The organism is Silicimonas algicola (assembly GCF_003148765.1).
GTDB classification, from domain to species: domain Bacteria; phylum Pseudomonadota; class Alphaproteobacteria; order Rhodobacterales; family Rhodobacteraceae; genus Silicimonas; species Silicimonas algicola.
The window spans coordinates 224524-279900 of the sequence record NZ_QGGV01000004.1; the positions used below are offsets into that span (position 1 = coordinate 224524).

Genomic DNA, 55377 nt, shown 5'->3' on the forward strand with positions numbered 1-55377 from the left:
CTCCTCCGCGTCGCGAATCCACAGGGTGACCGGCGTGCCGTCTGCGGACAGGGTCAGGGCGAGGGCCGTTCCGAAAGCGCCGCCGCCGAGGATCGCGATGCTCATGCCTTTGCCCCCTTCTTGCCGCTGCCCAGAATGGCGGGGCGGCTGTCGTCAAGCGGCCAACGCGGGCGGGCGACGAGGGGGTCCATGCCCGGATGCCCGATGGCGAGAAGCTCGATCCCGGCCCAGGCGATCATGGCGGCGTTGTCGGTGCAGAGCGGCAGGGGAGGTGCGGTGAAGGCGACGCCCTTGTCGCGGGAAACAGTCTCTAAAGCGGCGCGAATGGCCCCGTTCGCGGCGACGCCGCCCGCGACGGCGATGGCAGGCGCAGAGGGAGACGTGGCGAGATAGGCGTCGATGGCGCGCGCAGCCTTCTGCGCCAGAACCTCGGCCACGGCGGCCTGAAAGCCGGCGCAGAGGTCGGCGCGGTCCTGGCGGGTGAGGCCGGACTTTTCGGCGACGATGCGGTCGCGTTCGCGCATCAGCGCGGTCTTGAGGCCCGAAAAGCTCATGTCGCAGCCGGGACGGCCCAGGAGGGGGCGGGGGAAGTCGAAGCGCTTCGGATCGCCTTGCGCGGCTTCGCGTTCGACATGGGGACCGCCGGGCTGCGGCAGGCCGAGGGCGCGGGCGGTCTTGTCGAACGCCTCGCCCGGGGCGTCGTCGATGGTGCCGCCGAGACGGGCGAAGTCGTCGGGGCCGTTGACGATCAGGAACTGGCAGTGCCCGCCCGAGACGAGAAGCATGAGGTAAGGAAAGGCCAGGTCGTCGGTCAGGCGCGGGGTGAGGGCGTGCCCGGCGAGGTGATTGACGCCGACGAGGGGCACGCCGGTCCCGGTGGCGAGGCCGCGCGCCAGCATGACGCCCGACAGGACGCCGCCGATCAGGCCCGGGCCGGCGGTGACGGCGATGGCATCGATCTCGGCGAGGGCGACGCCGGCCTCGGCGAGAGCGGCCTCGACGGCGTGGTCGAGCTTTTCAGTGTGGGCGCGGGCGGCGATCTCGGGGACGACGCCGCCGAAGGCTGCGTGCAGCCGCGACTGGTCGGCGACGACCGAGGACAGGATGCGGCGATCCGATGCGACGACGGCCGCGGCGGTGTCGTCGCAACTCGACTCGATCCCGAGGACCAGACTCGTCATGATGCGCTTCGCCCGACCATGACAGCGCAGGTAGCATCCGCCCATGCCCCAGACAAGCGAGGCCCCCGAGACGCCTGCCGGCGAGGCGACGCTTCTTCTGACGCGGCCCGAGGCGCAGTCCCAGGAATTCCTGGCCCTGTGCGAGGCGTTGGCCGGGCGGCTATTGCCTTGCGTCGTGTCCCCGGTCCTGGAGATCGTGGACCTGGGCGAGGTTCCCGACCTGACGCTCTTCCGGACGGTGATCGTGACATCCGGAAACGCGGTGCGGCGGCTTGGCCGTGCCCTGGCGGGGAGAGCGGTTGTCACCGTGGGAGAGCGGACGGCGGCGCTGGCGCGGGATCAGGGTGCCGATGCGCGCTGCCTAGGGCCAGACGTCGATGCGTTTCTCGAGAACATCGACGGCGTCGACGGACCGGCGGTCCATGCCCGAGGTGCCCACACACGCGGGGATCTGGCGGGACGCGCTGCGGCAAAGGGTCTGACGGTGGAGGAGGCGGTGGTCTATGACCAGGTGGCGCGGCCACTGTCGCGCGCGGCCAAGGCTCTGTTACAGGGGAAGTCGCCTGTCGTGATGCCGCTGTTCTCGCCGCGCTCTGCCGGGCTTCTGTCCGCGACGCCGATCGGGGCACCGCTTTTCGTCATCGCGATCAGCCAGGCCACGCGCGTCGCCTGGACCGGACCGGGGCGCGTCACCGTCGCCGAGACACCGACCGCAGAGGCGCTTTGTCGGGCCGTGACCGAGGCATTGTGACCCGTCGCCTTGTTGCCCTACGGTCCGCGCACTAAGATCAAGGAGTGCGAATGTCGGCGCGGGCCTTGCCGCGCAAAAGGAAGGTGAGCGCCGTGGCCAGACGTCCCAAGACACCTCGAACCGAAGATGCGACGGAGAAGGTGACCGAAGGCGACGCTATTGCGACACCCGAAACCTCCACCGACGAACCTGCGGAGACGGTCGAAATATCGGGACCGAGCGACGCGCCGTTCGTGATGCACGAGGAGCCGGACAGGACGCTGGAAGAGGCACCTTCCGACCAGGAGGTGCCTTCCGACAGTGTCGCGCCTTCCGAAACCGTCGACGCCGATCCTGTGGCTTCGGGAGCTACGTCCGAGGATGTTCCGCCTGAACCGGATCCTGTGACCACGCCATTGGCCGTGTCCACGCCGCCGCAACCCGTACAGGTTCAACGCGGACCCGGATTCGTGCCGCTCGTGCTGGGCGGTCTTGTGGCCGGGGCGATCGGCTATGGCGTCGCGAGCTACCTGCCGCCCGCCGAGCCCTTGGTCGATGGAGACCTGACGGCGCGGCTCGAGGCGAACGAAAGCGGCCTCGCCTCGCTCAGCGAGAGGGTCGACACCCTGCCCGAGCCGCAGGTTACCGACCTGTCCGACATCGACGCGCGCGTGGGCGAGATCGAGGCGCGGCTGATCGAGGCGGCCGGAGACGATAGCACGGACGCGTTGGACGGACGGCTGACTTCTCTCGAAGACGCGCTGGCAGGCCTGGAGAATCGGCTCGCCGCGCTGGAGGAAACCGTGGCCCAAAACACGGGTCCCGGCGCGCTGGAGGGTGCCGCAGAGGATCAACTCGCCGACTTCCGGGCCGAGCTGGACGCGCTGGCCGCCGACGCCGAGGCCCGCATCGAGGAGGCGAACTCGCGCGCCTCGCAGATTGAGGCAGACGCCGCCGACGCCGCCGCCCGGGCCGAGCGTCAGGCGGCACTGTCGCAACTGCGGACGGCCGTCGAAGGCGGTGCGCCTTTCGCCGACGCGCTGTCGCAATTCGCCGACGCGCCCGAGCCACTCACCAGTGCCGCCGAGACGGGCGTGCCGACGCTGACCCAGTTGCAGCAGACCTTTCCCGAGGCCGCGCGCGACGCGCTGGCCGCGGTGCAGACCGTGCCGCAGGACGCCTCGGCCGGGGACCGTTTCGTGGCGTTCCTGAAGCGGCAGACCAACGCCAGGTCGCTGGCCCCCAAGCAGGGCGACGATCCCGATGCCGTGCTGTCCCGCGCCGAGGCGGCGCTGAACGAAGGGCGGCTGGCAGACACGCTGACCGTGCTGGACGCATTGCCCCCCGAAGTGCAGGAGGCCATGAACGACTGGCTGACGCAGGCGCGGGCACGGACCGGCGCGCTGGCCGCGCTTGACGACCTTTCCGCCATGACGAATTGAGTGCTGCCGATGCTTTGGTCCCTTCTCAAGATCATCCTCTTCCTCCTCCTCGTCGCTGCGGCGGCCTGGGGCGCGGGCGTTCTGCTCCAGACCGACGGCGGGGTGCGCCTGTCGGTGGCGGGCACCGAATTCACGCTCGGACCGCTGGAATCGGTTGTGGCACTTCTGGTGCTGATGCTGGCGCTCTGGATCGTGATGAAGGTGGTCGGTCTCCTCGTCGCCTTCATCCGCTTCGCGAGCGGCGACAAGACCGCGATCGACCGCTACTTCGACCGGCGGCGCGAGCGCAAGGGCTTCGACGCGCTGGCCGACGGCATGATGGCGCTGGCTTCCGGCGAGTCGCGCCTGGCCCTGACCAAGGCGCAGAAGGCCGAGCGTCTTCTGGGCCGACCCGATCTGACCACGCTCCTGACGGCGCAGGCGGCCGAGCAGGCGGGCGACCGCGCCCGGGCCGAGGCGGCGTACAAGCAGCTTCTGTCCGAGGACCGCACCCGCTTCGTGGGTGTGCGCGGCCTGATGAAGCAGAAGCTGGCCGACGGCGACACGGCGACCGCGATGAAGCTGGCCGAGAAGGCCTTCGCGCTGAAGCCGCGGCATGAGGAGACGCAGGACGTCCTGCTGAGGCTTCAGGCCGGGGCGCACGACTGGACCGGCGCGCGCCGGACGCTGGGCGCGAAGCTGAAGCACGGCAACCTCCCGCGCGACGTCCACAAGCGGCGCGACGCGGTACTGGCGCTTGGCGAGGCGAGAGAGATCCTCGACCATGACAGCCCAATCGAAGCGCGCGAGGCCGCCATCGAGGCGAACCGGCTGTCGCCCGACCTGATTCCGGCGGCCGTCATGGCCTCGGACGGCTATGTGGCGCAGGGTAGACCCAAGAACGCCGTCCGCGTGCTGAAGAAGGCGTGGTCGGTGCATCCGCACCCCGACCTGGCCGCCGCCTTTGCGCGGATCGAACCGGGCGAAACGCCTCAGCAGCGCGTCCAGCGTTTCACCGTTCTGACGACCATCGAACCCGATCATCCCGAGACGCGGATGCTGAAGGCTGAGCTGTGCCTCGCGGCAGAGGACTTCCCCGGCGCCCGCGCGGCCTTGGGCGATCTGGCCGAGACCGATCCCACGTCGCGCACGTTGGCGATCATGGCCGCCATCGAGCGCGGCTCGGGCGCGGATGACGCGCTGGTGAAGGGCTGGCTCGCACGGGCGCTGACCGCTCCGCGCGGCCCGCAATGGGTTTGCGACAACTGCCACAAGTCGCATGCGTCCTGGGCGCCGGTCTGCGATAGCTGCGGCGGATTTGACACGCTGTCGTGGCGCCGTCCGGACGACACCTCGGTCCAGCTTCCCGCGGGGGCGGAGATGCTGCCGCTGATCGTGGGACAGATCTCGCCGCCGGCAAAGGAGAGCTTTCTCGAGGTAGCGGAAACACACGCCCACGACGTCGACACGGATGAGACGGAGGTGGAAGACGTAGTGACGAAGCCCGCGCCGTCTGCCGTCAACGCCGATGCGCCGCCAGCCGATTACGTCGCGGTCGACGATGGAGACGAGCGCGTAAAAGACGCAAAATAGGTCTACCCGCCCGCGGGAAACCCTGCTATCAGGCCCGCCGGAACGCCGCTGTAGCTCAGCTGGTAGAGCACGTCATTCGTAATGATGGGGTCGGGGGTTCGAGTCCCTTCAGCGGCACCAATACACCACAGAAGTATGAGTGAAAACAATGGGATAGGCGTTTTCCTATCTTTTGTATCCACCTACCTGTCCACTCTAACGGTCCGCGAACTGGCCACATCTCCCCTCAGATGATCATGAATGACCGGGCAGCGAGCGGGGGCTGCCGCGATAGGGCGGGTCTGCCGGAAGAAACCTTGGGAGGTTTTGCGTCGCTAGCCAAGGACGCTGGGAGCTACTTCAAAAGTATCGTTCAACCGCCAATGCGGATTACACGGTTGCTTGTTGACCGGCGCGTCGATTTGTCAACTGTCTCGCGGAGCCTTCTAGTTCATACAGCGGACCCTCCGGACCAGACTTTAACGGCGAGGCGAACTGCGTGGCGAAGCTCAGACGTGGGAGACTGGACGGCGCCTTTTCGGTCTATTTGCTGCTGGGGGTTGGTCTTCTGCTCCCCGCACTTGCCGTCGTTTTCATGCTGCTCTATTCCCAGATGAATGATCAGGCTGGCGACGCACGCCAGCGCGCTGTACGGGCGGCCGACACACTCGTGCTTTTGTCCGATGCACGGGCCGCTAGTGACTTGGCCGCGCTGCGGCTCCTCGTTCAATCACAAACGTTTAGGAGCGCTGACCTCGCATCTGGCGCCCGTCGTGCGCGAGAAGCGGTAGAACTGGTTCCGGGTTGGCAGGCGCTTCTTCTGACGGAGCGCTCCACGGGAATGAGCCTTTACTTCGCGACGACTGACACCATCGAGTATTCCCCGCAGGAGTCCTGGACTATCGAGGTAGGCGACGAGGGCTGGGCGTATGGGGGCATTGAACGTGAGGGTCACCATTGCCCTTGCGTCACCGTCACATCGGAAGTGCCCGGCGACGGCCAGCACCTGCTCACTGTCTTCATCTCTCCGCTGGTCTATCAAGAAATGCTCATGAAGTGGGTACCGCAAGGAGCGGTAGCAGCAATCGTGGACCGGGAGGGTGAGTTCATCGCTCGCTCCATCGACTACTCGAACCGAGTCGGAACGCCCGGAACATCCTACGTGCTTGATGCGGTCGCAAAGGGTGGCCGCGGTATCTATGCGGGGACCACCTACGAGGGGCTAACAAACTACACCGCCTACGCGACGTCGGAGCTTGCCGGATGGTCCAGCCACATCGCGATCAGCAGTGCGCTGCTGGACCGTCCTTTGCAGAGGGCCGCTGCGGTCATCACCTTTGGCCTGTTGGCTGCAATCCTGGCAGGTCTTGGGCTGTTCGTATTGGCGGCACGCGAAGTTGTCCGAAGGCGGAAGAACGAAGAGCATCTTCTGAACCTCCAGCGTTCAGAGGCGGTCGCGCAATTTACAGCGACCCTCGTCCACGACTTCCGCAACGTGATTTCTTCGCTTCAGTCGGGCCTGAACCTTATCAAGCGCAAGACGAGGAACGACGAAATCAAGTCGTATGTCGCGCTGATCGAGGAATCGGTGTCGAAGGCAACGCGCCTTGCCAACCAGCTTCTGAGCCTGTCTCACGGAAAGGACACCGAACTTGAATCGGTCGATGTCAGCGAGATGCTGGACGGTCTTCGGTACCTTCTCGAGCAGGCTGCTGGTGACGGCGTCGCCCTGTCGATTGGTGAGATGGAAAGCCACCTGGCCGTGGTCGCCAACAGAGATCAGCTTGAGCTTGCACTTCTCAACCTTGTGGTTAACGCCCGGGAAGCATTGGAAGGACAAGGGCGAATTTCCATAGAAGTTTCGTCGGTCGGTGACCGTGCCGAGATTGTCGTGTCCGACAACGGCCCTGGCGTCTCGGCAAAGCTGCAGCGAACTCTTTTCCAGCCTTTCATTACGGACAAGCCGCAAGGTACAGGTTTGGGGTTGGCACAAGTGGCTGGTATGGCGCGCAATGCCGGGGGCGAGGTTGCCCTGGAGAACGTCTCCGAGGGTGGGGCTCGCTTCGTGATAAGACTCAACAAGGCCAGGACCGTCGAGAAAGCGCGTGGGCCTGACTTCCAGGCGGAATAGTCGACGAAACCAAAAGCGAACCTATCTCCTTCGTGAGGACGACATCATCTCAGCCTCTGAGGTGTCATGGTCATGCTACCGAAGGCTTCTCTTCTCGCGTTCGCGGCTGCGCTGTCCGCTTCGCCTGCATCTGCAATCGAGCACTGCGAACCGCGTCGAAATGTGACCTGCGTCGTCGACGGAGCCACCGTCTGGCTCCAGGGTGAGCTTTTCCGGTTCCAGGGCTACGACGTTCCCCGACTCGAAGGTGACCTCTGTGGCGGTAACAAAGAAGCAGCGCTCGGGAAGAAGGCTGCCAACCGATTGCTGAGAATACTGAACAGCGGAGGGCTCTTCATGCACAGGGTTGGTGAGGACGAGGAAGGGAGAACCCTTGCAAAGCTTTACATCAGCGGCAGGGACGTCGGAGAAATCATGGTCGCGGCAGGTCTGGCACGCAGGGTGCCGGACGGTCGGAAGTTCTGGTGTGAATAACGCGGAAGTCGGACCGGTCTGTGCGGATAAATCCCGAGTATTAGGACAATCGCCGCCTTCTTAAAGTGCAGTCGTGATGTAGGCTGCTCCCACTACTCATTTGGAGAATCACGTGAAACTGAGAAATTTTGGCGCAATAGGTCTCGTCATTTCACTTGCCGCATGCGGCGGCGGAAGTGGTGGAGGCGGAGCGGAAACCTTTGATCAGCTTGCCTCACGAGGCAATGGTCTCATCGCTGAGTATTGGGAGACAAGCCTCACCGAAACGATGCCTGCGAGTGGGACAGCCAACTACCGAGGGATCGCTGCCCATAGCTCTTTCTACACGAACCCCGAGGATATCGTCGCTGACCCCGACAGCCTTTCCAACGTCGAAGTCACGGCCAATTTCTCGACAAGCAGTATGGGCGGCGTCACGAACAATTTCCGGGTTCCCGGCAACAGCTACCCGATTTCGGGTTCCTTAGCGATAACCAATGGCATCATCTCGGGGAGTGAGTTTATCGCAGATGTTTCGGGCACTCTCACTGAAGACGGTATCCCGGTGATGTACGACGGCATAGTTGCCGGAGGTTTCCTTGGCACTGGTGCTCAGGCTTTGGCCGGTTTCGGCATAACCGACGCGACTGTTGCTGGGCTGGGCACTTTCGAAGTCAACTCGGTGTTCATAGCAGAGCAGTAAGAATGGACCGAGGCGTCGGCATTGCGGTCGGCGCCCGGTTCCCACTTGCCTGAGCAGTAGTGGCGCCTATGCCGCGGCTGCCATAGGGATGCCGGAGCGCCGCATGGAAGTGGCTAGCAACTCTGAAATCTGAGGCCCTACGAAACCGGTTTCGGTGAAGAACTCCAGTTCCTCTTCCAGGATGGCGAGAGAAGCGGCAGACAGTTTTCCCACAGCGGAAGTGAGAGTGGCGGAGGTCGCCGCATCACCGAACTGAGCCAGCCGCCACGCAGCAGCCGAACGAAAGTATCCAGGGAACATACTCAACCAACTGTTCTAAGAAGCTGTGCGGGCCAGGGGTGACGCTCCCCTGGCCCCGCCAGTTTCACTCGTTAACGCACACACACACAATCGAACTCGGTCCGACAAAGCCAAGATGGGGCACAACGCGATTCCGGGCAATTCCACAACTTTTTGACCTGATGGCGTTAAAATTCACGTGGCGTTGGATGACGTATCACCCATTAAGCCAGCGGGTTGCCCTCAGGTGCCTCCGCTGTGAGCCCTCATCATCCTCGCGCCACGACAAGTTTCGGTTCGCCCGGAAAGCTCCTGATATCGAACCCCTTGAAGCCGGTGCCGTCGCCGTTGAGCCTGTTCCCGCCGCCTGTCATCGCCCCGATCAGGAATAACAAACGAGGGCCCACGCGTACAAAATCTCCAGGTCGCGCGTCTGATACACGGGTTTCTTCTCGATTGGACATACCGCGTGCCATACCCCGTTACGATGTCTCAAGCGCACGCCGTGCCTTTGAAGATGGTGACGGCAACGCATCTCGACACTCGCTGTCTCCCGCGCGTCCTGAAGCACCGCCGAGACGGAACGTTTGTATTTGATCCTCCCCAGTTCATCTGGAGACGCTCCACCGCTACTCACCTCACGCAAGGCGTAGCGAAACCCGCTTCTCGTGTTGCCGCCTGCGCTTCGGTACACGGTGACATAAGTCCGATCAGCCAAACGGGCCAAGGCTCGCGAGATACTGGCGTATCGAGATGGCGTCCGCTCATCGCAGAACGCGTCGAGAATGTCCCCGGTTCGCGCCAGATGTCCGTAAAAGGCGCAGCCTTCTTCGTCCACTTCAGGTTGCCGTGGATACCCTGACAGAACCTCAAGAATGGCTTTCTGCTGCGGACTTAGTCCGCGCCTCAATTGGGGAACACGAAGAGCCATGGACAGGGGACGCCCTTTCGAAAGTGCCCTCGGCTTCGCAGCCTCACTTCCTCCACTTGATGGCCCCCGTCTCTGCGGTGGGGCAACCTCTGCAGGGTCAATAGCAACTCCGAGCCGCCCTGAAGAAGCAACTTTGCAACAGAGGTCCGGTCGAAAGGAAGTGGCCGGACGCTCCCCTAGAGCAGTCCGACCAGACCGTTTCGCATAGTAGTCTCGTGCGTCGAGCAGGGTCAATTTCTTCCCGATGGGTCAGTGGGCTTCGGTCGCGCTTGCCTTGAGTTGCAGATCCTCGATTTCGGGCCCGAGGTCGCCGAGAAGGTGCAGGGCGACTTCCAGGGTGCTGTCGATGCCCCGGGCGGACATCGGAGCGCCGGTGGTGTCGTTCTGGAACGCGCAGAGGGCGGTGCGCAGCAGGGCCTCCACCTCATAGAGATGGTCCCTGACGCTACCGGCATCTTTGCTGCCGAGAGGGATGAAGGAAGGGTTGCGGAAGGTGCGGTCACTCAAGTTGGTCATTCTGGGTACTCCATGCTTGTTGAGTGCGTTAGACCTGCCCAAGAGACTTGGACGCCACGTCCGACATCTTTCGGAGTTCGGCGGCGGTCTGCCGCGCGGAGGACGCCAGGTGCTCGGAAGCCCACCGCAGCGCGTCATGAGTGCGGCTGCCCTTGTCGGCATCGTAGGCTGCCGTGGCGAGGGTCATCAGTTCCGAGAGATGAAGCAGGGTCTCGAAGCCTGCAGGATACTCGTCGTAGTCGGGGTGCAGCGTGTCCTTGATGGCTTTCAGGGCGTCCGTGGGTTCAGTGGGCAGGCTCGCCCACCATGCCTCGTTTCTGGCTCTCAGTTCCTTCACCTTCTCAGCGTGACCCGCGAAGACGGCAGGGGCTGCCAAGGCGTCTCCCTTGACGCTGCGGTTCTCCCAATCGGTGACGGGGCTGGGGGTGTTCATCTTGTCTCTCCTCTCAGAATGAGGCTGCAAGAGCAGCGCTCGGTTTTGGGTCAGGCGTAGGTGTGGACGGTCCCGCCGGTCGCGATGCGCGTGACCGTGGCGAGGTTCACAGAGCGGATGGCGCGCTTCTCGGCATCCCAGACCGGGAACAGGTGGGGATGACGCTCCTTGCGCGTCTGAGCGGCCCTGCGACCGGTTTCCGTGGCCTCCTCTCCCTTGACGTGAAGGGGCAGCGAGGCGGGCTGTACGAGCATGGAGCGCTCGGTGCCGTCCTTCTTGGTGAAGGTGACGTTGCAGAAGCGGCCAGCGGCGGCCGTGATGAGGTCGCGCTTGGCTTCCATAGCCTCGACGGCCTCGCGCTCCTGAGCGGAGTGCAGTGCCTCCCTGAGGGCATCCATGCGCTGATGGTCGGCGGCAGTCAGGCGGTCGCAGTTCTCGAAGTTGCGAAGCTCGGACCGGATTTCCTCGGACGGGCGATGCGCCTCGGCCATGATGCGGGCACGGTAGGCAACCCTGGCTTTGATGGTGGACCAAGCGCGACGGAGAGCATCGGCCAGAACTGACCGGAGACCTTCCCAACGAACCTGGTAGGTGCTGCCCCGCACAATCTTCCAAGCCAGTTGCATTAAGTCGCTGCGGTCTTGGGTGGTGATGGTCATTGCATTGGCTCCCCTGTGCTGTTAGCATCAATATGGGTCCAACAGCATATGCTGTCAACCCTATAAAAATGCTGATAGCACAAAAGGCGAAGCATGACACCTGAGCAGTTCAAGATGGCCAAGGCGGCGTTGGGTCTTAGCAATCCGGATGTGGCCGAGGGCACGGGCCTGCACCGCAACACGCTGAATAAAATCGATCAGGGACTAAGCAAAGCATCGACAGCCCAACATGTCCGCCTCTACCTCGAAGCGAAGGGCGTCCAGTTTCTTGAAGGCGGCCAAGTTGCTGTAGGCCCCGGCGTTGCGCTGAAAGGTGCTGAGGAATGAAATCCTTCTTGCTGGCAGCTACTCTCTTCCTTCTGGCCAATTCGGCCCACGCAATCGGCCTGTGTGGCTCAGGTCCGAGCGTAACCTGCGTGGTGGATGGAGATACCTTCTGGCTCAATGGCGAGAAAATACGCGTTCAGGGCTACGACACCCCCGAGACCACGACCAACATTTGCGGAGGACAGCGGGAGGTCGAGCTCGGCCGAACGGCGGCGGATCGGCTCATGCAATTGCTTAATCAGGGCAACGTCTCGATGCGCAGAACGGGCAAAGACCGCTATGGGCGCACCCTGGCTATCGTTCACGTCGATGGCCGGGATGTAGGTGCCATTCTCATGGCTGAAGGTCTGGCGAGGCGCTGGCCGGACGGACGGGAGTTCTGGTGCAACTAGACTCGCGAATGCCCAATCGAGTGCAAGCCACTAATCAGGCGCTGGGCTGCACATCTGCAGGCGGTTTCCGAAAGGGTCATAGAAGTTGGCGAAGGTCACATATCCGGGAAACACTTTAGGGTCGTCGCACTCGACATTTCGGCTGCGCAGTGCCTGAACGGCATCGTGGCAATCTTCGACGTCGAAAACCACTGTAACGCCTGTTATGGGCCGCCACCCAGGCTCAGCCGCCGTGACCGATATGTTGCCCTGCCCGCTCGCGAGGCCGAACTCAATCCAGCCTGCGTCCGGTAGGTCGTACAGCGGCTCGCCTAGTCCAAGGACCTCGGAATAGAACTCCCTGGCCGCGTCAAGATCAGGCACCGATATCGACACGACGTTGATACCCTTTAACAGTCGGGTTCTCGGCATGGTTTGCTCCCTCGGCAGAGACCATGCCTCTTAGGATAGGCGCTGCAGTGTATTGGTCCAGTCTTTGGCCATTTGCGCTGTAGAACGATCCTGTGAAAGGTGGTGCCCCGCCGCCTCCCGGGGTATTCAGGCTTCAGCAAGGCAGAAGGAACGAGACCTTGAAGGACCCATTTCACTCGCCCCTCGACTACCCGGAAGCGCCCAGGCAAGAGAACAAGGCAGAAGCGGACGACCCGCCATTTCGGGAGCCGGGTACAAATCGCTTCTCCGCTGTCCTGGTGGTCATCACCATCGGCTTTGCCGTTGCCTACATCGTGGGTGACCTCTGAACCACGAGCGCGGATTCTTGCTTCTTACCAGAACGTTTTTCGGCTCGTTTCCGCCCGCCAATTTGTATCCCTGACCGAGCAGTCTAATTCGAAAGTCAAGACATCCCTGTCTGGCCGGGCGGCTCGAGTTTCACGGTACAACCGGTATGGTTTTCGAGTCGCCCGGACGAACCTCCCTCCATGATGGATTTAAGAAGCGATTGAGTGGCTTCCCGCCTACCTGGGGGACAGTTTCGTAGACGGCACTAAGTGCGCTGTGAGGGCCTTGACCCCCCTCATCGCCGGACGGCACCGCGCGCGTTAGCTCCGTCGTGAATGTCATCCGGCACCCCCTCCACGAAAAACCCTCGGCTTCGGTTCGGTGCTCTGCGTTCACTTTCTCGGAGGATTGATTGCCCCGTCCACAGTCTCTTCTGGCAGTTCGAGTATCCTCCCCGCCTCTCTCAACAAGCCCATCCCTTCGAACGTCGACCCGAGCTCTTCGCGGTCACGCCAGATGCCCAGCGCCCACTCACGGCGACCCTCTGCGGGGATGTGGTCTCTAATAGAGCCTTTGCGTCCTCTGCGGTCGGGCATGAGCCTGCTTTCTCGGTTTGACAGCCAAGCACTGCGCTCGGCATGAGTTGGTGCATGAAGTTCGAACAGGCACCCAGCCTCGCCGGAGATACGACCTGGCTGCAGGCAACGGTGCTTGTTCTTCTTCTGTTCTTGATGGTCTGGCCACTCCTTCGACGCAAGAGAAGAAATGCCCGAGCGCCGAGCCGATGGAAGCTGGACCGTTCCAGACCTTGGTCAGGCTTTTCGCGTTAGCGTTGCAAGAGCTGCGGTGTGGAGGCTTACAGTGCCGACCGAAGGGCGCCGAAGGAGTGAAAGCGAGGATTAAGCGCCAAGGCTCTTTAGAGAGCCGCGCGACTGTCAGGGAACATTCCTTCGTCCTGTCCGGCTCGAAAGCCCATATCAGGCAGGACCACTTTTCAAGGGGCAGGCCACCCATAGCGCGAATGGCAAGAGATTCGACGCACACGAAAAAGCGGCCGCCTAGATGACGGCCGCCTGAGAAAACATACTAGTTCGCGCCGAACGATCCGACGTGAATAATTCCGTTTCCGCTTGAGGTGAACGTGCCCCCGACCTCCTCTGCGTTCGGTCCGTAGAATTGCCCCTCTGCGGTTCCAGTTGTGAGAGCGCTGATCATGCTCGCATCAAAGGTGCTTTCAGAGATGGTTCCAGTTCCGCTGTAGTCCAATTCGCCGGCAGGACCGGCATCGAGTAGTGTATCAATATCGACAAGCCGGGTATTCGATGTGCTAACTGTGACTCCAGAAGCTGCGAAGTCCGCGACAATCTGGGCATCTGCAGTAGTCCCAAAATAACCTGTGCCGTCAGTTACCAAACCTGCTGAATAGCCGATGTAGGTAGCGGGAATGCTACTCGTAGGAAGGTCGGCTGCGGCAGTTGAAAGACCAAACGACCCGGTGCCAACTGTGCCGGCGCCAGTATTGTAGCCAATCACCCAAACCCCAAAGTTTTGATATTGGTAGCCTAGGTCCAGTTCATCGGCTGCGACAAGGGTGTCCTCCCCGTCAGCAGTCTGTCCAGCAATTACTATTCCAAAGTCTTGGTATACGGCTCCGTCCGCTTCATTAACGTCAATAGGCGCGCCGGTATTACCGATTACAACCCGCGTTGCTTCTCCATTCTTGAAGGTAATATCCAAGTACGCATTGTCATCCGAAACAATGGGGCCAACATCCACATTGTCCGTAATCAAGTCGTAGGAGTAAGCTGCTGATTTAGCAGCACCCTGAAGGCGGACGGTACCGTTCTCGGGCACGTTATCCCAAGACGTGAAGGGTATAGTTCCGCCCGGGCTGCCCACGCCCGAGCCTCCTCCGCAAGCTGCTGTAAGCAAACCACAGCACACCAGCAATAAATAATTCCTCATAAGTCCTCCGTTTTTTCCCTATGTATTCAGAATGACTCCACAGTCTTCGAATGTGCCGAATCTGTCAACCAATGGCTGGGCGAGCCTGCAATTCGACAGCATCTAGGCAATAATGCTGGAAGGGCGGGGTATAGTGCCGTCGGCGACAGCACTGACGCGAATTCTGAACTGGTCTTCGCTCTCATCGTCGGCTCGCCCCATGAAAACACCCCTGGCGGGTCCGGTCACGATGGTTGCACGTGTGGAGGTGGGCCCGTCGCTTCCGTCCTCATTCTCGTAGATGGTGGTAAAGAACACGATCAACGGTTCGGTGCCTCCTGAGGCCCGCTCCATCGCGTTGAGGCGGGTCTTGATAGTCATTTCATCATGCTTCCTTCTAGTGCGCTCATCCGCGCTTCCAGTTCCGTGGTTTCCAAGGTGCGACGGTAGGTCTCGACCAGTGCCATGACATGCGCGCCCTCTGCCGGGGTGAGGTCGCCATCAGCCACCGATGCCAGCACCGCCGCAGCCGCCTTGGCCGCGTCCTGTGCCGTGGTCATCGCTGGAAGGGCGAAAGCTACGAGTGCATGACGCCGGGGAGGCGTAATTCGTTCGAGGCAGAGTCGCAACGCGGTGGCGTCGCCTTCCAGTGCTAGGTCGACCGCCTTTTGTGTCAACGCTTCGGCCTGACCATCCAGAAGAGCTTCCACTGCGAGCGTCGTCTTGTGCCTCGATCCCTTTGGGCGTCCCGAGTTGCCGCGCGAGAACGTCCCGTCCGGGTTTCGTCCCGTAGATTGTCCGTTCTTACGGGTCATTGCCCTGCCTCGTGAAGATAGGAGACTAGACAGCCGTCAGTCTGCCAAGAGCGCGCCGCAGGGTTCGCAGGAGTCGTGAGGGAGTGCTTCAGGAGGGGGCGGAACACCGGAACACCCCTATAGGGGTGTGTTCCGTTTGTTCCACCCTCACCACCCGGCGTGCACCGGGAATGGAACATGGAGAATGTTCCGCCGATGTTACGCATGTTCCACCTCTCCAATTGGCCAGATATGAGCGTCGTTCACCCCAATTCGGTTGCCCTTCTGAAGCGAGTTGAGTGCCCGTCTGAAGCTCTGTCTCGGGTTGCTGTCTGCGTACCGTCCCGTTGCAAACGCTCGGAAAGCCTCGGCTTCAACAACCCGGAAACGTCCGGGCTCGGGCCATCCGGTTCCCGCGGGATTCGGACGACCGTGATCCGCCACGAACTCCTGCAGGGCCTCCCACAAGATGCGCTCGTTCTGCGACATGGGCTTCGTGGCCTGAGGCATGGAGGACGGGGTGACAACCGCTGATGTGACCTCTTCCCCGTCGCTGTCGGTTCCTATGGCCACGTCGGTCAGGGTGTAGGCGAATGTCCGACCGCTCTGCATGTCCCGCTGCTTCCGTGTTTCAGCCACGACCACGCCTTCCGTGCGGGTCAGTTCAATCTCGGTGTCCACCGCCGCTCGAAGCGAACTGCTACCCCTGGCGCCCTTGCTGCTGTCCTTGCCGCTGTGGTGGATCAGCATGACGTGACACCCGAGACGAGAGCGCATGAAGTCGATATTGCGGATGACCTGGCCCATGTCCCTGGCAACGTTCTCGTCGCCGCTCCCCATGACCCTCGAGAGCGTGTCGACGATGACCAGGCCGGGAACAGCAGGAAGGGCATCAGCAGCGTCGGTAAGCGCCTTCCCGTCCCCGTTTCCGAACATGTCGATGGTCATGGACAGGATGCTCAGGTCCGCCCGTTCCAAAAGGTCGTCACGGTCGATGCGCAGGGCCTCGATACGATTGGAAAGGCCTCGCCCGCCTTCTGCAGCGATGTAGAGGACAGCAGCCTGCGAGACCCTGTGCCCGTGCCAGTCTTCACCGGCTGCGATGTGCAAGGCGAGGTCGAGGGCGAAGAACGTCTTGCCCACGTTGCTTTCGCCATAGACCACTGAGCAACTGCCCCTGTCGAGCCAGCCCTTCACGAGATACCGGCTGTCGATGTGAGGCTGGATCAGATGTGCCGACTTGATGGCCGCGTGGAGAGAAGCGGCCCGCCCCTGAAGAATTGGGATTGAGCGGATGAAGTCGCGGTCACGGCTCTGCCGATACTCTTCGGCCACCTGGCGAAAGGCCTCTGAAGAGAGAGCTTCGGTCATGGACACCTGCCTTCCGCGAAGTCCAGCACGGCGTCCTGACCCTCCCTGTCGAGAGCAAGGAAGGTGCTTGCCGCCAGGAAGCGACGCTCGGCATCAGCAAGCCTGACACGCAGGACTGCGGCCAGTTCCCACATGGCTTGCTCGTCCAGCGTGGTGAGGCTGTAGCCGACCATGCGAGCGGTCCGCATGTGAGTAGGCTTGATGTGCCTGCTGAAAGCCTGACGCGTGGGAGGGCTCACGTGCATATTCATGCTGCGACCTCCAGCGGCTCGGGATCGACCGTGCTGAGAAGCGAGTAGACGCCATAGCTGCTTGCGCCCGTGTCAGGGTCGCCGGGGTACATCGTGGTCTCGACCTTGATGGCTTGGTCGCGCTTCAGGATGTGAACGATGTCTGAAAGTCGGACAGGAGAGGCGCAGTAGACTGGTCCCGCCCGGAGAAGGTCGAGAACCTGCCTCAGGCGCTTCTGTAACGTCACGCGCGAGGGCTCCTGGCCTTCGTTGCAAACAACATAGGTCGCGGGCGAACGCTCCTTGGGAAGGTCAGCCACACGCCAGATGCGCTGGGCGTTCGCGGGGGATGATTTCTGCTCGTTCATTGTCGGTCCTTGTTGCGGGACCGGCTGTGGTGCGGTATTCTTGTCTTGCTGAGAAAAGAACAACGCCCCTGCCGGTCTTTTGGATTGGTGGGGGTTGTTTTTTTCAGGCCGCTTCACGGTGAAGCGAAAGCGCGTCATCGACTTCGCTTTCAATCCAGTAGAGGCGTCCGCCGAGCTTGATGGGTGCAGGGAGTCGTCCAGCCGCGACGTCCAAATATACGGTCGTGCGACCACGCCCGCCGAGTTTGGCACGCAGTTCAGGAAAGCTGAGATACTTCATTTCGAACCTATCGTCGCCGCTGTCGGGACGGGAGCGGCATCAGATGTCCCGATGGGTTCGAATGTACGCCCGGGAAAATCTCGGGTCTAAATGCCAACTCGGTCAGAGTTCGATTTCACCGGGTTTCGCCGCGCGTTCGGTGGGTCTTCTCCAGTCGGCCGCGACGCGGCGATAGGCAAATGCAGCCTGAACCACCTTTCCGAATTTCGTTGAAGGCTGACCTGGCTCAAGACCCGACAGGGCGTAGGTGACTGGGACACTCAATTCCTCAAAGCCCATTCTGACCCAATCGGCCAAGAAATAGTCGGCGGGATCGCGGCCGCCGGTTTTTGGGAAGCAAGTATGCCAAACCCGCGCCAAGAGGATATCTTCGCTCTCTCCACTGTCCTTCTGATCAGCCATGAGTTTTCGCGCCCAGACCTTTTTGGAGTCAGTTGGCTCGTAGTTCCCATCGAAGAACGCCCACGAAAAGGCGTTCAAGACGTCCTCGGCGGGATGGTCCTTGAACTCACTCACCAAGAACGCTTCCACCTCTTGGCAGGTTGGAAATCTAGGCCTCATCCGACCATCCTCACGACCTTGCCCGACCCGCCTGTGACGTGATCGGCCCAGCGCTCCATTAGCGCGCGCCGCTGTTCCAGGAAGTCTGTCCGACGATAGGCGCGCTCAACCGCTGATCCTGTCGCGTGGGCCAAGGCGGCCTCTGCAACTTCTCTTGGAACGTCGGTCGCCTCAGCACACCACGTTCGGAAACTCGACCGGAAGCCGTGAGGCCGGGCGTCCATCTCCAGCCGCTCCATGTATCGGCTCATCGTGGCGTCAGACAGGACACCTTTGCGGACGTTGGGGAACAGCCAGCCATCCCGCGCGAAAGGCCTGGCCTGCTCCATGACCGCCAAAGCCTCCTTGGACAGCGGTACACGAAAGTCCTGCGCCTTCCCCTTCAGCCCCTTCATGTACTCGGCGGGGACCGTCCACACTTCGCCGTCAATCTGATCGAGGCGCGCGTGCCGGATCGGCATTGAGCGCAGGCCGGTGAGGATCAGAAGCTTCAAGGCCAACTGCGTGAGGGTGGCTTCAGACAAGCTCTTGTAGAAGTTGGGCACCTCTTGCCAAGGAAGGGCAGGCACGTTTTTCGCAACATGTCGCGACTTGCCTAACAGCGCCTTGGCCTTCTCAGTCGCCTGCAGGTCCACATCAAGCCCCATTGCCGCAGCGTGACGCATGACGATGCCCAGCCGGTTCATGGCCTTTCGGGCTGTATCGGCCTTTTCATGCCAGATGGGGGCGAGAGTGAGCTTGATATCGTTCTGGTCGATGTCTTCGATGGGCGTCTTGCCGAGACGGGGAAGGACGTGAAGCTCCAGCGGCGTGAACCACCGGCCCGCCTTGCCGTCTCCTTTGAGTTCTGCCTTCCGCGCCTCGAAGGCTTCGTCAGCGACCACGTTCAGCGTGTGACGCTCGCGCGCTGCCTCTCTGCGCTCCCGCTCCCGCTCTTTGATGGGGTCCTTGTCCGACCGCGCGACTGAACGCCACTTGTCGGCTGCCTCGCGAGCTTCCTTGAGAGTGAGACCATCCGAGCTTCGGCTGTCATCGAGCTTCGCCCGTCCAAGGCCCATCTCGCGCCGGTTGCCGTGAACGGTGACCCGCAGCACCCACTGTGCGCCGCCGTCGCTTCGCTTGTGAAGCCACAGCCCGCCGCCGTCAGAGTACTTCCCTGGCGGAGCCGTTCTGGCCTTGACCGCGCTGAGCTTGTGAAGGGCTCGCATCTCATCCCCCTGCCTATCCACCCATAGATATAGGGTATCACTGAACAGAATGGAACAGAAATGTACGGCTAAAGCATTGGAAAGAAGGGATTGCGGCCATCAGGTTGAACAGTCCTGCACAAGATGGGGCATAGCTTCATTGCCCTTCAGCGGCACCACTTCATTTCAGAGGTGGGTTTGAGACCATAGGCCTGGACGCTTTTGGGCTTCACTCCACCTGACCGTTCGCAGCGGCGAACTCCCGTTACAATTGGTCCGATGTCTCGGCGTGAGGTGCGCTGAAAACGCATCTCGGCGTAGGGCGGCTCTATGTCCTTGGCCCGCGCAAAGAGCCCGCGTCTGGGGAACATGAGAGATGCGGGGTTGTTCTAGGGTCTGACAACGGCCGCAGCCGCACGGCACTTCAACAGCGGAACTGGAAACGAAAGGACCCTCGACATGGCAACCACCGTAGGAACTGAAAGCACGATCCAGGACCTCGTCACGAACCTCATCTATCTGGAGCGCGACGCAATCGCTGCCTATGAAAGCACGATCGAAAGGTTGTCGCACGAGGCGCTGAGCACTCAGGTCGAGGCGTTCCGCGAGGACCACCTTCAGCACCTGTCCGTGCTGCAGGAAATAGCTGCCGAAACCGGCGCGGAAGCACCGGCGGAAGGCGACATGAAGCAGATGCTGACGACAGGGAAGGTGGCGATGGCCGGCCTCATGGGCGATGCGGCGGTCCTCAAGGCGATGAAGACGAACGAGGACGATACCGTGGCCGCCTATGAACGGGCAGCCAGTCACCAGGATGCAATCGAGAAGTCGCGGGCCTTCTTCGAACGGGCTCTTGCAGATGAGCGCCGTCATCGGGAGTGGATGGAGCGCACTGCGGACTCTCTCTGACCGATCTATGGGATGTCGGGGGCGATGAGCCGGTTCTGCCGGAAGCACCGCACCTGGCCCCAGCAAGAGGGATGGCCTGCGCGACCCTTCAGACGCGCAGCCATCCGCTTGAGAGTTCGACCGTCTCCACCCCCGCCAGCGCCTTGAGCCGGTTGAGTTCGGTCTCGAGGCCAACGCCCCGATCCTTGCCCGTGCGAACGCCGGGTTCTGGCCAGAAGGCGCGGACGCCAAGCGTGCCGTCGAGGCGCTTGGCGTCAAGCCGTCCGATGATCCGGTCGCCCTGCAAGACGGGAAATACGTAATATCCGTATCGCCGCTTGGCTTCGGGGATGAAGATCTCGATCCGGTAGTAAAAGCCGAACAGGCGCTCTGCGCGAGCCCGATCCCGAAGCAATGGATCGAAGGGTGAGAGAAGACGCACGCGCGATGATGGTTCGGGCAGCGTCGAGGCATGGTCGAGGATGGCTTCGGTCGTGAAGCTGCGGCGTCGGGACCCATCTGCCATCTCGATGTCCGCCTCGAGAATTCGGCCCGCAGCAAGCGCTTCGGCACACCAGACCTTCGCTTCGTCGCGCGTGACAATGTCGAAGAAGGCGGCCAGCTCTCCGCTGGTGCCGAACCCGAGCCGTTCGAGCGCCGCCGTCATGGCCCAATCGATGACCTCGGAGGCATCCTTGCGGGTGACCAGATGCTCTGGAGGGATCACGCGCTCGGTCAGATCATAGAACTTGCGAAACCCCTGACGACGGCAAATCGCCAGTTGACCGGACCTCCACAGAAACTCGAGGGCGGTCTTTGACGGATGCCAGTCCCACCATCCGGACGACGACCTTTTCTCATCACCGCCGACGTCGAGCGAGCAGGCCGGGCCGTGGTCTGCGATGTGGCGGTATACCGCCTCGAGCTCTCCTTCCCAGCCATCCCGACGCCATTCCGGCCAGCGCGCGCGCACCCGGGCTTCGTCGCGGGCGAATTTCAAACGCCACATCGGATAGAACTGCATGGGGATCACGGCGGCGTCGTGCGTCCAGTGTTCGAATGCGGTACGTCGGCGCGACACGAGGTGTTCGAGCGACTTCGGTCGATACCTGCCGCGCCGCGACCACAGGATCAGGTCGTGGGCGCGCGCGAGGGTATTGACGCTGTCGACCTGCACAAAGCCCAGGTCATGCAACACATCTTCAAGGTCAGCGCCCTGACCGGCGCCCGATCCAGGGCGCAGCAGCAGGTGCCGGTCGAGGAAGAGGCGTCGAGCGCGCTGATTGTCGAGGATTGGGCGTGTCATCCTGCGTCATATCACCGGGGCGGCGCTGATCTTTCAATGCCCCGGTGTTGCATTGCCAAGCCGAGGTGAGCCGACGGCCATCGCTCCGACCGACCGCGGCACTCCAGCCAAGATGCCAACCCGTGGAAAGTTCAATCCAGACTGCGACCCGGTGCGTAGAGCTAGCTGACGTCGGTCGTCGCTTGATCTTTTTGCTAAAGGAAAGGCCGGGCGGCGTCGCCGGACGCAACTTGGCGACCGCGTCCGTGGGGCGACGTGGTTCGGGCCGTAGGAGGGCAACATGCAAAGATGGCGGATTTCCTGCTTGCTGCTTACCATCGTCCTTCCCGGCAGGCTGTGGGCTCTCGAGGCCGCGCTGCCCGGCGCCGAGCTTCGGAGCGAGGCGGTGTTCCGTTACTGGGGACTGCCGATTTACGAGGCGCAACTTTATACCATGGGGGGCGGCCCCTTCGATTGGAACGAGGATTTCGGGCTGAGGCTGCGCTATCTGCGCAACCTGTCGCAGGACAATCTTGTCGATGCCACCATGCAGGAGATGGAGCGGCTGGGAGGCGCCTTGCCTGTCCGTGAGAGGATCGAAGACTGCTTTCTCGGTGTCTCGCAGGGAGACACCTATGTTGCCGTAACCGACGGGCCCAGCAGCATCCGCTTCTGGCGAAACGGAGAACAGACCTGCACGTTGTCTTATCCGCAGATCACGTATCGGTTCATGTCGATCTTTCTCGGGGACAACACGCGATCGCGCGCCTTCACGAGGGTCCTCCGGGGAGAATGAGCGCAGCTTCGCGCCGCACGATCTATCCGCGCGTCAGTCTTTACGCGCTGATGCTGGCGGCGTCCGGGTTACCCCTATACATCCACCTGCCGCTTTTCGCGTCGACTGAACTTGGTATCGGCCTCGGGACGATCGGCTCGCTTCTGCTTGCGATCCGAATAGTCGATCTGGTCCAGGACCCTTTGATCGGCTGGTCCATTGACCGCTGGCCAGGCGCGCAACTGGTCTTCGCCCTCCTGGCCGCCGGTGGATTGGCGGTCGGCTTTCCGATCCTCTTCTCGCTCGAGCCGGGACCTTGGGCGGTCTGGCACCTTCTGGCCAGCCTGATCCTGCTTTTCTCGGCCTACAGCGTGGGCATGATCCTGCTGTACGGGCGCAGCGCGACCCTGGCCGCAAGGTCGGATCCGCGAGAGTTGATGCGACTTGCGGCCTGGCGCGAGGCGGGCATGTTGGCCGGTGTCGTCCTGGCTGCAATCATGCCGACGCTTTTGCCGGGTTCCGAGGCCGAGTCCTATCGGCGATATGGCTGGCTTCTCGGGGCGACAGCCGTGGTCGTAGCGGCGGCAAGTTTCCCGATGTGGCGTCGGCCCGCGATCACCGGCACGGCGCTATCGGTCAGCGGGTTGGCCAGTGCGGGGGCGCTGCGGCTTCTCGCCATCGCTCTGGTCAACAGCTTGCCGGTCGCGGTGACGTCGACCCTGTTTCTGTTCTTCGTGGACGCGCGCCTGGAGCTTGGCGAATGGGCGGGGCTGTTCCTGATACTCTTCTTCGTCAGCGCCGGACTGAGCGTTCCGGTCTGGGCGTCGTTGAGCAACCGGATCGGCCCGAGAGGCGTCCTTTTGATCGCCATGCCGCTGGCCATTCTCGGGTTCGTCGGGGCGGCCTTCGTCGGTCCGGGTGCCGCCATGACCTTCGCACTGATCTGCGTCGCCTCAGGTGCGGCGCTCGGGGCGGACATGGTCGTGCTGCCGGCCATGTTCTCGGTAGCCTTGACCCGCGCGGGGCTGAACGCATCGACGGCGTTCGGGATCTGGTCCTTCGCCGGAAAACTGGGACTGGCGCTGGCCGCGGCGGTGGTCCTGCCGCTGCTCGCATGGGCCGGCTACGAACCGGGCAGCGAGAATTCGCTCCGGGCCGTTTACGCCCTGACGTTCGCCTATGCGGTGCTTCCGTGCGTCTTGAAGGTTTGCGCCCTCTATCTGGTCTTCAGACTGACGACGGAGGACGCACCTTTGGCCTAGGCCGCGGGCTGGTCATGATTCACCTCCGCCATCCAGGCTCCTTTGCGGCCAGGGGGCAGAGGGCGCCTGCGTCCCTTTTCGCATCGGGCGAACCGTGCGACATTGCCTTTCAGCCCGACGCAGAGCCTGAAAGGACCCGCCATGCCCCAGCCCGATCATGTGTCGATCTTCGATCTTCCCGCTATGGATGCGCTCGACGAGGACATGCAGAAGTACTTTCGCGTCTGCGAGGAGAAGCTCGGGATGGTGCCGAACGTCCTGAAGACCTTCTCCCGCAATCAGGAGAAGCTGCGCGCCTTCGCAGCCTATTACAACACGCTGATGCTGGCGCCCTCGGGTCTCTCGAAGCTCGAGCGGGAGATGGTTGCGGTCGTGGTGTCTTCGGCCAATCGCTGCTTCTATTGCCTTGTTGCCCACGGCCAGGCGGTTCGCGACCTGTCGGGCGACCCTGAACTGGGCGAGATGCTGGTGATGAACTACCGGGTGGCACCTCTGGAGCCGCGACAGCGCGCGATGCTGGACTTCGCCTGGAAGCTGACGACGGAGCCCTGGGAGGTGATGGAGGCCGACCGCCAGATCCTGCGCGATGTCGGCCTGACGGATGGCGAGATCTTCGACCTCGCCGACGTCGCCGCCTTTTTCAACATGTCGAACCGCTTTGCCATCGCCGTCGACATGATGCCGAACCGGGAGTACCACCGCCAGTCGCGGTGATACTCACTGTTCCCAACACCTCCGAAGACGTGCAGCGGAGGCGAGGCCCCCGTGCGCGCTCAGTGGTTGTCGCGCGGCACGCCCATCTTGCGGGCGATGTCGCGGTACTCCGTCGCGCCCCTCAGGACCATGCCTTCGGCGAATTGCTCGGTCTTCTCGCGGAAGATCTCCTGCCAGGGCGACTGGCTTTCGGGCGAGTACGGCCGCTCGGGCAGGGCCGCCCGCCGCTTGTCCAACTCGGCCGCGTCGACCAGCATGTCGGCCGTGCATTTCGTCAGGTCGATCCGGACACGGTCGCCGGTCTGCACCAGTCCCAGGCCGCCGCCCGCCGCCGCTTCGGGCGAGGCATTGAGGATCGACGGAGAGCCGGAGGTGCCGGATTGGCGACCGTCTCCGACGCAGGGCAATGAATGGATGCCCTTTCTCAAGAGGTAGGCCGGAGGCCGCATGTTCACGACCTCGGCGCCGCCCGGATATCCGATGGGACCAGCGCCGCGCATGATGAGGACGCAGTACTCGTCGATGGCGAGGCTCTCGTCGTCGATGCGCTTGTGGTAGTCCTCGATCGAGTCGAAGACGACGGCGCGTCCCTCGAAGGCGTTCGGGTCGTCCGGGTTCGACAGGTAGCGGTCCTGGAATTCCTTCGAGATCACGCTGGTCTTCATGATCGCGCTGTCGAAGAGATTGCCCTTGAGGTTGATGAAGCCCGCGTCGCGTTTCAGCGGCTCGGCGACCGTTCGGATCACGTCCGGGTTCTCGCTGCGGCGTTCGCCGCAGTTTTCGCCGATGCTGCGACCGTTGACCGTCTTCGCACCCGGATGCGGCAGCATGTTCGCAGCCATCAACTCGCCCACGACCGCGGGTAGGCCGCCCGCGCGGTGGTAGTCCTCGCCCAGGTATTCGCCCGCGGGCTGGAGATTGACGATCAGCGGGACCTTGTGTCCGTGGGTCTGCCAGTCGTCGTTCGACAAGGGCACGCCCAGGTGGCTCGCGATGGCCTTGAGGTGGATGGGTGCATTGGTAGAGCCGCCGATGGCCGAGTTGACGACGATGGCGTTCTCGAAGGCTTCGCGCGTCATGATGTCGGTGGGGCGCAGGTCCTCGTCAACCATCTGGACGATGCGCTTTCCGGTCTCGTAGGCCATCTGCCCGCGCTCGCGATACGGCGCCGGGATCGCGGCGGAGCCGGGAAGTTGCATGCCCAGCGCCTCGGCAAGCGAGTTCATCGTCGTCGCTGTGCCCATGGTGTTGCAGAAGCCGGTGGAGGGGGCGGAAGAGGCGACAAGCTCCATGAAACCGTCGTCGTCGATCTCGCCGGCGGCAAGCAGTTCGCGCGCCTTCCACACGATGGTGCCCGAGCCGGTGCGCTCTCCCCGGAACCAGCCGTTCAGCATCGGGCCGACCGACAGCGCGATGGCGGGGATGTTGACCGTGGAGGCAGCCATCAGAAGGGCAGGCGTGGTCTTGTCGCAGCCGATCATCAGCACGACGGCGTCGATCGGATAACCGTAGAGCGACTCGACAAGCGACAGATAGGCGAGGTTGCGGTCCAGTGAGGCCGTGGGGCGCTTGCCGGTTTCCTGGATCGGATGGACCGGAATTTCCATCACCGTTCCGCCGGAGGACACGACGCCGTCACGCACGCGCTTGGCGAGTTCGATGTGATGGCGGTTGCAGGGCGACAGGTCGCTGCCGGTCTGAGCGATGCCGATGATCGGCTTGCCGGATTGCAGTTCCTCGCGTGTCAGGCCGTAGTTCAGGTAGCGCTCGAGATAGAGCGCCGTCATTTCCTGGTTGTCCGGATTGTTGAACCACGCCCGGCTACGAAGCTTGCGGTCAGTCATCGATGTTCTCCCTTTGCGCCTTGGCTAGATGAACGCTGGGCCGTTTTCCAGTGAAATGAGCGGTGCTGGTGTCACGCCCGCAGTCGCGCTTTTGTCGGACCATGGAGGAGCGGACTACATCATCGTCGGCGTGGGAAGCGCCGGCTGCGTGCTGGCGAACAGCCTGAGCGAGGGTCTTACGAAGCTGCATCTGCCGGAAGCCGGAGGGTCCAACGCCTATCACCGGGTCCGCATCCCAGCGGGAGCACCAGCGCACCCGCCATCATGATGGCCGAGAAGGCTGCCGACCTCATCCGCGGGTCGCAGGCCTAAAGGCTTTCTTCACGCTCGCGTCCTAGCCTCATCCGTGGGTGAACGTGAGGAGTGTGGGTGATGTCGGGGTCTCCGGCACCAATTATCATCAAACGCAAGAAGGTGATCGCCGGCGGTCATCACGGCGGAGCATGGAAGGTCGCCTACGCGGACTTCGTCACCGCCATGATGGCTTTCTTCCTGTTGATGTGGCTCCTCGGCGCCACGAACGAAAAGCAGCGGAAAGGCATCGCGGATTATTTCAATCCGACGATCCCGATCAACAGGGTGTCGGGTGGCGGCGACGGCGCCTTCGGCGGGGACAGTATTTTCTCCCAAGACACTCTGGCGCGAAGCGGAACAGGCGCGGGGGTGACCGTCCAGTCGGCGTCCAACGCGGCCAAGGGCGACAACGGAATCGAACCGTCGGACGATCAGAAGGGCGCGGCCTCGTCGCAAGAGACCGACGACCTTCAGGACATTGCGGACAAGCTGTCCGGTCGCGCGGGCGAAAGCATGGTCAGCGACCTGCTGCAGCGCCACGTCATCGCGCGCCTGACCGACGAAGGCCTCATCGTCGAAGTCTTCGACATCCCCGGCGCCCCGCTGTTCGAGGGCGACGCCGAGCCCACGGACGAGATGGAGGCCGTCGCCGCCGTCGTGACCGAAGTGTTCCGCCTCGCCTCGAACGACATCGCCGTCCAGGGCCACACCGCTGCGGTTCCGATGGCCGCGCGCGAAAACCCGGTGTGGGAGCTCTCGTCGTCGCGCGCGGACGCCGTGCGCGAGCTTCTGGTGGCGGACGGCCTGCCGCCGGGAAGGATGCAGCGCGTCACGGGGTTCGCCGACCGCAAGCCCGTCAGCGCCGACCTCCTGTCGATCCGCAACAACCGGATCGAGATCATCCTGCTGCGACGGAAGCTCTGACAGCGGAATACGCTTCGGACTTTATCCATTAGCCCGCCGCTAAGCGCGGGGCCTTAGGACGAAGGAGGGCTAGCAGCAGAAAGGCTGAAACATGACGATCTCCTCCTCGCTGAACGCGGGTGTCGCGGGACTGGCGGCCAACGCCAGCCGTCTGGCAACCATTGCCGACAACATCGCGAACTCGGCCACCTATGGCTACAAGCGGGCCGAAGCCGACTTTTCCTCGCTGGTGATCGAAGGCGGCAGGGGGACGTACTCGGCGGGCGGCGTCCGTGTCACGACGCAGCGCCTCATCGACCAGCCGGGCGCGCTGGCCTCGACCGACAACCCGACCGATCTTGCTGTCCGCGGGCGTGGGTTCCTGCCGGTCACGACGGAAAGCTCGGTCCTGAACTCGATCGGGGACTATCCCCTGTTCCTTGCCACCACGGGGTCATTCCGCACAGACGAAGAAGGCTATCTCCGGACACCGGCGGGCGTCACCCTCATGGGCTGGCCCGCGGATCCGGACGGAACCATCCCCACCTTCGCCCGCGATACGGGGTCCGGGCTGGAACCCGTGCAGATCAACGTGAACCAGTTCACGTCCGAGCCGACGACGCGCATCGCGCTTGGCGTCAACCTGCCTGCGACGGAAACGGAGTTCGGCCAGTCAGGCGACCCATTGCCGCTGTCGGTCGAGTACTTCGACAACCTGGGTACCTCCCAGTCGATCACCATCAACTTCACGCCGACCGTACCCGCGGCGCCCGGATCGTCGAATACCTGGACCATGACGCTGACCGACTCGGCCTCGAACAACGCGGTCGTGGGCGAGTACACCATCGTCTTCGACAACACGCGGGGATCGGGCGGCACGATCGCCACCGTCACCCCTGTTACGGGCGGGGCCTACGATCCTGTCACGGGCGATTTCCAGATCAACGTCGCGGGCGGGCCGATCGACATCAACATCGGCGCGGCGGGAACGGGCATCGGCCTGTCGCAGTTGTCGGACAGCTTCGCTCCGACCTCGATCTCGAAGGACGGTTCTCCGGTCGGCAACCTGATCTCGGTCGAGATCGATGCGAACGGCTTCGTCCGGGCAAACTTCGACATCGGAATAACGCGGACGATCTATCAGATACCGTTGATCGACCTGCCGAATCCGAATGGGCTGATCGCGCTCGACAACCAGATCTACGCCACGTCGAACAAAAGCGGGACCCTGTTCCTCTGGGATGCGGCCGACGGACCGACCGGCGACATCGTGAGTTACGCGCTTGAGGAAAGTGCCACCGACGTCGCCGGCGAACTCACGCAGCTTATCCAGACCCAACGGGCCTATTCGTCGAACGCGAAGGTCATCCAGACGGTCGACGAGATGCTCCAGGAAACCACGAACATCAAACGGTAGGTAGCGCATGAGCATCTCGGCAACCCTCGCGAACGCCCTGACAGGCCTGACCGCGGCCTCGCGTGCCGCGCAGGTCGTCAGCAACAACGTCGCGAACTCGATGACCGAAGGCTACGCCCGACGCGAACTCTCTCTCAGCGCGCGCCAGGTCGGCGGCTCGGGCGCGGGCGTCCAGGTCGACGGCGTCATCCGGATGGTCGACGAAACGCTATTGCGGGAAATGCGACTGGCTACGGCGGCGGCAGGGTCGGCCGACGTAGCGGCCGGGTTCTTTTCCGACGCGCTCGCCATCATAGGCACGCCGGAGGATATCTCGAGCCTCGGCGCGCGCGTGACCGGCTTCGAAACCGCGTTGATCGAGGCCGAGTCGCGACCCGACTCCGAGGCCCGCCTAACGAACGTCCTGACCTCCGCGCAGTCTCTTGCGGGCAAGCTGAACGACATCTCGGATGCCTTTCAGCAGATGCGCGTCGACGCGGACGAACGAATCTCGGTCGAGGTCGGACGGCTGAACGACGCCCTGTCCCGCATCGCGTCGCTGAACGAGCAGATCGTGCGCGCGAAAAGCGCAGACCACGACTATCCGGCCTTGCTGGATCAGCAACAGAAGCTGATCGACCAGATCAGCGAGCTCGTCCCGCTGCGGAAGCTTCAGCGCGAGAACGACACGGTGGCGCTCTACACTCTCGGCGGCGCCCTCCTCCTCGACATCAAGCCGGCACGGTTTGCCTTTACCCACACCGAACCTATCACGCCCGACATGACCCTTGCCTCGGGTGCCTTGTCGGGGCTCTCGATCAACGGTCAGCCTGTCACCACGTCAGGCCAGAACGCGGCGATTTCAGGCGGGGTCCTGTCGGAATTCTTCGCCGTCCGGGACTTCCATTCCGTCGAGCTGCAATCGAACCTTGACGAACTTGCCCGCGACCTGGTCTCTCGCTTCGAGGATCCGACGCTCGATCCGACCCTTGCCATCGGCGATCCGGGGATCTTCACGGATGGAGGCGGGGGTCTCGATCCACTCGACACATCGGGACTGGCGCAGCGCATTTCCGTGAACGCCGCAGTCGACCCCCGAGCGGGAGGCGAGGTCTGGCGCCTCCGCGACGGGTTGGGGGCCACCACCCCGGGGCCGGCAGGCGACGCCACTCTTCTCTCCGCCTTGCGGAGCCGGGCCGAGGATCTGCGCGCCCCTGCCGGAGGGACCTTCTCGGGCGGCAGCAAGTCGGTGTCTGGATTCGCCGCTGCGCTGACGTCCATTGCCGGTCAATCGCTTCAGGACAGCCGCAACCGCCTGTCGTTCGAAACCGCCCGCGCCGAAAGCATCGAAGAGGCGTTCCTGGCCCAAGGCGTCGACACCGACCGGGAACTTCAGAAACTGCTCCTGATCGAGCAGGCCTACGCCGCGAACGCGCGGGTGATGAAGACCGCCGATGACCTCATCCAGATCCTGATGGGACTTTGACCATGACCGTGACCTCTCTCGGCGACCTTTCCAGCAACCTTCAGCTTCGCCGCGACACAACGCGCATCAAAGGCGATCTTCAGCGGCTGACGCGCGAGCTTTCGAGCGGCGTCGCAGACAACCTCGTCGGGCGGTTCAGGGGCAACTTTTCTCCGCTGAACGGTGTCGAACGCGGGATCGCGCGCGCCGAGAGCTATCTCGTGGCGATTGCCGAGCATCAACTGTCGGTCACGGGGCAGCAGACGGCGCTGGCGAACCTTGCTGCCTTGGGCGACATCGCCGGCCCGCTCATGTCGGTGCAAGACACGGGCGACGCCGTACTCCTGCGCAATGCCGGGCACGATGCGCTGTCCCGCCTGTCCTCGGCTCTCAGCAATTTGAACGTGCAGTCGGGCGGCAGAACGCTCTTCTCGGGCGTCGCCCTGGATGGTCCGGTCGTGGCCGATGCGGATGCGATCCTTTCAGCGATCGAGACGGAAATCGCGACGCAGGGGGCCGTCACAGCGAGCGCCGTCGCACAGGTCGTGGCGGATTTCTTCGCCGTGGGCGGCGGATACGACACCGTTGGCTATCTCGGCGGAGCCGTCGCCGCGTCGGGTCCGCAACTCTCGGATGGCGAGGTTGCGGGCGCACTGGCCACCGCGCAGGACCAAGGCGTCCGCGACTATCTCGCGGGGTTCGCCATGGCCGGGCTTCTTGGGCGAGACGTCCTGTCCGGCGACACCGGGGAGCAAGGTCGCCTGGCACGGCTCTCGGGTGAACATCTTCATCGCGCGACGAGCGGGCTTGTCGATCTGCAGGCCCGCATCGGAACGGCGGAAGGCCAGATCGCCCGGGCCAAGGCCGAGGTGATGGCAGAATCCGAGGATCTTCGCATTGCGCGCACCGAACTGATCGGCGCCGACCCTTATGAGACCGCCGTGGATCTTCAGATGGCGGAATCGCAGCTTCAGACACTTTACACCATAACGGCGCGTCTCTCGCGCCTCTCGCTGACGGACTACCTTTGATGCGGCTCTTCTTCACGATGATCTGTCTTCTTGTCGGCATGTCCGCGTCGGCGGCCGAGGTGCGGATCAAGGACCTGGTGGAGTTCGACGGTGTGCGCGGAAACGATCTGGTCGGCTACGGGCTTGTGGTCGGGCTGAACGGCACGGGCGACGGGCTCCGCAACGCGCCTTTCACCGATTTTGCCGTGCAGCTCGCCACCTTCTCTGGTGTCGAGCAACAGGTGCGGACAAATCAGCTGCTAGAAAACATGATCGGCGGAATGGGCGCCAGCGGCTTGTCCCAACTGGCCGGGTGGGTGGGGATGGACGCGCGCGCAACGGGTCCGGCCCAGTTCTCGGGCTCGCCTATCGAGCTGGCGCCGGATGCCGATCCCGGCGCGGACGCGGCCGAACTGGTCGTCCTGGACGCTTTGGGACGCGAAGTCACGCGAGAGGCAATTTCTCCCTCGGCAACAGGCGTCGAATGGGCGGGTACGACCGACACCGGAAGCCCCATCGAGCCGGGGCGATATACCTTTCAGATCGCCAGTTACAGCCAAGGCGAACTGACGAGTGTGAGGCCCGTCCCGCACTACGCGCGTATATCAGAGGCGCGAATGGGTTTCGACGGGATCGAACTGGTGCTCGACGGAGGCGTCGTCGTGCCTTCAAGCGACGTCACCGCGCTACGGGCGCCGCAGAGTTAGAGCCCGGTGAGGGTGCCCAGGGCGAAGGCCACCGCGCCGACGACGCAAAGAAGGTATATTACCTGACGCCGCGATTGGCGCGGCTCTTCGGCCCGCTGCGTTTGCCGGATCAGCGACGCCTCGACGATCTGCGGCAGTCGTGGCCCGAAGCGACCCAGGACCCGGACCGTGCGGTAGAGGTCGCGCGCCATGGCGCGGGGCCCGATGCTTTCGGCGATGTAGGATTCCACCGTCGGTCGGGCGACGTGCCAGATGTTGATATGCGGGTCGAGCGATCGGGCGACGCCTTCGACCACCACCATCGTCCGCTGCAGCAGGATCAGCTCGGTTCGCGTTTCCATCCCGAAACGGTTGGTCACCTCGAAAAGATAGCTCAGCAGCCGACCCATCGAGATACGGCTCGCGTCCATGCCGAATATGGGCTCGCCGACCGCACGGAGGGCCCGCGCGAAGTCGTCCACGTCCCGGTCCGCAGGCACGTAACCGGCCTCGAAATGAACCTCCGCTACGCGGCGATAGTCGCGCCGGATGAAGCCGATGAGGATCTCGGCGTAGACCCGGCGGGTGTACTCGTCGATCCGTCCCATGATGCCAAAGTCCAGGGCCACAAGCGCCCCGTCGGCGGCGACCTTCAGGTTGCCCTGGTGCATATCCGCGTGGAAGAATCCGTCTCGCAGGGCATGGCTGAGGAAAGTGACCAGGACTTTCTCGGCCAGCTTCGTGCGGTCGTGACCCGCCGCGTCGATGGCAGCGATGTCGCCCAAGGGAATGCCTTCGACCCAACCGAGCGTCATCACGCGGCGCGATGACAGTGACCATTTCGAATGGGGTACGCGAAAGCCTTCGTCGCTTGCCGTGTTGGCCTCGAATTCCGAGGCGGCGGACGTCTCGAGACGAAGATCGAGTTCGCCCAGCACAACGCCTTCGAAATGCGCGATCACGTCCATGGGTCGAAGGCGTCGGGAGTTCGGCGAGAGAAGCTCGATCATCCTCGCCGCGAAGTAGAATGCATCTATGTCGCGCCGAAAGGCCTGTTCGATCCTGGGGCGCAGAACCTTCACGGCGACCGCCTCACCGGTTTCCGCCAGGTGCGCCTTGTGCACCTGCGCGATGGAGGCCGCGGCCACGGGCTCCGAGAAGTCCGAGAACAGAACTTCGACCGGCGCGCCAAGCTCGGATTCGACAGTCGCCTTGGCGATTGCCGTCGGGAAGGGGGGCAAATTGTCCTGAAGGACCCGAAGCTGCTCCGCCATTTCGGTCCCGACGACGTCGGGCCGGGTCGAGAGAATCTGTCCGAACTTGATGTAGGCAGGCCCAAGCGCCGTCAGCGCCCGCGTGATCGGCGGAAGCGCCATGTCGCCGCGATACCCGAGCCACTTGAACGGCCAGCCGAGAACCCGCGCGGCGACCCTCAGGGCAGGGGGCGCGTCCATCACCTCCAGCGCCTCGCGCATGGCGCCGGAGCGCTCGAACGTGGCGCCGGTCCGGATCAGCCGAAGAACATTGTGTGGGCCCCTCACTTAAAGCTTCCATCCCGAATGGAGTGCGGCGATGCCCATGGAGAGGTTGCGGAACTTCACCTGTCCGAAGCCCGCGTCCCGGATCATGTCGGCGAAGGTGTCCTGATCCGGGAAACGTCGGATCGATTCCACGAGGTACTGGTAGCTGTCGCGGTCACCCGCGATCGCCTGGCCCAGACGCGGGATGACGTTGAACGAATAAAGGTCGTAGAGCCTCTGAAGTCCGGCGTTCGGCAATTGCGAGAACTCGAGCACCATAAGTCGCCCGCCCGGTCGCAGCACACGGAAGGCTTCCGACAGTGCGTCCGGAATGCGCGTCACGTTCCGGATGCCGAACGAGATGGTGTAGATGTCGAAGCTGGAGTCGTCGAAAGGCAGCTTCATCGCGTCGCCCGTCACCCACTCCAGGCGGTCGGCCATCGCGGTGGCCTCGGCCCGCTTGCGGCCCTCGATCAGCATTCCCTCGGTCATGTCGCAAACCACCGCCGAAGCACCTGGCGCGCGGCGAAGGAAGCGGAAGGCAATGTCCCCCGTACCACCTGCCACATCGAGAAGACGCTGGCCGGCTCGAGGCGCCAGCCAATCCATCATGGCATCCTTCCACAGCCGGTGGACGCCCCCCGACATCACGTCGTTCATCAGGTCGTACTTCGACGCGACATTGGTGAAGACGCCGTGAACCAGCCCGGCCTTCTCGTCCTCGCGCACCTCGCGTGCGCCGAAATGCGTCGTCTTGTCGTCGGCGTCGTTCATCGCTTTGAACCCCTGGTCCCGGCGTCTCATATACCCGTCGCCGGTCACGGGCAAATGCAGAGGCCGGCGCAGACTTGGTCCTAGTCTCGTCGAGCCTTGCCGCCACCCTGTCCGGCGCTAAAGTCGCAGGGACATGGCGTTGGGCTTGAGCTCGCCGTAGTCATCGTGACGGCCGCGCCCCGAAGTTGGATCACAATGCCGGAACTTCCCGAAGTCGAGACGGTTCGTCGTGGCCTCCTTCCCGCAATGGAGGGGGTCCGCATCGTCGGCGCGGATGTGAACCGGCCTGACCTGAGATGGCCCCTGCCGGCGAACCTCGCGGAGCGTCTGACAGGAACCACCGTCGATCGTTTGCGGCGCCGTTCGAAGTACATCCTGGCCGACCTCTCGTCCGGCGAGACGCTGATCCTGCATCTGGGCATGTCCGGGCGAATCCTGGTCTCGGGCGACCCACTTGGGCAGTTTCACCACCACCATCCAGCGCCGGAGAAGCACGATCATGTCGTCTTTCACATGGCGAACGGTGCGCGCATCACCTTCAACGACGCCCGGCGCTTCGGCGCGATGGACCTTGCGGGCACCGAGTCGGTCGAGGATCACGTCCTCTTGCGGGGTCTCGGGCCCGAGCCGTTCGGAAACGCCTTCAACGAGAACTATCTCGTGAACGCCCTGAAGGGAAAACGGGCTCCCGTCAAATCTGCACTCCTCGACCAGCGTATCGTCGCGGGTCTGGGCAACATCTACGTCTGCGAGGTTCTCCACCGCGCCGGCATTTCGCCCGCACGCCATGCCGGAAGGATCTCCGCCACCCGGGTCGCCAGCCTTGTCCCCCTCGTCCGGGAAGTTCTTGCCGACGCCATCGACGCGGGAGGATCCTCGTTGCGCGACTATCGACAAGCCGACGGCGAACTCGGCTATTTCCAGCATACCTTCCGCGTCTACGATCGCGAGGGCGAAGCCTGCCGGACGGACGGTTGCGACGGTCGAATCGCACGGATCGTGCAGTCGGGCCGCTCGAGCTTCTACTGCCCGAAATGCCAGAGATGATTTCCTTCCGCCTTTTCGGCTGGTAAGCCTTCGCCTCGAAGAACAGGGAGCCTGGGGACAACATGGCCTTCGAGACGATCGTCGTCGACACCGAGGAACACGTCACCACCATCCGGCTCAACAGGCCGGACGCGCTGAACGCTCTGAACCAGACCCTCTTGAAGGAGCTCGCGCAGGCCGTCGAGGAGGCATCCACCAACGACAACGTGCGCTGCGTGATCCTGACCGGGTCCGAAAAGGTCTTCGCCGCCGGAGCCGATATCCGCGAAATGGCCGAAAAATCCTACGTCGACATGATGACGTCCGATTACTTCGGACCCGAGACCGAGGCAATCCTGCGCTGCCGGAAGCCTATCATCGCGGCAGTGGCTGGCTATGCGCTTGGGGGCGGGTGCGAGCTGGCGATGATGTGCGACTTCATCATCGCCGCCGAGACCGCCAAGTTCGGCCAGCCAGAAATCAACCTGGGCGTCGTGGCGGGCCTCGGCGGATCGCAGCGGCTGACACGCTTTGTCGGCAAGTCGAAGTCGATGGACATGCACCTGACAGGCCGTTTCATGGATGCGGACGAAGCCGAACGCTCGGGCCTCGTCAGCCGCGTGGTGCCCGCCAAGCGGCTCATGGAAGAAGCCCAGGGCGCGGCCCAGAAGATCGCCGAGAAGTCGATCCTCACTGCGATGGTCGTCAAGGAAGCGGTCAACCGCAGCTACGAGACGACGCTGCGCGAGGGCCTTCTCTTCGAGCGCAGGCTCTTCTTTTCGCTCTTCGCGACGGAGGACCAGAAAGAGGGCATGGCGGCCTTTCTCGAGAAGAGGGAGCCCCAGTTTCGGGACAAGTGACCGAAAGGGCTTTTCCTCGGGCCGCAGTTGCTGTAAGTGCGGCGCCTACATGCGCGTGGAGCCCGCTTTGGCTATGTATCCTCCGGTCTGAACCGGAAGCGGATTCTTTGCGCGATCAGTTGCAACAGACCCGGGATACGGACCACACACATGGCCAATTCGCCTCAATCCAAGAAACGCGCCCGCCAGAACGAGCGTCGTCTCGCCGTCAACAAGGCGCGCCGCTCGCGCATCCGCACCTTCCTTCGCAAGGTCGAGGAAGCCATCGCCTCGGGCGACAAGGAAGCCGCTGCCACGGCACTCAAAGCCGCCCAGCCCGAGCTGATGCGAGGCGTCACCAAGGGCGTCTACCACAAGAACACCGCGTCGCGGAAAGTGTCGCGCCTGGCCTCGCGCGTGAAGGCGATCGTCTGACGTCGCTGGCGACCTTGTCTGGATGACCGCAGTCGCACCCCTAGGGGTGCGATTTTTTTTGTGTGAAGGTGACCCTGTTGAAGTGCTTCGGCAATTTCGCAACCGGTCCGGATTCGTTTCAGGCGGACAATGAGTCAAGCTCAAAGGTCGGTTGCGGGAGTCGGGGGGCGACGTCTAGGTTCGTCGTTGCGATTCACTTCGTCCTTGGGGGGACATGGTTGATGGGACTGGGTAGTGCGGTCGGGGAGGTATCCCCCGGCGAGGCATGGCGTGTTCTTTGCGATGACGACGCTGCCCGTCTGATCGACGTCAGGACTCGCGCCGAGTGGGGTTTTGTCGGCGTGCCAGACCTGAGGGAAACGGGACAGGGGCCTCTCTTCATCGAGTGGGCATCCTATCCTGACATGTCCGTCAACGTGCGTTTCGCGGAAGAGGTAGAGAAGGCACTGAACGGCGAGAAGCCGTCGACCCTTCTGTTCCTCTGCCGCTCGGGCGCGCGTTCGCTGAAGGCTGCCGAAGCGGTTTCCGCCCATTACGCCCGAACGGGCATGGCGGTGACCTGTCTGAACGTTGCCGAAGGTTTCGAGGGGGATGTGGACGCGTCGGGACACCGGGGCAGCCACAACGGATGGAAGGCCCGGGGACTGGCATGGCGCCAGTCGTGATAATGAGAAAGCAGCGGGCTAAGAATGACAAAAGATCTTTGGGGACAGATTCGCGAAAAGCTTAGGGCGACGGTAGGGAAGAATAACTACGCCAACTGGATTGAGCCGCTTGAATTCGCTGCCCTCGAAGGCGGTGTCGCGACCTTCATGGTGCCGACGACCTTCATGGGCAACTGGGTCTCGCGGAACTTCGGCGACCAGATCGTGCACGAAATCACGAAGGCCGGGGTTCCGGTGTCGCGGGTGGAGTTCATGGTGCCTTTGGTCGCTCGGACGTCCGAGCGCGACCGGCCCAGGACAGAGGTCCGGAAAAGCCGCAGCGTCGCCTCGGACGCTGCCGTGGACAGCGACCTTCCAGGCGCTCCGCTGGACAGCCGTTTCACCTTCGACACCTTCGTCGTCGGCAAGCCGAACGAGCTTGCCCACGCGGCAGCCCGACGGGTGGCGGAAGGCGGGACGGTGACCTTCAACCCCTTGTTTCTTTACGGTGGCGTCGGCCTCGGCAAGACGCACCTGATGCATGCGATTGCATGGGAGCTTCGCAAGCGCTCTCCCGACCTTCGGGTGGTCTATCTGTCGGCAGAGCAGTTCATGTACCGCTTCGTGCAGGCGCTGCGCGACAAGGACATGATCGCGTTCAAACAACTCTTCCGGTCGGTCGATGTGCTGATGGTGGACGACGTCCAGTTCATCGCCGGGAAGGACGCGACGCAGGAAGAATTCTTCCATACGTTCAACGCCCTGGTCGACCAGAGCAAGCAGATCATCATCTCGTCCGACCGTGCTCCGACCGAGATCAACGGGATCGAGGACCGGATCGTCAGCCGGATGCAGTCGGGGCTGGTCGTCGACCTTCATCCGACCAACTACGAGCTTCGGCTGGGGATCCTTCAGCAGAAGGTCGACCAGCTTTCGACGCAGTTTCCGGGGCTTAAGATCCAGGACGGGGTGCTGGAGTTCCTGGCGCATCGTATTTCGACCAACGTCCGGGTGCTGGAAGGGGCGCTGATGCGGCTCTTCGCCTTTGCGTCGCTGGTGGGGCGCGAGGTCTCGATGGAGCTGACGCAGGACTGTCTGGCCGATGTGCTCCGCGCGTCGGATCGCAAGATCACGGTCGAGGAAATCCAGAGAAAAGTGAGCGATCACTTCAACATACGCCTGTCCGACCTGATCGGGCCGAAGCGTGTGCGGACCTTCGCGAGGCCGCGTCAGATCGCGATGTACCTGGCCAAGCAGCTGACCACGAGGTCGCTGCCCGAGATCGGGCGGCGGTTCGGGGGTCGGGACCACACCACCGTCATGCACGGCGTGCGGAGGATAGAAGACCTGATGCACAAGGACAGCCAGATCGCCGATGATCTGGAACTTTTGCGGCGGTCTCTCGAGGCGTGAGAACCCGGCGCCCGAGAGGTCGCCGGGCCTTCGGTATCACGTCGGTATCGCGTCGGTGCCGGGCGCCGAGGGTGGAGAGGACGGCCGCTCCCAAAAGACCCGAGGCAATCGAGCCCATGATGACGCCGATCCGGACGAGGTTCTGCGCCCCTTGGGTCTCGCGAAGCCGACCGCTACCCCTGCGAGAGTGGCATGGACGCCGGATTTCAGCACCGCCAGCCAGAGGATCGTCCCTACCAGGACGTAGGCCACGATGTTGCGCACGCCGGAAGGCTCATCGCGACGAGAAGGATCAAGCCGCCAGCCGCGGTCATCAGAGCCGGGATGGACAGGCTGGCGGTGTAGAAGAGCGCGATGATGATGATCGCCGCGAGGTCGTCCACGACCGCGAGCGTGAGGAGAAACGTCTTCAGCAGGGGCGGGACCTTGTTGCCGAACAGGCTGAGGACGCCGAGCGCGAAGGCAATGTCGGTCGCGGCGGGGATCGCCCAGCCGCGTGCCTCGGCCGTCCCGATGCCGGTAATGCCGAGTGGCGCGCGTCGTGCAATGCCTCGAGATCGCGCAGGGCATCGTCTATCCAGTGGAAATCCCGGAAAACAATTGCACCCGTTTGCGAAACGGATACTTTGACCGTCCAATCCTTGGACGGAGCGTGACATGGAATTCTCGATCGAGCGCGCGGCTCTCCTGAAGGCGGTCGCCCAGGCGCAGTCGGTTGTCGAGCGTCGGAACACCATTCCCATTCTCGCCAACGTCCTGATCGAGGCAGAGGGCGACAGCGTCAGCTTCCGCGCGACGGATCTGGACATCGAGGTCGTCGACCAGGCCCCTGCGAAGGTCGTGCGCGCCGGATCGACCACGGTCAATGCCGTCACCTTCCACGAGATCGTCCGCAAGCTGCCGGACGGCGCGCTTGTCACCATCATCGGCGACACCGCTTCGGCGCGGCTGTCGGTCGAGGCCGGGCGGTCCAACTTCTCGCTGGCCACGCTTCCGCGTGAGGATTTCCCGGTCATGGCGTCCTCGGAGTACGAGGCCAATTTCGCGGCGCCGGCGAAGGTGCTGCGGCGCCTGTTCGACAAGTCGAAGTTCGCCATCTCGACGGAAGAGACGCGGTACTACCTGAACGGCGTCTACATGCATGTCGCCGACTTCGATGGCCGACAGGTGCTGCGCTGCGTGGCGACGGACGGGCACCGCCTGGCGCGGATCGACGCCGAGCTTCCCGAAAATGCGGGCAACATGCCCGGCGTCATCGTTCCGCGTAAGACGGTGGGCGAGTTGCGCAAGCTTCTGGACGACGACGACGCGACGATCGCCGTGTCCGTCAGCGAGACCAAGGTGCGCTTCGCGACGCCCGGCATCACGCTGACGTCGAAGGTCATCGACGGGACCTTCCCCGACTACAGCCGGGTCATCCCGGTGGGCAACACCAAGCGGCTTGAAGTCGACGCCGCGGACTTCGCACAGGCCGTCGACCGTGTGGCGACCGTGAGCTCGGAAAGGTCGCGCGCGGTGAAGCTGGCGCTCGACGAGGACCGGCTGGTCCTTTCGGTCAATGCACCCGACAGCGGCGCGGCCGAGGAAGAACTGGCGGTGGCCTATGCCGACGAGCCGCTCGAGATCGGCTTCAACGCGAAGTACCTTCTGGAGATCGCAAGCCAGGTCGACCGCGAGAACGCCGTTTTCCTGTTCAACTCGGCCGGAGACCCGACCCTCATGCGTGAAGGCAACGACGAGACGGCGGTCTACGTCGTCATGCCGATGCGGGTGTGACGGCAACGGCTGTCACCGATCTGATCCTTTCGCATTTCCGGTCGCACCGGCGGACCCGGATCGAGGCCGACGCGCGACCCGTGGCGCTGTTCGGGCCGAACGGCGCGGGCAAGACCAACATCCTCGAAGGCGTGTCCCTGCTGTCTCCCGGACGGGGGCTGCGTCGCGCCGGGGCGGACGAGCTGATCCGCCGGCCCGAGGCTTTGGGCTGGAAGGTGACGGCGGTGGTGCAGGCGCCGAAAATCGTCCACGAGGTCGAGACCGAGGCCCAGCCCGAGCAGACCCGGCAGGTGCGGATCGACGGGAAGGCGCAGCCGCAGGTGGCCCTGGCCGAGGTGGCGCGCATCGTGTGGCTGATCCCCGCCATGGACCGGCTTTGGATCGAGGGTGCGGACGGGCGGCGGCGATTCCTCGACCGGATCGCGATGAGCTTCATGCCGTCGCACGCGCAGGCGGTCCTGACCTATGAGAAGGCCATGCGCGAGCGGAACCGGCTTCTGAAGGACATGGTGCGGGATGCGCACTGGTACACGGCGCTGGAGCGGCAGATGGCCGAGGCGGGCGCGGCGATCACGCTGAACCGTCACGCGGCGCTGGCGCGGCTGGCGCAGGCCCAGGACGGCGCGCGGACGGCGTTTCCCGCGGCCGCGCTGGAACTGGTCCATCCCGAGAGCGAGTTGCCGTTCGATGAGGCGGCGCTGGCTGCGGCGCTGGAGGCGGGCCGGGCGGCGGATCTTCGGGCGGGGCGGACGCTGATCGGGCCGCACCGGGTCGATCTGGCGGCGGTCTATATCGACAAGGGTGTCGCGGCCGCACAGTGTTCGACGGGCGAGCAGAAGGCGCTTCTGATCTCGCTGGTGCTGGCCAATGCGCGTGCGCTGGCCGAGGACACGGGAACGCCGCCGCTGATCCTGCTCGACGAGGTGGCGGCGCATCTGGACGCGGGGCGTCGGGCGGCGCTCTACGACGAGATTTGCGCGCTTGGCGCGCAGGCCTGGCTGACGGGAACCGGGCCGGAGCTGTTCGAGGATCTGGGCGACCGGGCGCAGCATGTTGCCGTGAGCGACGAATCGGGCGAAAGTCGGGTGGAACAAAAACCGAACATGTGGAGGTCGCCATGACCCGTCAGCGCGTCAGCCTCGTCACCCTAGGGGTGCGGGATTTGGAGAAGGCGAAGTCGTTCTATGCCGCGCTCGGTTGGGTTCCGGTGCAGTCGCCGCCCTCGGTCGCATTCTACCGGATGGATGGGTTGGTTGTCGCTCTCTTCGGCCTGTCGGACCTTGCCGAGGATCAGGGGCGGAAGGGCGCGGAGCTTGGGTTCGGGGCAGCGACGCTGGCGCAGAACTATCCGGATCGCGAGAGCACGGACGCCGCGTTCGAGGCCGCCATTGCGGCCGGAGCGACCGTGCTGAAGCGGCCGGAAGAGGTGTTCTGGGGTGGGTATTCGGGCTATTACGCCGATCCCGACGGGCACGTCTGGGAAGTGGCGCACAACCCGTTCTGGGAGGTGTCGGACACCGGCAGGGTGACGATCCCAGACGAAGCGTGACCACTGTTGCCCTTTTGCGCGCCGTCAACGTCGGCGGTGCGGGGCGGCTGCCGATGGCCGTGCTGCGCGAGGCGCTGGAGGCGGCGGGCGCGGAAGAGCCACGAACCTATATCCAGAGCGGCAATGCGGTGTTCCGCGGTACGGCCGAGGCGACGGAGATCCTCCACCAGATCGAGACGCGGGCGGGATTCAGGCCGGAGCTTCTGCTGATTCCGGCTGACGTGTTCCTTTATATCCGTGACGCCAACCCGTTTCCCGAAGCCGCGGACGATCCCAAGAGCCTGCACGTCTTCTTCCTGTCGGAGCCCTCCCCCGCCCCGGAAGCCGATCTTGCCACCGCTGCGGGCGAGACGGAGTCGGTGAGGCTGACCGAGAGGGCACTTTACCTTCACGCACCCGACGGCATCGGGCGGTCGCGCTTCGTGGCGCGTGTCGAGCGGCTTCTGAAGGTCCCGGTGACGGCCCGGAACTGGAGGACGATTGACGCCATCGCGGGGATGATCGAAAGCGGGGCATGACCATCACGCCGACCGATGCCGCGCTTTATGCCGGTGCGCTTTTCATCCTGTTCCTGACGCCGGGTCCCGTCTGGGTCGCGCTGACCGCGCGCGCCATGTCGGGGGGATTTCACGCGGCCTGGCCGCTGGCCCTGGGCGTCGTGGTGGGCGATGTGCTGTGGCCGCTTCTGGCGATCCTGGGCGTGTCGTGGATCGTGGGGGCCTTCGCAGGTTTCATGACCGTCCTGCGCTGGATCGCCTGCCTGACATTCCTCGTCATGGGGGCGCTGCTGATCCGGCACCGCAACCGCACCATCGCCTCGGACAGCCGCCTGACGCGGCCGGGCGCCCTGGCAGGGTTCATGGCGGGCGTGGCCGTGATCCTGGGGAACCCGAAGGCGATCCTGTTCTACATGGGCGTCCTGCCGGGCTTCTTCGACCTGACGCGGCTGACCTGGGGCGACATCGCGGTCATCTGCACCTTGTCGATGATCGTGCCGCTTGTCGGCAACCTGATCCTGTCGGTGTTCATCGACAGGGCGCGGCGACTGCTCACGTCACCCCGTGCTCTGAGGCGGACGAACGTGACGGCAGGAATCCTTCTGATTGCCGTCGGTCTCGTGATACCGTTGACCTGAGTTGCCTATGGGCAGGATTGGTTATATCTCCTGACCAATTTGGAGGATACGCGATGCAGATGCCTCTTCCCGACGCCGGTGTCCTGTCCCGCAAGGCCCGCATCGTCGCGCGCCTGTCGTCCGTGCTGTCGAAGGACGCCGTGATCCACGACGAGGCCGAGACCCGCGCCTATGAGTGCGACGGGCTGACCGCCTATCGCTGCCCGCCGCTGGCCGTGGTCCTGCCGTCATCGACCGAAGAGGTCGCAGCCGTCCTGCGCATCTGCCACGACGAAGGCGTTCCGGTCGTGCCGCGCGGATCCGGCACCTCGCTGGCCGGAGGCGCTTTGCCGACGGCCGACAGCGTCGTGATCGGCGTGGCGCGCATGAACGAGGTCATCGAGACGGACTACGAGAACCGAACCATCCGCGTGCAGACCGGCCGGACGAACCTGAGCGTCACAGGCGCGGTCGAAGCGGACGGTTTCTTCTATGCTCCCGACCCATCGTCGCAGCTTGCCTGCGCCATCGCGGGCAACATCGGGATGAATTCGGGCGGGGCGCACTGCCTGAAGTACGGTGTGACGACGAACAACCTGCTGGGCGTGACGCTGGTCCTGATGGACGGCACGGTGATCGAAATCGGCGGCGCGCACATGGATGCGGGCGGCTATGACTGGCTGGCGGTGATCTGCGGCTCGGAGGGGCAACTGGGCATCGTGACCGAGGCAGTGCTGCGGCTGGTGCCCAAACCCGAAGGCGTGCGGCCCGTGCTGATCGGCTACCGCTCGGACGAGGTCGCCGGCGCCTGCGTGTCGGATATCATCCGCGCCGGGGTCCTGCCTGTCGCGATCGAGTTCATGGACCGGCCCTGCATCCGCGCCACCGAGGATTACTGCAAGGCGGGATATCCCGACTGCGAGGCTCTTCTGATCGTCGAGGTCGAAGGCTCGCCCGAGGAGATCGACGCGCAGCTTGCCGTCATCCGCAGGATCGCCGAGCGCCACGACCCGGTCGAGTTCCGCGAGGCGAAGGACGCCGACGAGGCGGCGCGCATCTGGCTGGGCCGCAAGTCGGCTTTCGGGGCGATGGGGCAGATGGGCGACTACATGTGCCTCGACGGGACGATCCCCGTCAGCGAATTGCCTTTCGTCCTGAAGCGCATCGGCGAGTTGTCGAAGGAGTTCGGACTCGACGTCGCGAACGTGTTTCACGCGGGCGACGGCAACATGCATCCGCTGATCCTGTTCGATGCCAACAAGCCCGGCGACCTCGAGACCTGCGAGGAGCTTGGAGCCGAGATCCTGAAGCTGTGCGTGGAGGTGGGCGGTTGCCTGACCGGCGAGCATGGCGTGGGCGTCGAGAAGCGCGACCTGATGGATGTGCAGTTCGCTCCGGCCGACCTCGAGGCGCAGATGCGCGTGAAGGACGTCTTCGACCCGGCGTGGCTTCTGAACCCGGCGAAGGTCTTTCCTCTGTTGGTCTCGGCGTCCCGCCGGGAGCGCCTGGGGCTGGCCGCGTGATGCGTATTTTCGGCAAGATGAAGCGCGCATGTTGAGACCGTCGAACGAAGGCGAGTTGGCGGAGGCGGTGGCGTCGGCGTCCGGGCCCCTGTCCGTGCGCGGAGGCGGCACGCGCGGGATGGCGGGCGACGGCGACGCGCTGAGCGTCGCCGGGCTTTCCGGGATCACGCTTTATGAGCCGGGTGCTTTGACCCTGGTGGCGCGGTCAGGAACGCCGGTCACCGAGATCGAAGCGGCGCTGGCGGCGGAGAACCAGATGCTGGCCTTCGAGCCGATGGACCACCGCCCGCTTCTCGGGACGAAAGGCGAACCGACCATCGGCGGCGTGGTTGCGGCCAACGTCTCGGGTCCGCGCCGGGTGCAGGCAGGGGCGGCGCGCGACGTGCTTCTGGGTGTGCGCTTCGTCGATGGCCGGGGGACGGTCGTGAAGAACGGCGGCCGCGTGATGAAGAACGTCACGGGCTATGACCTTGCGCGGCTGATGTGCGGCGCCCGCGGCACCCTGGGTGTCCTCACAGAGGTGAGCCTGAAGGTTCTTCCGCGTCCCGAGACGCAGGCGACGGTGGTGCTGGGCGGATTGGAGATCGCCGACGCGGCGAGCGCCATGGCGGCGGCGCTGGCCTCGCCCTTCTCGGTCAGCGGGGCAGCGTGGACCGGGGGCGACGTCTTCCTGCGGATCGAGGGGATGGCGGCGTCGGTCGCCTATCGCGAGGGTCGGGTCGCGGGTCTGTTTCCGAAGGTCGAGGCGCGGATCCTGCGAGGCGAGAAGAGTGCCGCACTGTGGCGCGGCATCCGGGACGCGGAGGCTCTGGCAGGCGCGCCGGGTGATGTCTGGCGGATCTCGGCCAAGGCCTCGGAGGCTCCTCGGCTGGTCAAGGGACTGCCGGGCGGCGCGAAGGTGCTGGTCGACTGGGGTGGCGGGCTGATCTGGGCGCTGGTGTCCGAGGGCACGGATCTGCGCCGGACGCTCGGGGCGTTCGACGGGCACGCGACGCTTGTGCGGGGCGAGGGGCACGGCCCACGGATGCATCCTGAGGCGGCGCCGCTTGCGGCGCTGGCCAAGAGGCTGCGGGCCGAGTTCGATCCGCGCGGCATCCTGAATCCGGGAGTGATGGGCTGATGCAGACGACCTTCACCGAGGCGCAGCTTCAGGATCCCGGCATCGCCCGGTCGAACGAGATCCTGCGCGCCTGCGTGCATTGCGGGTTCTGCACCGCGACCTGCCCGACCTACCAGGTTCTCGGCGACGAACTCGACAGCCCCCGCGGGCGCATCTACCTCATCAAGGACATGCTCGAGAACGACCGTCCCGCCGATGCGCAGACGGTGAAGCACATCGACCGCTGCCTATCGTGCCTGGCCTGCATGACCACCTGCCCGTCGGGCGTGCATTACATGCATCTCGTCGATCATGCGCGCGCCTACATCGAGCGAACCTATCGCCGGCCGCCGATGGACCGGCTTCTGCGCTGGACGCTGGCGCGGATCATCCCGCACCCGCGGCGGTTCCGGCTGGCGCTGCTCGGGGCGAAGATCGCGCGGCCCTTTGGCGGGCTTCTGCCGGACGCAAGGCTGAGGGCGATGCTGCGCATGGCGCCAGAGCGGATTCCGTCTGTCAGCCGCAACGACGATCCCCAGACCTTTGCCGCCCGTGGCGAGCGACGGATGCGGGTCGCGCTGATGACCGGCTGCGCGCAGAAGGCGCTGAACACGGACATCAACGACGCGACGATCCGGCTCCTGCGGCGGCTGGGGTGCGAGATCGTCGTGCCGGATGGGATGGGCTGCTGCGGCGCGCTGACGCATCACATGGGGAAGGAGGCGGAAAGCCACGCTTTCGCCGCGCGCAACATCCGCGCCTTCATGGCCGAGGTCCGGGATGAGGGGCTGGACGCCATCGTCATCAACACGAGCGGGTGCGGCACGACGGTCAAGGACTACGGTCACATGTTCCGCACCGACGCGCTGGCAGAGGACGCCGCGACGGTCGCGGGCCTGGCGGTCGATGTGTCCGAACTTCTGGTGCGCCTTTTGCCGACGGTCGAGAGCCATTCGGCGAACCGGGCGAAGATGGACCTGGCGGGGATCGATGCCACCGCGCCCGAAGAGGCCGAGGGCAGGGGTCCCATCCGGGTCGCCTATCACGCCGCCTGCTCGCTGCAGCACGGGCAGAAGATCAAGACCTATCCGAAGGACCTGCTGAAGACCGCCGGATTCGAGGTGGTGGAGCCTGCGGACAGCCACCTGTGCTGCGGATCGGCCGGGACGTACAACCTGCTCCAGCCGGAAATCTCGGAGATGCTGAAGGCGCGAAAGGTCCGGACGCTGGAAGCCAAGACGCCCGATCTCATCGCGGCGGGCAACATCGGCTGCATGATGCAGATCGGATCGGGCACCGGCATTCCCGTGGTCCATACGGTCGAACTGCTGGACTGGGCGACGGGCGGGCCGCGTCCCCGCGCGCTGGCGCCGCGCCACATGAGACACAATCTTGCCTCAACGCCTGTCTAGGATACCCTGCACCTGAAGGGGACGGACATGCGGATTCTGCTCGCGGCAGCCTTGGTCGCAATCGGCGTCGGTGGAGCGCAGGCCGAGGGAGAGGGCACGAGCCAGCTCACGCGGCTTTTGACGGCCTACGAGGCGCGCGGCTGGGAAGCCGTCGGTCGGCTGGACATCGGCTGGGGTGGGATGTGCACTGGCGCGCTGATCGCGCCCAACCTGGTTCTTACCGCCGGACATTGCCTCTTCGACGCGGAAGGCACGGCTGTCGATCCCTCGGTGATCCGGTTCAACGCCGGATGGCGCAACGGACACGCCTCGGCGACACGGCGGGTCAGGCGGGCCATTGTCCATCCAGGCTATGTCTACACGGGGACGACCGGCGAGGACCTCGAGGTCTCGAACGACCTCGCCCTCCTCGAACTCGATTCCGAGATCCGGCTTGCGAACATCCAGCCCTTCCAGACCGCCGGGCGGCCCCGCAAGGGCGCCAGCGTGGGCGTCGTCTCCTATGCGCACGACCGGGCGGAGTCGCCGTCGTTGCAGGAAGTGTGCCATGTCCTGGCCCGGCGCAGCGGCTCGCTGATCCTGTCCTGCGACGTCGATTTCGGGTCGAGCGGGGCGCCGGTCTTCGCCGAGGTCGACGGGGTGCCGCGCATCGTGTCGGTGATCTCGGCCAAGGCCGAGGTGAACGGGCGGCGCGTGTCCGTCGGCACCAACCTCGAAGCGCCGCTGTCCGAGATGATGGCGATGCTGCGCAACGGCGACGGCATCGCGGCGCGCCGGGTGCCTGCGACGCAGCGGACGCCGACCACGGGCACAAGCCTTCTCAACAGTGGAAGCGGTGGTGCGAAGTTTCTGCGGCCCTAGGGCCCGGCTTGCCTTGAGCGCGGCGGCCGTTGCGTGCGGGCTGACTGGGCCGGCCCTCTCGGCGGACGCAGCCTCGGGCGTCGGCCGGATCGAGAACACCAACACCGGCGGCGGCTGCACGGCGGCGCTGATCGCGCCCGATCTCGTGGTGACGGCCGCTCATTGCGGCGGGCGGGGAGAAACACCCGACGGGATCGTCTTTCGTCCCGGCGACGGGCGACCCGGCACCTATCCCGTGGCGCGCGTCGTCCGGCATCCTCTCTACGACCGCGAGAGCCCGCGCGTCGAATGGCGTCTGCGGTTCGACCTTGCCGTCGCGGTGCTCGAGACGCCCGTGCCGGGCGACCGCGCTGTCCCCTTCACCACCGGCGACGACGCACGCGTGGGCGAAACGCTGCACCTCTACAGCTGGCGCGAGGGTTCCCGCCCGCGTCAGCGTCCCTGCCCGACACTCGACGGCATCCCGGGCCTCGTCACCCTTGGCTGCCGCGTGCAGGGCGGCGAAAGCGGCTCGCCGGTTCTGCGGGTGACGGACGAGGGGCTGGAGATCGTCGCGGTGATCTCGAGCCGGGGGCGCATCCTCGATCAGCCCGTCGCGCAGGCGTCGGATGTGCGTCTCAGGCTGCCACCGATCCTCGACATCCTCGGCCGTGACCGCCCTTGAACGCCCGCGCGGCGCTTCCTATCTCGCCTGTGCCGGAGGCCGATGAACGGGTCCGGCGCAGACCAGATGAACCGGACCCTGCCCCGTCGGGAGGGTCCATAGGTATCGCTCCAAGGAGGATGACCCTCATGCGTAGATTTGACCTTGCACCGCTCTATCGTGCCACCGTCGGCTTCGACCAGATTGCCGACATGATGGACCGTATCCTGACCGACACCCAGTCGGCTCCGTCCTACCCCCCCTACAACATCGAGAAGACCGCCGACGATGCATGGCGCATCTCGATTGCCGTTGCCGGTTTCGCCGAGGACGAGCTGGCGGTCGAGGTGCGCGAAAGCGCCCTGATCGTCTCGGCCCGAAAAAGTGCCGAGGAGGAAGGGACGACCTACCTTCACCGCGGCATCGCGAACCGCGCCTTCGAGCGCCGCTTCGCGCTGGCCGACCATGTCCGCGTGACGGGCGCGAGCCACGTCAACGGCATGCTGCACATCGACCTCAAGCGCGAAGTGCCCGAAGCGCTGAAGCCGCGCCGGATCGAGATCGCCAAGGGCGAGACCGTCGAGGCGAAGGCCGTCGAGGCGCACGCCGCCGAGTGATCGGCCTGACGTGACGCCGTTGCGCCCCCGGACGCTCCGGGGGCGTTTTGCTGTCCGGCCTCAGCTTCCCAAGGTTTCGCCGAGGAAGTCGGTGAAGGCCTCCCAGCTCTCCATGTCCGCGCGTTCCTGATAGCGGTCCGAGCCCTTGACGGTGAAGGCGTGAGGCGCGCCCGAGTAGACCTCGGCGGTGTAGGTGTTGCCCGCTTCCTCGAGTTCGGAGGTGAGCGCGGTTAGCGCGGAAAGGGGCACAGCGGTGTCGGCACCGCCATGCATGATGAGGATCGGCGCTTCTTCGCCGTCAAAGCTCTGGCCGTCCGGGGTCTCGAGCGAGCCGTGGAAGGTGGCGAAGCCCGCCGCCTCGTCCGCCATGTCGGACCGCGCCATTTCCAGCGTGACGCCGCCGCCGAAGCAGTAGCCCATCACCACGAGGTTCTCGGCCGAGGACTGGCCCTTGGCCTGCTCCAGTCCGGCGGCGATCAGGGCGCGCATCTTCTCGCGGTCCTGGCCCAGTTCGCCCGAGGCGGCCCGGTTCTGCTCCATGGTTCCGGTGGGCGTGTCCTCGCCGTACATGTCGACCGCGAAGGCGTCGTAGCCCATGCCGGCCAGTTCGTCGGCGCGGCCCTTCTCGTAGTCGTCGAGGCCGTCCCAGTCGTGGACGATCACGACGAGGCCCTGCGGATTTTCGGCGGCCGCGAAGTAGCCGGTGTGGGCGACGCCGTCGACGTCATAGCTCACCTCCTCGGCGAAGGCAGGCGCGGCGAGAAGGCTGGTGGCGATTGCCAGGCGGATCATGGGTGTCTCCCGTGTCAGTGTTTGCATGGGAGGAGACGTAGGGCCGATGACGCGGGCGGACACCTATTCGCCGTAGGGAATCCAGATCGTCTTCACCTCGGTGGCCGCCGCGAGGAAGGTATGGGCGGCCGCGTCGGACCAGTCGTGCGCGCGTCCGTGGTTCACCCAGGTGCGCTTGAGGTTCGTTGCGGACTCCCGCTCGATCATGGCCGAGAGGTCGGCGGTCGAAAAGCTCCAGACCGCGTCGATGTCCATGTGGCCCGCCGCTTGCGGGGCGAGTTCGGCGTGGGGTCCTGTCAGGATGTTCACCACGCCGCCGGGGACGTCCGAGGTGTCCAGCACCTGGTAGAAGTCGGTCGCTGACAGGGGATGCGGTTCGGAGGCCATGACGGTGATCCGGTTTCCCATCGCCATCGCGGGACCGACGAGCGACACGAGGCCGAGGAGCGGCGCGTCGTCGGGCGCGAAGGCCGCGATCTTGCCGACGGGCTCGTTCATGGCGAGCGCCACGCCGCGAATCGGGACGCCCTTGGCGCGGCCGTCGAACTTGTCGGCCCAGGCGGCCCAGGTGAAGAGGCGGTCGATGGAGGCGTCCACTTCGGCCTTGCCGCCGCGCCTGCCGGTCATGGCGTCGATACGGGCGGCGAACTCGACAGTTCGGGCGGACAGGTTCTCGGCCATGTAGTAGAGGATCTGCGCGCGGAGGTGTCCGGTCGTCTTCGACCATGACGCCGCGGCGTTCATTGCCTCGGCGGCGTTGCGCAGGTCCTTGCGGTTGGCGAGGCCGACATGGCCCACGACCTTACCCTTGGGCGACAGGACGGCGCGGGAATAGCCGCCGTCGGGGCGCGTCTGCTTGCCGCCGATGTAGAGCTTGGCGGTGCGGTCGATGGCGTCGTCGGCGGGTGTCGTTTCCGATGGCGGGGCGCTGCGGGCGGGGAGCTTTCTCGCCGTGGCCTTCGGCTTGGTGTAGGCGAGCAGGCCTTCCCACCCGCCCTCGCGCCCGAAGCCGGATTCGCGCACTCCTCCGAAGCCGGCGGCGGCGTCGAAGAGGTTCGTCGCGTTCACCCAGACGACGCCCGCCGCAAGCTTCGGCGCAATGTCGAGGGCGAGGTTCACGTTCTCGGTCCAGAGCGTCGCGGCAAGGCCGTAGCGGGTGTTGTTCGCCAGCTCCACCGCCTCCGCAGGGGTGCGGAAGGTGGTCGACACGAGGACCGGACCGAAGATCTCCTCCTGCATCAGCGGGTCGGCGGTCGAAAGGCCGGTGATGAGCGTGGGCGGATAGAAGGACCCGCCTTTTGGCATCTCGCAGGCGGCGTGATAGACCTCGCCCCCAGAGCCTTTCACCAGACCTTCGATGGTCTGAAGCTGCACCGGGTCCACGACCGCGCCGACGTCTATGCACTTGTCCAAGGGATCGCCGACGCGCAGCTTGTCCATCCGCGCCTTGAGGCGGCGGGTGAAGTCCTCGGCGATGCCCTCCTGGATCAGAAGGCGCGACCCGGCGCAGCAGACCTGCCCCTGGTTGAACCAGATGGCGTCGACGAGGCCTTCGATGGCGGAATCCTGGTCGGCGTCGTCGAACACGATGTAGGGCGACTTGCCGCCCAGCTCGAGCGTCAGCGACTTCCCCGACCCGGCGGTGGCGCGCCGAATGATGCGCCCGACTTCGGTCGAGCCGGTGAAGGCGATCTTGTCGATGCCTTCGTGTTCGGTAATCAGCGCGCCCACATTGCCGTCGCCGGTGACGATGTTGAGAACGCCTTTCGGCAGCCCGGCCTCGCGCGCGAGGTCGGCGAAGAGGAGCGCGGTGAGAGACGTGTATTCGGCAGGCTTCAAGACGACCGTGTTGCCCATTGCAAGCGCGGGCGCGACCTTCCAGGCGAGCATCAGAAGCGGAAAGTTCCACGGCACGATCTGGCCCGCGACGCCTAGCGCCTGCCGGTCGGGCAGCTCGTCGTCCATGAGCTGCGCCATGCCGGCGTGATAGTAGAAGTGCCGGGCGACCAACGGGATGTCGATGTCGCGGCTTTCGCGGATGGGTTTTCCGTTGTCGAGCGTCTCGAGGGTGGCGAAGAGGCGCGAGTGCTTCTGCACCATCCGGGCCAGGGCATAGAGCGCGCAGGCGCGGGCCTTGGCGTCGCGGGCCCACGCTGGTTGAGCGGCGCGGGCGGCCTTGACGGCGGCGTCCACATCCCTGGGTCTGGCCTGGCTGATCTTGGCGAGAAGCTTTCCGGTCGCGGGGTTCTTCGAGGCGAAGGTCGAGGCGGGCTTCGTCCAGTCGCCGCCGATGAAATGACCGAAAACCCCCCCGTGCCGCTCGATCCAGGCCATCGCCTCGGAGGCGTCCTCGGGCGCGGGGCCGTAGTCCATGGTCTCGAATATGTCGCGGACGTTCATGTTCTATCCAATCGCGTGCCGGTATCCCGCCGAATAGCGGCCCGTCACGAAGTGCTCAAGCTGCCGCTCGATGTCGCCCAGAAGCGACGAGGCGCCGAAGCGGAAGAGGTCGGGGCGCAGCCAGCGGTCTCCCAGCTCGTCCTTCATCAGCGAGAGGTACACCAGCGCATCCTTGGCCTTGGAGATGCCGCCGGCGGGCTTGTAGCCGATGCGGTGGCCGGTCAACTCGTGGTAGGCGCGGATGGCGCGCGTCATCACGAGGCTGACGGGGAGGGTGGCGTTGACGCCTTCCTTCCCGGTCGAGGTCTTGATGAAGTCGGCGCCGCCCATCATGCAGACCCAGCTTGCCCGCGCGACGTTCCTGAGCGTGCCGAGCTCGCCTGTGGCGAGAATCGCCTTGACGTGCGCCTCGCCGCAGGCCGCGCGGAACGTCCGCATCTCGTCGTAGAGCGCCTGCCAGTCGCCGGTCAGGACGTGGCGGCGCGAGATGACGATGTCGATCTCCTTCGCGCCGGCCTTCACGCTTTCCTCGATCTCGGCCACCCGCAGATGGAAGGGCGAGAGTCCGGCAGGAAAGCCGGTGGACACGGCGGCGACGGGGATGCCGGTGCCCTGAAGCGCCTCGACTGCGGTTTCGACCATGTCGTGATAGACGCAGACGGCCCCGGTGGTGACGGGCGGCATCTTGAGGGCGTCGAGAAGGTCGGCCCGCACCGGGTTTGCGGCCTTGGCGCAAAGCCGGCGGACGCGTCCCGGAGTGTCGTCCCCCGCCAGCGTGGTCAGGTCGATCATGGTGATCGCGCGGAGAAGCCAGGCCGCCTGGTATTCCTTCTTCACCGACCGCCGTCCGGGCAGCGTCGCCGCCCGACGTTCGATGGCCGAGGTGTTGGCCTGAAGCGCACGCACCAGATCGAGGTCCAGCTCCATCCCGGGATTGCGGGGTTCGTGGACCTGCGGCAGAAGCTGCGCTGCCTTCGTCGCGGCAGAGAGGACGGTGTCGGCCATGTCGGAAGGGTCGCACGCAGGTTCGCCGGACGCAATCTGTGACCGTGGGTCGCGAAGCGAGCCGGAGCGTTCACGCCGCCGCGGCAACGGTCCGCCGCCGCAAGGCGATCCAGATCGCGGCCACGATGGCGAGGTTCATCGCACCAGCTGCCGTCGCAACCGCGAAGGAAACGACGTAGGTCTCGGTCAGGTCGAAGAAGACGCCGCCCTGCCAGCCGCCCAAGGCGTGCCCCGCCCAGCCGAACGCCAGCACGATACCCGTGGCCGAGGCGCGGCGAGAGGCGGGCGTCAGCGCCCTGACGGTGGTCAGCACTCCGGTCATCACACCGCCGTAGCCGAAGCCGTAGATCGGCGCAAAGATCCAGAAGGCCTGCAGGGAGCCGAGCGTCACGAAGCCCAGCATCAGGACGGTCTGCCACGCTGTCGCGGCGAACCAGGCACGCACCGGGCCGATGATGTCCGAGAGGCGGCCGAAGAACAGTCGTCCGCCGATCGCGGCGATCAGCATGATGAGAAGCGGTCCTCCCGCTTCCGCGCCCACGCCGCAAACGCCCTGGATGAGCGGGACGAGATGGATGAGCGGCGTCGACATACCCGTGCAGCAGCCAAGGACCGCGAGCGACAGGGCGGGAAGAAGGATCGCGGGGGAAATCGTGGCTCTACCCCCGGTGGCAACGGTGGTCGGGGCCGGAGCCGGAGGCGGCTGACGCATGACGAAGGACAGGGGCACCAGCGTCAGCGCCGAGAAGGCGCCAAGGATGGTGAAGGCGGCCTGCCAGCCCATCGTTTCTATCAGGTGGCCGGCGACGAAGGGTATCAGACCCTGACCCAGCGCCTGTCCCGCCGATGCAATGCCGATTGCCAGACCGGCCCCGGTGCGGAACCAGCCGCCGACCAGCGCGATGACGGGCGCGAAAAGCGCGCCGCCGCCGATGGCTCCCGCAAGGAAGAAGAGGGCGTGGAACTGCCACAGGGCCTGCGCGCGGGAGGCGAGGATGAGGCAGAGCGACAGCACGACGGCTCCGGCCAGGCAGATCGTGCGGGTTGCGACACGGTCGGCGAGGAAGCCCATCGCGATGCCGCCTAAGGCTATGCCCAGCAGCCCGAACGAGTTTATGGCGGCGACATCCGCCCGGTCCCAGCCGAAGTGGGTTTCGAGCGGGACGACAAAGGCCGAGAGACCGTTGACGAGCATACCCATCGCGATGCCAAGCAGCAGGGCCGCGGCGGTGACGACGACCCAGCGGAAGCCGGGCTCGGGGGATATGGACGTTTCGTGCATGTTGCGCTCTCCCGGGTGCAACATACCGTTCGGCCGTGTCGCCGTCTCGGCGACCCGCGTTTCATTCACGTTTCGATTTTATCCGCGTGCGCCGAGAGCCTTCTGAAGGTTCGCGTCGATCTTGTCGAGGAAGCCCGTCGTGGTCAGCCAGCCCTGGTTCGGCCCGACCAGCAGCGCCAGGTCCTTGGTCATGTGGCCGGATTCGACGGTGTCCACCACGACCTTCTCCAGCGTCTCGGCGAAGCTCATGAGCGCGTCGTTGCCATCGAGCTTGGCGCGGTGCTTCAGACCGCCGGTCCAGGCGTAGATGGAGGCGATGGAGTTGGTCGAGGTCTGCTCGCCCTTCTCGTGCTGGCGGAAGTGACGGGTGACGGTGCCGTGCGCGGCCTCGGACTCCACGACCTTCCCGTCGGGCGTCATGAGGATCGAGGTCATCAGGCCGAGAGAGCCGAAGCCCTGCGCGACGGTGTCGGACTGCACGTCGCCGTCGTAGTTCTTGCAGGCCCAGACATAGCCGCCCGACCACTTCAGCGACGACGCCACCATGTCGTCGATCAGACGGTGCTCGTACCAGATCTTCTTCTCATCGAAGACCGCCTTGAATTCGGCCTCGTAGACCTCCTGGAAGATGTCCTTGAAGCGCCCGTCGTAGACCTTGAGGATCGTGTTCTTCGTCGACAGATACAGCGGCCAGCCGAGGTTCAGCGCGTAGTTGAACGAGGCGCGGGCGAAGTCGTAGATCGACTTGTCGAGATTGAACATCGCCTGCACGACACCTGCGTCGGGGGCGTCGAAGACCTCGCGCTCGATGACCGTGCCGTCCTTGCCTTCGAACTTCAGCGTCAGCCTGCCCGCTCCGGGGAAGGCGAAGTCGGTGGCGCGATACTGGTCGCCGAAGGCGTGGCGCCCGACGACGATCGGCTTCGTCCAGCCGGGAACCAGACGCGG

Annotated in this window: 59 protein-coding genes, 1 tRNA gene and 3 pseudogenes (2 of these 63 cut by a window edge); 37 read left to right on the forward strand and 26 right to left on the reverse strand. The window is 64.5% G+C overall.

The annotated features are described in order from the left end of the window. Both C8D95_RS11010 and tsaD read right to left on the reverse strand, forming a co-directional pair. Positions 1-105, reverse strand: partial view of an NAD(P)H-dependent glycerol-3-phosphate dehydrogenase gene (locus C8D95_RS11010; protein WP_109759235.1) — the beginning only. It extends 840 nt beyond the left edge of the window; only the first 105 of its 945 coding nucleotides appear in the window; its start codon is at positions 103-105; its stop codon lies off the left edge, out of view. Beyond that, on the reverse strand, positions 102-1181 hold the full coding sequence (gene tsaD / locus C8D95_RS11015) for a tRNA (adenosine(37)-N6)-threonylcarbamoyltransferase complex transferase subunit TsaD (protein ID WP_109759374.1): 1080 nt from the start codon (positions 1179-1181) through the stop codon (positions 102-104). Before tsaD ends, C8D95_RS11010 begins: the two co-directional genes overlap by 4 nt. A gap of 43 nt (positions 1182-1224) precedes the next feature. On the opposite strand from tsaD, the gene C8D95_RS11020 reads away from it, so the two are divergent. From C8D95_RS11020 to C8D95_RS11050, 7 genes are all read left to right on the forward strand, one after another. After that, entirely contained in the window at positions 1225-1932 is a 708-nt protein-coding gene (locus C8D95_RS11020) for a uroporphyrinogen-III synthase (protein ID WP_109759236.1), read from the forward strand. A gap of 92 nt (positions 1933-2024) precedes the next feature. After that, positions 2025-3353 (forward strand): COG4223 family protein, encoded by a 1329-nt coding sequence (locus C8D95_RS11025; protein WP_126918623.1) that lies wholly within the window; start codon positions 2025-2027, stop codon positions 3351-3353. Between the two features lie 9 nt (positions 3354-3362). After that, positions 3363-4925, forward strand: coding sequence for a heme biosynthesis protein HemY (locus C8D95_RS11030; protein WP_109759375.1), 1563 nt, complete (start codon positions 3363-3365; stop codon positions 4923-4925). A 44-nt stretch (positions 4926-4969) separates the two neighbouring features. Further along, positions 4970-5045 (forward strand) — tRNA-Thr (locus C8D95_RS11035). 358 nt (positions 5046-5403) lie between these two features. Continuing rightward, positions 5404-7035 (forward strand): sensor histidine kinase, encoded by a 1632-nt coding sequence (locus tag C8D95_RS11040; protein WP_109759238.1) that lies wholly within the window; start codon positions 5404-5406, stop codon positions 7033-7035. Between the two features lie 72 nt (positions 7036-7107). Then, positions 7108-7509, forward strand: coding sequence for a thermonuclease family protein (locus C8D95_RS11045; protein WP_164721781.1), 402 nt, complete (start codon positions 7108-7110; stop codon positions 7507-7509). Between the two features lie 112 nt (positions 7510-7621). After that, entirely contained in the window at positions 7622-8191 is a 570-nt protein-coding gene (locus C8D95_RS11050; RefSeq protein ID WP_126918624.1) for a transferrin-binding protein-like solute binding protein, read from the forward strand. Between the two features lie 1459 nt (positions 8192-9650). Here C8D95_RS11050 and C8D95_RS11055 read toward each other — a convergent pair. From C8D95_RS11055 to C8D95_RS11065, 3 genes are read right to left on the reverse strand one after another with little or no spacing between them, the layout of a single operon-like run. Further along, positions 9651-9908: a hypothetical protein gene (locus tag C8D95_RS11055; RefSeq protein WP_126918625.1), complete on the reverse strand. Its 258-nt coding sequence runs from the start codon at positions 9906-9908 to the stop codon at positions 9651-9653. 37 nt (positions 9909-9945) lie between these two features. Next, positions 9946-10350: a hypothetical protein gene (locus C8D95_RS11060; protein WP_109759242.1), complete on the reverse strand. Its 405-nt coding sequence runs from the start codon at positions 10348-10350 to the stop codon at positions 9946-9948. Positions 10351-10400: 50 nt separating this feature from the next. Continuing rightward, positions 10401-11009 carry a hypothetical protein gene (locus C8D95_RS11065; protein WP_109759243.1) on the reverse strand — a complete coding sequence of 203 codons (609 nt, stop codon included), beginning with the start codon at positions 11007-11009 and terminating at the stop codon, positions 10401-10403. Positions 11010-11102: 93 nt separating this feature from the next. Between C8D95_RS11065 and C8D95_RS11070 the strand changes: the two genes are divergently transcribed. Beyond that, entirely contained in the window at positions 11103-11336 is a 234-nt protein-coding gene (locus tag C8D95_RS11070) for a transcriptional regulator (RefSeq protein WP_109759244.1), read from the forward strand. Beyond that, positions 11333-11728: a thermonuclease family protein gene (locus C8D95_RS11075; protein WP_206508385.1), complete on the forward strand. Its 396-nt coding sequence runs from the start codon at positions 11333-11335 to the stop codon at positions 11726-11728. The genes C8D95_RS11070 and C8D95_RS11075 overlap by 4 nt, the downstream gene beginning before the upstream one ends. Positions 11729-11758: 30 nt before the next feature. On the opposite strand, the gene C8D95_RS11080 is transcribed toward C8D95_RS11075, so the two are convergent. Continuing rightward, on the reverse strand, positions 11759-12139 hold the full coding sequence (locus C8D95_RS11080) for a VOC family protein (RefSeq protein ID WP_109759245.1): 381 nt from the start codon (positions 12137-12139) through the stop codon (positions 11759-11761). Between the two features lie 158 nt (positions 12140-12297). On the opposite strand from C8D95_RS11080, the gene C8D95_RS22015 reads away from it, so the two are divergent. Further along, positions 12298-12468 (forward strand): hypothetical protein, encoded by a 171-nt coding sequence (locus C8D95_RS22015; protein WP_164721782.1) that lies wholly within the window; start codon positions 12298-12300, stop codon positions 12466-12468. Between the two features lie 372 nt (positions 12469-12840). On the opposite strand, the gene C8D95_RS21710 is transcribed toward C8D95_RS22015, so the two are convergent. The 10 genes from C8D95_RS21710 to C8D95_RS11125 all read right to left on the reverse strand — a co-directional run bounded on the left by C8D95_RS21710 (position 12841) and on the right by C8D95_RS11125 (position 19204). Further along, positions 12841-13044 carry a hypothetical protein gene (locus C8D95_RS21710; protein WP_126918626.1) on the reverse strand — a complete coding sequence of 68 codons (204 nt, stop codon included), beginning with the start codon at positions 13042-13044 and terminating at the stop codon, positions 12841-12843. Positions 13045-13534: 490 nt separating this feature from the next. After that, the gene (locus tag C8D95_RS11085) at positions 13535-14302 is read right to left on the reverse strand and encodes a transferrin-binding protein-like solute binding protein (RefSeq protein ID WP_126918627.1); all 768 of its coding nucleotides are present in this window, start codon (positions 14300-14302) and stop codon (positions 13535-13537) included. Between the two features lie 213 nt (positions 14303-14515). Then, the gene (locus C8D95_RS11090) at positions 14516-14773 is read right to left on the reverse strand and encodes a hypothetical protein (RefSeq protein WP_109759247.1); all 258 of its coding nucleotides are present in this window, start codon (positions 14771-14773) and stop codon (positions 14516-14518) included. Further along, positions 14770-15207, reverse strand: a complete 438-nt coding sequence (locus C8D95_RS11095; protein ID WP_109759248.1) for a DUF5681 domain-containing protein — start codon at positions 15205-15207, stop codon at positions 14770-14772. The genes C8D95_RS11090 and C8D95_RS11095 overlap by 4 nt, the downstream gene beginning before the upstream one ends. Before the next feature lie 198 nt (positions 15208-15405). Then, positions 15406-16557: an AAA family ATPase gene (locus tag C8D95_RS11100; protein WP_109759249.1), complete on the reverse strand. Its 1152-nt coding sequence runs from the start codon at positions 16555-16557 to the stop codon at positions 15406-15408. Next, positions 16554-16745 carry a hypothetical protein gene (locus tag C8D95_RS11105; protein WP_146202992.1) on the reverse strand — a complete coding sequence of 64 codons (192 nt, stop codon included), beginning with the start codon at positions 16743-16745 and terminating at the stop codon, positions 16554-16556. Before C8D95_RS11105 ends, C8D95_RS11100 begins: the two co-directional genes overlap by 4 nt. A gap of 59 nt (positions 16746-16804) precedes the next feature. Beyond that, positions 16805-17155 carry a hypothetical protein gene (locus C8D95_RS11110; RefSeq protein WP_109759251.1) on the reverse strand — a complete coding sequence of 117 codons (351 nt, stop codon included), beginning with the start codon at positions 17153-17155 and terminating at the stop codon, positions 16805-16807. A 103-nt stretch (positions 17156-17258) separates the two neighbouring features. Further along, the gene (locus tag C8D95_RS11115) at positions 17259-17435 is read right to left on the reverse strand and encodes a helix-turn-helix transcriptional regulator (protein WP_109759252.1); all 177 of its coding nucleotides are present in this window, start codon (positions 17433-17435) and stop codon (positions 17259-17261) included. A 102-nt stretch (positions 17436-17537) separates the two neighbouring features. Further along, positions 17538-17951, reverse strand: a complete 414-nt coding sequence (locus C8D95_RS11120) for a hypothetical protein (protein WP_126918628.1) — start codon at positions 17949-17951, stop codon at positions 17538-17540. A gap of 41 nt (positions 17952-17992) precedes the next feature. Further along, a complete protein-coding gene (locus C8D95_RS11125) occupies positions 17993-19204 on the reverse strand; it encodes a tyrosine-type recombinase/integrase (protein WP_109759254.1) in 1212 nt (403 codons plus the stop codon). A 438-nt stretch (positions 19205-19642) separates the two neighbouring features. On the opposite strand from C8D95_RS11125, the gene C8D95_RS11130 reads away from it, so the two are divergent. Next, a complete protein-coding gene (locus C8D95_RS11130; protein WP_109759255.1) occupies positions 19643-20092 on the forward strand; it encodes a DUF892 family protein in 450 nt (149 codons plus the stop codon). Between the two features lie 88 nt (positions 20093-20180). On the opposite strand, the gene C8D95_RS11135 is transcribed toward C8D95_RS11130, so the two are convergent. After that, on the reverse strand, positions 20181-21377 hold the full coding sequence (locus C8D95_RS11135) for a winged helix-turn-helix domain-containing protein (protein ID WP_109759256.1): 1197 nt from the start codon (positions 21375-21377) through the stop codon (positions 20181-20183). 280 nt (positions 21378-21657) lie between these two features. Here C8D95_RS11135 and C8D95_RS11140 point away from each other — a divergent pair, with 280 nt between their 5' ends. The 3 genes from C8D95_RS11140 (at position 21658) to C8D95_RS11150 (ending at position 24107) form a co-directional block, all read left to right on the forward strand. Continuing rightward, positions 21658-22152, forward strand: coding sequence for a hypothetical protein (locus C8D95_RS11140; protein WP_109759257.1), 495 nt, complete (start codon positions 21658-21660; stop codon positions 22150-22152). Then, positions 22149-23393, forward strand: coding sequence for an MFS transporter (locus C8D95_RS11145; RefSeq protein ID WP_109759258.1), 1245 nt, complete (start codon positions 22149-22151; stop codon positions 23391-23393). The genes C8D95_RS11140 and C8D95_RS11145 overlap by 4 nt, the downstream gene beginning before the upstream one ends. A 141-nt stretch (positions 23394-23534) precedes the next feature. Further along, positions 23535-24107: a peroxidase-related enzyme gene (locus C8D95_RS11150; protein ID WP_109759259.1), complete on the forward strand. Its 573-nt coding sequence runs from the start codon at positions 23535-23537 to the stop codon at positions 24105-24107. Positions 24108-24166: 59 nt separating this feature from the next. Here the strand turns inward: C8D95_RS11150 and C8D95_RS11155 are convergent, their stop codons facing one another. Next, positions 24167-25951, reverse strand: a complete 1785-nt coding sequence (locus C8D95_RS11155; RefSeq protein WP_109759260.1) for an IlvD/Edd family dehydratase — start codon at positions 25949-25951, stop codon at positions 24167-24169. A 55-nt stretch (positions 25952-26006) separates the two neighbouring features. Between C8D95_RS11155 and C8D95_RS21715 the strand changes: the two are divergent. The 7 genes and pseudogenes from C8D95_RS21715 to C8D95_RS22840 form a co-directional block, all read left to right on the forward strand. Beyond that, positions 26007-26195, forward strand: a pseudogene (locus C8D95_RS21715) (hypothetical protein); the annotation flags it as partial. Positions 26196-26323: 128 nt separating this feature from the next. Then, a complete protein-coding gene (locus C8D95_RS11160; RefSeq protein WP_109759261.1) occupies positions 26324-27169 on the forward strand; it encodes a flagellar motor protein MotB in 846 nt (281 codons plus the stop codon). A gap of 91 nt (positions 27170-27260) precedes the next feature. Then, entirely contained in the window at positions 27261-28565 is a 1305-nt protein-coding gene (locus C8D95_RS11165; RefSeq protein ID WP_109759262.1) for a flagellar hook protein FlgE, read from the forward strand. 7 nt (positions 28566-28572) lie between these two features. Beyond that, entirely contained in the window at positions 28573-30030 is a 1458-nt protein-coding gene (flgK, locus tag C8D95_RS11170; RefSeq protein ID WP_109759263.1) for a flagellar hook-associated protein FlgK, read from the forward strand. Positions 30031-30032: 2 nt separating this feature from the next. Then, positions 30033-31040, forward strand: coding sequence for a flagellin (locus tag C8D95_RS11175; protein ID WP_109759264.1), 1008 nt, complete (start codon positions 30033-30035; stop codon positions 31038-31040). Beyond that, positions 31040-31219 (forward strand): annotated as a pseudogene (locus C8D95_RS22945) (flagellar basal body P-ring protein FlgI); the annotation flags it as partial. The gene C8D95_RS11175 and the pseudogene C8D95_RS22945, both read left to right, overlap by 1 nt. 42 nt (positions 31220-31261) lie before the next feature. Continuing rightward, a complete protein-coding gene (locus C8D95_RS22840; RefSeq protein WP_420902682.1) occupies positions 31262-31726 on the forward strand; it encodes a FlgD immunoglobulin-like domain containing protein in 465 nt (154 codons plus the stop codon). Here the strand turns inward: C8D95_RS22840 and ubiB are convergent. Both ubiB and ubiE read right to left on the reverse strand, forming a co-directional pair. Next, complete coding sequence (ubiB, locus tag C8D95_RS11185; protein ID WP_109759265.1) at positions 31723-33246, reverse strand: 2-polyprenylphenol 6-hydroxylase; 1524 nt, start codon at positions 33244-33246, stop codon at positions 31723-31725. The genes C8D95_RS22840 and ubiB overlap by 4 nt on opposite strands. After that, positions 33247-33999 (reverse strand): bifunctional demethylmenaquinone methyltransferase/2-methoxy-6-polyprenyl-1,4-benzoquinol methylase UbiE, encoded by a 753-nt coding sequence (ubiE, locus tag C8D95_RS11190; RefSeq protein WP_109759266.1) that lies wholly within the window; start codon positions 33997-33999, stop codon positions 33247-33249. 195 nt (positions 34000-34194) lie between these two features. Between ubiE and mutM the strand changes: the two genes are divergently transcribed. The 5 genes from mutM to dnaA all read left to right on the forward strand — a co-directional run bounded on the left by mutM (position 34195) and on the right by dnaA (position 38356). Beyond that, positions 34195-35046, forward strand: a complete 852-nt coding sequence (mutM, locus tag C8D95_RS11195) for a bifunctional DNA-formamidopyrimidine glycosylase/DNA-(apurinic or apyrimidinic site) lyase (protein ID WP_109759267.1) — start codon at positions 34195-34197, stop codon at positions 35044-35046. A gap of 62 nt (positions 35047-35108) precedes the next feature. Continuing rightward, positions 35109-35885, forward strand: coding sequence for an enoyl-CoA hydratase (locus tag C8D95_RS11200; protein ID WP_109759268.1), 777 nt, complete (start codon positions 35109-35111; stop codon positions 35883-35885). Positions 35886-36035: 150 nt separating this feature from the next. Beyond that, on the forward strand, positions 36036-36299 hold the full coding sequence (gene rpsT / locus C8D95_RS11205; RefSeq protein WP_109759269.1) for a 30S ribosomal protein S20: 264 nt from the start codon (positions 36036-36038) through the stop codon (positions 36297-36299). Positions 36300-36520: 221 nt separating this feature from the next. Next, entirely contained in the window at positions 36521-36964 is a 444-nt protein-coding gene (locus C8D95_RS11210; RefSeq protein ID WP_109759270.1) for a rhodanese-like domain-containing protein, read from the forward strand. A 24-nt stretch (positions 36965-36988) separates the two neighbouring features. Then, positions 36989-38356 (forward strand): chromosomal replication initiator protein DnaA, encoded by a 1368-nt coding sequence (dnaA, locus tag C8D95_RS11215; RefSeq protein WP_109759271.1) that lies wholly within the window; start codon positions 36989-36991, stop codon positions 38354-38356. 36 nt (positions 38357-38392) lie between these two features. Here dnaA and C8D95_RS22950 read toward each other — a convergent pair. Next, a pseudogene (locus C8D95_RS22950) lies at positions 38393-39099 on the reverse strand (Na+/H+ antiporter NhaA). Between C8D95_RS22950 and dnaN the strand changes: the two are divergent. The 11 genes from dnaN (at position 39014) to C8D95_RS11275 (ending at position 48950) form a co-directional block, all read left to right on the forward strand. Then, positions 39014-40132, forward strand: coding sequence for a DNA polymerase III subunit beta (dnaN, locus tag C8D95_RS11225; RefSeq protein ID WP_109759272.1), 1119 nt, complete (start codon positions 39014-39016; stop codon positions 40130-40132). The pseudogene C8D95_RS22950 and the gene dnaN sit on opposite strands and share 86 nt — an antisense overlap. Further along, complete coding sequence (recF, locus tag C8D95_RS11230) at positions 40129-41253, forward strand: DNA replication/repair protein RecF (protein ID WP_109759273.1); 1125 nt, start codon at positions 40129-40131, stop codon at positions 41251-41253. Before dnaN ends, recF begins: the two co-directional genes overlap by 4 nt. Then, on the forward strand, positions 41250-41681 hold the full coding sequence (locus C8D95_RS11235; protein ID WP_109759377.1) for a VOC family protein: 432 nt from the start codon (positions 41250-41252) through the stop codon (positions 41679-41681). Before recF ends, C8D95_RS11235 begins: the two co-directional genes overlap by 4 nt. After that, a complete protein-coding gene (locus C8D95_RS11240) occupies positions 41678-42199 on the forward strand; it encodes a DUF1697 domain-containing protein (RefSeq protein WP_109759274.1) in 522 nt (173 codons plus the stop codon). The genes C8D95_RS11235 and C8D95_RS11240 overlap by 4 nt, the downstream gene beginning before the upstream one ends. Beyond that, positions 42196-42816: a LysE family translocator gene (locus C8D95_RS11245; protein WP_109759275.1), complete on the forward strand. Its 621-nt coding sequence runs from the start codon at positions 42196-42198 to the stop codon at positions 42814-42816. The genes C8D95_RS11240 and C8D95_RS11245 overlap by 4 nt, the downstream gene beginning before the upstream one ends. A gap of 53 nt (positions 42817-42869) precedes the next feature. After that, positions 42870-44318, forward strand: a complete 1449-nt coding sequence (locus tag C8D95_RS11250) for an FAD-linked oxidase C-terminal domain-containing protein (protein WP_109759276.1) — start codon at positions 42870-42872, stop codon at positions 44316-44318. Between the two features lie 31 nt (positions 44319-44349). Continuing rightward, positions 44350-45438 (forward strand): glycolate oxidase subunit GlcE, encoded by a 1089-nt coding sequence (gene glcE / locus C8D95_RS11255; protein WP_109759378.1) that lies wholly within the window; start codon positions 44350-44352, stop codon positions 45436-45438. Next, the gene (gene glcF / locus C8D95_RS11260) at positions 45438-46829 is read left to right on the forward strand and encodes a glycolate oxidase subunit GlcF (protein ID WP_109759277.1); all 1392 of its coding nucleotides are present in this window, start codon (positions 45438-45440) and stop codon (positions 46827-46829) included. The genes glcE and glcF overlap by 1 nt, the downstream gene beginning before the upstream one ends. A 27-nt stretch (positions 46830-46856) precedes the next feature. Next, entirely contained in the window at positions 46857-47690 is an 834-nt protein-coding gene (locus C8D95_RS11265) for a trypsin-like serine peptidase (protein ID WP_109759278.1), read from the forward strand. A 13-nt stretch (positions 47691-47703) separates the two neighbouring features. Next, positions 47704-48354, forward strand: coding sequence for a trypsin-like serine peptidase (locus tag C8D95_RS11270; RefSeq protein WP_164721522.1), 651 nt, complete (start codon positions 47704-47706; stop codon positions 48352-48354). 128 nt (positions 48355-48482) lie between these two features. Next, entirely contained in the window at positions 48483-48950 is a 468-nt protein-coding gene (locus C8D95_RS11275; RefSeq protein WP_109759280.1) for an Hsp20 family protein, read from the forward strand. Positions 48951-49010: 60 nt separating this feature from the next. Here C8D95_RS11275 and C8D95_RS11280 read toward each other — a convergent pair whose 3' ends face one another. The 5 genes from C8D95_RS11280 to C8D95_RS11300 all read right to left on the reverse strand — a co-directional run. Further along, positions 49011-49742, reverse strand: coding sequence for a dienelactone hydrolase family protein (locus tag C8D95_RS11280; RefSeq protein ID WP_109759281.1), 732 nt, complete (start codon positions 49740-49742; stop codon positions 49011-49013). 63 nt (positions 49743-49805) lie between these two features. Next, the gene (locus C8D95_RS11285) at positions 49806-52142 is read right to left on the reverse strand and encodes an aldehyde dehydrogenase family protein (protein ID WP_109759282.1); all 2337 of its coding nucleotides are present in this window, start codon (positions 52140-52142) and stop codon (positions 49806-49808) included. 3 nt (positions 52143-52145) lie between these two features. Continuing rightward, the gene (gene deoC / locus C8D95_RS11290; protein WP_109759283.1) at positions 52146-53147 is read right to left on the reverse strand and encodes a deoxyribose-phosphate aldolase; all 1002 of its coding nucleotides are present in this window, start codon (positions 53145-53147) and stop codon (positions 52146-52148) included. Between the two features lie 70 nt (positions 53148-53217). Next, the gene (locus C8D95_RS11295) at positions 53218-54429 is read right to left on the reverse strand and encodes an MFS transporter (protein WP_241239755.1); all 1212 of its coding nucleotides are present in this window, start codon (positions 54427-54429) and stop codon (positions 53218-53220) included. Between the two features lie 78 nt (positions 54430-54507). After that, positions 54508-55377 carry the 3' portion of an NADP-dependent isocitrate dehydrogenase gene (locus C8D95_RS11300; RefSeq protein ID WP_109759284.1) on the reverse strand. Its footprint extends 351 nt past the window's final position, so the window shows 870 of its 1221 coding nt (coding positions 352-1221); its start codon lies beyond the right edge, outside the window — the gene reads right to left on this strand; its stop codon occupies positions 54508-54510.

Bases quoted from the DNA above. Each gene is read 5' to 3' on its own strand.
- tsaD (WP_109759374.1), bottom strand. From the start codon at position 1,181: ATGACGAGTCTGGTCCTCGGGATCGAGTCGAGTTGCGACGACACCGCC.
- C8D95_RS11020 (WP_109759236.1), top strand. From the start codon at position 1,225: ATGCCCCAGACAAGCGAGGCCCCCGAGACGCCTGCCGGCGAGGCGACG.
- C8D95_RS11030 (WP_109759375.1), top strand. From the start codon at position 3,363: ATGCTTTGGTCCCTTCTCAAGATCATCCTCTTCCTCCTCCTCGTCGCT.
- C8D95_RS11045 (WP_164721781.1), top strand. From the start codon at position 7,108: ATGCTACCGAAGGCTTCTCTTCTCGCGTTCGCGGCTGCGCTGTCCGCT.
- C8D95_RS11060 (WP_109759242.1), bottom strand. From the start codon at position 10,350: ATGAACACCCCCAGCCCCGTCACCGATTGGGAGAACCGCAGCGTCAAG.
- C8D95_RS11065 (WP_109759243.1), bottom strand. From the start codon at position 11,009: ATGACCATCACCACCCAAGACCGCAGCGACTTAATGCAACTGGCTTGG.
- C8D95_RS11070 (WP_109759244.1), top strand. From the start codon at position 11,103: ATGACACCTGAGCAGTTCAAGATGGCCAAGGCGGCGTTGGGTCTTAGC.
- C8D95_RS11075 (WP_206508385.1), top strand. From the start codon at position 11,333: ATGAAATCCTTCTTGCTGGCAGCTACTCTCTTCCTTCTGGCCAATTCG.
- C8D95_RS11080 (WP_109759245.1), bottom strand. From the start codon at position 12,139: ATGCCGAGAACCCGACTGTTAAAGGGTATCAACGTCGTGTCGATATCG.
- C8D95_RS21710 (WP_126918626.1), bottom strand. From the start codon at position 13,044: ATGCCCGACCGCAGAGGACGCAAAGGCTCTATTAGAGACCACATCCCC.
- C8D95_RS11090 (WP_109759247.1), bottom strand. From the start codon at position 14,773: ATGACTATCAAGACCCGCCTCAACGCGATGGAGCGGGCCTCAGGAGGC.
- C8D95_RS11095 (WP_109759248.1), bottom strand. From the start codon at position 15,207: ATGACCCGTAAGAACGGACAATCTACGGGACGAAACCCGGACGGGACG.
- C8D95_RS11100 (WP_109759249.1), bottom strand. From the start codon at position 16,557: ATGACCGAAGCTCTCTCTTCAGAGGCCTTTCGCCAGGTGGCCGAAGAG.
- C8D95_RS11105 (WP_146202992.1), bottom strand. From the start codon at position 16,745: ATGCGGACCGCTCGCATGGTCGGCTACAGCCTCACCACGCTGGACGAG.
- C8D95_RS11110 (WP_109759251.1), bottom strand. From the start codon at position 17,155: ATGAACGAGCAGAAATCATCCCCCGCGAACGCCCAGCGCATCTGGCGT.
- C8D95_RS11115 (WP_109759252.1), bottom strand. From the start codon at position 17,435: ATGAAGTATCTCAGCTTTCCTGAACTGCGTGCCAAACTCGGCGGGCGT.
- C8D95_RS11125 (WP_109759254.1), bottom strand. From the start codon at position 19,204: ATGCGAGCCCTTCACAAGCTCAGCGCGGTCAAGGCCAGAACGGCTCCG.
- C8D95_RS11130 (WP_109759255.1), top strand. From the start codon at position 19,643: ATGGCAACCACCGTAGGAACTGAAAGCACGATCCAGGACCTCGTCACG.
- C8D95_RS11135 (WP_109759256.1), bottom strand. From the start codon at position 21,377: ATGACACGCCCAATCCTCGACAATCAGCGCGCTCGACGCCTCTTCCTC.
- C8D95_RS11140 (WP_109759257.1), top strand. From the start codon at position 21,658: ATGCAAAGATGGCGGATTTCCTGCTTGCTGCTTACCATCGTCCTTCCC.
- C8D95_RS11145 (WP_109759258.1), top strand. From the start codon at position 22,149: ATGAGCGCAGCTTCGCGCCGCACGATCTATCCGCGCGTCAGTCTTTAC.
- C8D95_RS11150 (WP_109759259.1), top strand. From the start codon at position 23,535: ATGCCCCAGCCCGATCATGTGTCGATCTTCGATCTTCCCGCTATGGAT.
- C8D95_RS11155 (WP_109759260.1), bottom strand. From the start codon at position 25,951: ATGACTGACCGCAAGCTTCGTAGCCGGGCGTGGTTCAACAATCCGGAC.
- C8D95_RS11160 (WP_109759261.1), top strand. From the start codon at position 26,324: ATGTCGGGGTCTCCGGCACCAATTATCATCAAACGCAAGAAGGTGATC.
- C8D95_RS11165 (WP_109759262.1), top strand. From the start codon at position 27,261: ATGACGATCTCCTCCTCGCTGAACGCGGGTGTCGCGGGACTGGCGGCC.
- flgK (WP_109759263.1), top strand. From the start codon at position 28,573: ATGAGCATCTCGGCAACCCTCGCGAACGCCCTGACAGGCCTGACCGCG.
- C8D95_RS11175 (WP_109759264.1), top strand. From the start codon at position 30,033: ATGACCGTGACCTCTCTCGGCGACCTTTCCAGCAACCTTCAGCTTCGC.
- ubiE (WP_109759266.1), bottom strand. From the start codon at position 33,999: ATGAACGACGCCGACGACAAGACGACGCATTTCGGCGCACGCGAGGTG.
- mutM (WP_109759267.1), top strand. From the start codon at position 34,195: ATGCCGGAACTTCCCGAAGTCGAGACGGTTCGTCGTGGCCTCCTTCCC.
- C8D95_RS11200 (WP_109759268.1), top strand. From the start codon at position 35,109: ATGGCCTTCGAGACGATCGTCGTCGACACCGAGGAACACGTCACCACC.
- rpsT (WP_109759269.1), top strand. From the start codon at position 36,036: ATGGCCAATTCGCCTCAATCCAAGAAACGCGCCCGCCAGAACGAGCGT.
- C8D95_RS11210 (WP_109759270.1), top strand. From the start codon at position 36,521: ATGGGACTGGGTAGTGCGGTCGGGGAGGTATCCCCCGGCGAGGCATGG.
- dnaA (WP_109759271.1), top strand. From the start codon at position 36,989: ATGACAAAAGATCTTTGGGGACAGATTCGCGAAAAGCTTAGGGCGACG.
- dnaN (WP_109759272.1), top strand. From the start codon at position 39,014: ATGGAATTCTCGATCGAGCGCGCGGCTCTCCTGAAGGCGGTCGCCCAG.
- C8D95_RS11235 (WP_109759377.1), top strand. From the start codon at position 41,250: ATGACCCGTCAGCGCGTCAGCCTCGTCACCCTAGGGGTGCGGGATTTG.
- C8D95_RS11245 (WP_109759275.1), top strand. From the start codon at position 42,196: ATGACCATCACGCCGACCGATGCCGCGCTTTATGCCGGTGCGCTTTTC.
- C8D95_RS11250 (WP_109759276.1), top strand. From the start codon at position 42,870: ATGCAGATGCCTCTTCCCGACGCCGGTGTCCTGTCCCGCAAGGCCCGC.
- glcF (WP_109759277.1), top strand. From the start codon at position 45,438: ATGCAGACGACCTTCACCGAGGCGCAGCTTCAGGATCCCGGCATCGCC.
- C8D95_RS11265 (WP_109759278.1), top strand. From the start codon at position 46,857: ATGCGGATTCTGCTCGCGGCAGCCTTGGTCGCAATCGGCGTCGGTGGA.
- C8D95_RS11275 (WP_109759280.1), top strand. From the start codon at position 48,483: ATGCGTAGATTTGACCTTGCACCGCTCTATCGTGCCACCGTCGGCTTC.
- C8D95_RS11280 (WP_109759281.1), bottom strand. From the start codon at position 49,742: ATGATCCGCCTGGCAATCGCCACCAGCCTTCTCGCCGCGCCTGCCTTC.
- C8D95_RS11285 (WP_109759282.1), bottom strand. From the start codon at position 52,142: ATGAACGTCCGCGACATATTCGAGACCATGGACTACGGCCCCGCGCCC.
- deoC (WP_109759283.1), bottom strand. From the start codon at position 53,147: ATGGCCGACACCGTCCTCTCTGCCGCGACGAAGGCAGCGCAGCTTCTG.
- C8D95_RS11295 (WP_241239755.1), bottom strand. From the start codon at position 54,429: ATGCACGAAACGTCCATATCCCCCGAGCCCGGCTTCCGCTGGGTCGTC.